Annotated in this window: 53 protein-coding genes (1 of these 53 cut by a window edge); 25 read left to right on the top strand and 28 right to left on the bottom strand. The window is 63.4% G+C overall.

Features of this window, described 5'->3' with window-relative positions:
• The 3 genes from AC1DXU_RS10365 to AC1DXU_RS10375 all read left to right on the top strand — a co-directional run.
• Window positions 1–43, top strand: the 3' end of a protein-coding gene (locus AC1DXU_RS10365; RefSeq protein ID WP_477367776.1) for a hypothetical protein. 152 nt of this gene lie to the left of the window's left edge; the window shows 43 of its 195 coding nt (coding positions 153–195); its start codon lies beyond the left edge, outside the window; it ends in the stop codon at window positions 41–43.
• Window positions 44–187: 144 nt separating this feature from the next.
• A complete protein-coding gene (locus AC1DXU_RS10370) occupies window positions 188–1,690 on the top strand; it encodes an AMP nucleosidase (protein ID WP_477367779.1) in 1,503 nt (500 codons plus the stop codon).
• A 75-nt stretch (window positions 1,691–1,765) separates the two neighbouring features.
• Window positions 1,766–2,782, top strand: coding sequence for an endonuclease/exonuclease/phosphatase family protein (locus tag AC1DXU_RS10375; RefSeq protein WP_477367781.1), 1,017 nt, complete (start codon window positions 1,766–1,768; stop codon window positions 2,780–2,782).
• Window positions 2,783–2,812: 30 nt separating this feature from the next.
• On the opposite strand, the gene AC1DXU_RS10380 is transcribed toward AC1DXU_RS10375, so the two are convergent.
• Both AC1DXU_RS10380 and AC1DXU_RS10385 read right to left on the bottom strand, forming a co-directional pair.
• Complete coding sequence (locus AC1DXU_RS10380; protein ID WP_477367784.1) at window positions 2,813–3,418, bottom strand: DUF922 domain-containing Zn-dependent protease; 606 nt, start codon at window positions 3,416–3,418, stop codon at window positions 2,813–2,815.
• A 66-nt stretch (window positions 3,419–3,484) separates the two neighbouring features.
• Complete coding sequence (locus AC1DXU_RS10385; RefSeq protein WP_477367787.1) at window positions 3,485–5,164, bottom strand: electron transfer flavoprotein-ubiquinone oxidoreductase; 1,680 nt, start codon at window positions 5,162–5,164, stop codon at window positions 3,485–3,487.
• 207 nt (window positions 5,165–5,371) lie between these two features.
• On the opposite strand from AC1DXU_RS10385, the gene AC1DXU_RS10390 reads away from it, so the two are divergent.
• The 3 genes from AC1DXU_RS10390 to AC1DXU_RS10400 all read left to right on the top strand — a co-directional run bounded on the left by AC1DXU_RS10390 (window position 5,372) and on the right by AC1DXU_RS10400 (window position 8,016).
• Window positions 5,372–6,016, top strand: a complete 645-nt coding sequence (locus tag AC1DXU_RS10390; protein ID WP_477367790.1) for a hypothetical protein — start codon at window positions 5,372–5,374, stop codon at window positions 6,014–6,016.
• A gap of 38 nt (window positions 6,017–6,054) precedes the next feature.
• Window positions 6,055–6,936 carry a uracil-DNA glycosylase gene (locus AC1DXU_RS10395; protein WP_477367792.1) on the top strand — a complete coding sequence of 294 codons (882 nt, stop codon included), beginning with the start codon at window positions 6,055–6,057 and terminating at the stop codon, window positions 6,934–6,936.
• Window positions 6,937–7,203: 267 nt separating this feature from the next.
• Window positions 7,204–8,016, top strand: a complete 813-nt coding sequence (locus tag AC1DXU_RS10400) for a helix-turn-helix domain-containing protein (protein WP_477367795.1) — start codon at window positions 7,204–7,206, stop codon at window positions 8,014–8,016.
• On the opposite strand, the gene AC1DXU_RS10405 is transcribed toward AC1DXU_RS10400, so the two are convergent.
• Together AC1DXU_RS10405 and AC1DXU_RS10410 are read right to left on the bottom strand one after the other, a co-directional pair.
• Window positions 8,017–8,919, bottom strand: coding sequence for a DMT family transporter (locus AC1DXU_RS10405; RefSeq protein WP_477368930.1), 903 nt, complete (start codon window positions 8,917–8,919; stop codon window positions 8,017–8,019).
• A gap of 68 nt (window positions 8,920–8,987) precedes the next feature.
• Window positions 8,988–11,294 carry a xanthine dehydrogenase family protein molybdopterin-binding subunit gene (locus AC1DXU_RS10410; RefSeq protein ID WP_477367798.1) on the bottom strand — a complete coding sequence of 769 codons (2,307 nt, stop codon included), beginning with the start codon at window positions 11,292–11,294 and terminating at the stop codon, window positions 8,988–8,990.
• A 154-nt stretch (window positions 11,295–11,448) separates the two neighbouring features.
• Between AC1DXU_RS10410 and pepN the strand changes: the two genes are divergently transcribed.
• Both pepN and AC1DXU_RS10420 read left to right on the top strand, forming a co-directional pair.
• Window positions 11,449–14,094, top strand: coding sequence for an aminopeptidase N (pepN, locus tag AC1DXU_RS10415; protein ID WP_477367801.1), 2,646 nt, complete (start codon window positions 11,449–11,451; stop codon window positions 14,092–14,094).
• A 310-nt stretch (window positions 14,095–14,404) separates the two neighbouring features.
• A complete protein-coding gene (locus tag AC1DXU_RS10420; RefSeq protein ID WP_477367803.1) occupies window positions 14,405–16,726 on the top strand; it encodes a PAS domain-containing sensor histidine kinase in 2,322 nt (773 codons plus the stop codon).
• 48 nt (window positions 16,727–16,774) lie between these two features.
• Here AC1DXU_RS10420 and AC1DXU_RS10425 read toward each other — a convergent pair whose 3' ends face one another.
• The 14 genes from AC1DXU_RS10425 to AC1DXU_RS10490 all read right to left on the bottom strand — a co-directional run bounded on the left by AC1DXU_RS10425 (window position 16,775) and on the right by AC1DXU_RS10490 (window position 32,324).
• A complete protein-coding gene (locus AC1DXU_RS10425) occupies window positions 16,775–17,257 on the bottom strand; it encodes an EF-hand domain-containing protein (RefSeq protein WP_477367806.1) in 483 nt (160 codons plus the stop codon).
• 151 nt (window positions 17,258–17,408) lie between these two features.
• On the bottom strand, window positions 17,409–20,375 hold the full coding sequence (locus AC1DXU_RS10430; RefSeq protein ID WP_477367808.1) for a bifunctional [glutamine synthetase] adenylyltransferase/[glutamine synthetase]-adenylyl-L-tyrosine phosphorylase: 2,967 nt from the start codon (window positions 20,373–20,375) through the stop codon (window positions 17,409–17,411).
• On the bottom strand, window positions 20,375–21,853 hold the full coding sequence (locus AC1DXU_RS10435) for a sensor histidine kinase (RefSeq protein WP_477367811.1): 1,479 nt from the start codon (window positions 21,851–21,853) through the stop codon (window positions 20,375–20,377). Before AC1DXU_RS10435 ends, AC1DXU_RS10430 begins: the two co-directional genes overlap by 1 nt.
• Window positions 21,854–21,859: 6 nt before the next feature.
• The gene (locus AC1DXU_RS10440; RefSeq protein ID WP_477272431.1) at window positions 21,860–22,534 is read right to left on the bottom strand and encodes a response regulator transcription factor; all 675 of its coding nucleotides are present in this window, start codon (window positions 22,532–22,534) and stop codon (window positions 21,860–21,862) included.
• Window positions 22,535–22,794: 260 nt separating this feature from the next.
• Window positions 22,795–24,333, bottom strand: coding sequence for a Do family serine endopeptidase (locus tag AC1DXU_RS10445; protein WP_477367814.1), 1,539 nt, complete (start codon window positions 24,331–24,333; stop codon window positions 22,795–22,797).
• 131 nt (window positions 24,334–24,464) lie between these two features.
• Window positions 24,465–24,932 (bottom strand): cytochrome c-type biogenesis protein, encoded by a 468-nt coding sequence (locus AC1DXU_RS10450; RefSeq protein ID WP_477367816.1) that lies wholly within the window; start codon window positions 24,930–24,932, stop codon window positions 24,465–24,467.
• Window positions 24,929–26,911: a heme lyase CcmF/NrfE family subunit gene (locus AC1DXU_RS10455; protein WP_477367819.1), complete on the bottom strand. Its 1,983-nt coding sequence runs from the start codon at window positions 26,909–26,911 to the stop codon at window positions 24,929–24,931. The genes AC1DXU_RS10450 and AC1DXU_RS10455 overlap by 4 nt, the downstream gene beginning before the upstream one ends.
• A gap of 14 nt (window positions 26,912–26,925) precedes the next feature.
• On the bottom strand, window positions 26,926–27,369 hold the full coding sequence (ccmE, locus tag AC1DXU_RS10460; RefSeq protein WP_477316262.1) for a cytochrome c maturation protein CcmE: 444 nt from the start codon (window positions 27,367–27,369) through the stop codon (window positions 26,926–26,928).
• Between the two features lie 3 nt (window positions 27,370–27,372).
• Entirely contained in the window at window positions 27,373–28,512 is a 1,140-nt protein-coding gene (ccmI, locus tag AC1DXU_RS10465) for a c-type cytochrome biogenesis protein CcmI (RefSeq protein WP_477316260.1), read from the bottom strand.
• 185 nt (window positions 28,513–28,697) lie between these two features.
• Window positions 28,698–29,144, bottom strand: a complete 447-nt coding sequence (locus tag AC1DXU_RS10470; protein ID WP_477316258.1) for a hypothetical protein — start codon at window positions 29,142–29,144, stop codon at window positions 28,698–28,700.
• Between the two features lie 104 nt (window positions 29,145–29,248).
• Window positions 29,249–30,625, bottom strand: a complete 1,377-nt coding sequence (locus AC1DXU_RS10475; protein ID WP_477367821.1) for an ATP-binding protein — start codon at window positions 30,623–30,625, stop codon at window positions 29,249–29,251.
• 46 nt (window positions 30,626–30,671) lie between these two features.
• The gene (locus AC1DXU_RS10480) at window positions 30,672–31,337 is read right to left on the bottom strand and encodes a response regulator transcription factor (RefSeq protein WP_015318627.1); all 666 of its coding nucleotides are present in this window, start codon (window positions 31,335–31,337) and stop codon (window positions 30,672–30,674) included.
• 107 nt (window positions 31,338–31,444) lie between these two features.
• Window positions 31,445–31,744, bottom strand: coding sequence for a hypothetical protein (locus AC1DXU_RS10485; RefSeq protein WP_477367824.1), 300 nt, complete (start codon window positions 31,742–31,744; stop codon window positions 31,445–31,447).
• 172 nt (window positions 31,745–31,916) lie between these two features.
• On the bottom strand, window positions 31,917–32,324 hold the full coding sequence (locus tag AC1DXU_RS10490) for a DUF3168 domain-containing protein (protein WP_477367827.1): 408 nt from the start codon (window positions 32,322–32,324) through the stop codon (window positions 31,917–31,919).
• Window positions 32,325–32,557: 233 nt separating this feature from the next.
• Between AC1DXU_RS10490 and AC1DXU_RS10495 the strand changes: the two genes are divergently transcribed.
• From AC1DXU_RS10495 to AC1DXU_RS10505, 3 genes are all read left to right on the top strand, one after another.
• Complete coding sequence (locus AC1DXU_RS10495) at window positions 32,558–32,770, top strand: hypothetical protein (RefSeq protein ID WP_477367830.1); 213 nt, start codon at window positions 32,558–32,560, stop codon at window positions 32,768–32,770.
• Between the two features lie 43 nt (window positions 32,771–32,813).
• Entirely contained in the window at window positions 32,814–33,005 is a 192-nt protein-coding gene (locus AC1DXU_RS10500; protein ID WP_477316248.1) for a hypothetical protein, read from the top strand.
• A 65-nt stretch (window positions 33,006–33,070) separates the two neighbouring features.
• Window positions 33,071–33,295, top strand: coding sequence for a DUF6500 family protein (locus tag AC1DXU_RS10505; RefSeq protein WP_477316246.1), 225 nt, complete (start codon window positions 33,071–33,073; stop codon window positions 33,293–33,295).
• A gap of 59 nt (window positions 33,296–33,354) precedes the next feature.
• Here AC1DXU_RS10505 and AC1DXU_RS10510 read toward each other — a convergent pair whose 3' ends face one another.
• Both AC1DXU_RS10510 and AC1DXU_RS10515 read right to left on the bottom strand, forming a co-directional pair.
• On the bottom strand, window positions 33,355–33,621 hold the full coding sequence (locus AC1DXU_RS10510) for a DUF1488 family protein (protein ID WP_477243788.1): 267 nt from the start codon (window positions 33,619–33,621) through the stop codon (window positions 33,355–33,357).
• Entirely contained in the window at window positions 33,618–33,881 is a 264-nt protein-coding gene (locus tag AC1DXU_RS10515) for a hypothetical protein (protein ID WP_477367833.1), read from the bottom strand. The genes AC1DXU_RS10510 and AC1DXU_RS10515 overlap by 4 nt, the downstream gene beginning before the upstream one ends.
• Window positions 33,882–34,129: 248 nt before the next feature.
• On the opposite strand from AC1DXU_RS10515, the gene AC1DXU_RS10520 reads away from it, so the two are divergent.
• From AC1DXU_RS10520 to AC1DXU_RS10540, 5 genes are all read left to right on the top strand, one after another.
• Window positions 34,130–34,462, top strand: a complete 333-nt coding sequence (locus tag AC1DXU_RS10520; protein ID WP_477367835.1) for a co-chaperone GroES — start codon at window positions 34,130–34,132, stop codon at window positions 34,460–34,462.
• A 46-nt stretch (window positions 34,463–34,508) separates the two neighbouring features.
• Window positions 34,509–36,134, top strand: a complete 1,626-nt coding sequence (groL, locus tag AC1DXU_RS10525) for a chaperonin GroEL (RefSeq protein WP_477367838.1) — start codon at window positions 34,509–34,511, stop codon at window positions 36,132–36,134.
• Window positions 36,135–36,275: 141 nt separating this feature from the next.
• Entirely contained in the window at window positions 36,276–36,440 is a 165-nt protein-coding gene (locus tag AC1DXU_RS10530) for a hypothetical protein (RefSeq protein WP_477272035.1), read from the top strand.
• Between the two features lie 54 nt (window positions 36,441–36,494).
• Complete coding sequence (locus AC1DXU_RS10535) at window positions 36,495–37,127, top strand: NAD(P)-dependent oxidoreductase (protein WP_477367840.1); 633 nt, start codon at window positions 36,495–36,497, stop codon at window positions 37,125–37,127.
• A 112-nt stretch (window positions 37,128–37,239) separates the two neighbouring features.
• Entirely contained in the window at window positions 37,240–37,599 is a 360-nt protein-coding gene (locus AC1DXU_RS10540; protein WP_477316234.1) for an SPW repeat protein, read from the top strand.
• 81 nt (window positions 37,600–37,680) lie between these two features.
• Here AC1DXU_RS10540 and AC1DXU_RS10545 read toward each other — a convergent pair whose 3' ends face one another.
• Both AC1DXU_RS10545 and AC1DXU_RS10550 read right to left on the bottom strand, forming a co-directional pair.
• Entirely contained in the window at window positions 37,681–39,234 is a 1,554-nt protein-coding gene (locus AC1DXU_RS10545) for a trimethylamine methyltransferase family protein (RefSeq protein WP_477367843.1), read from the bottom strand.
• Window positions 39,235–39,246: 12 nt separating this feature from the next.
• On the bottom strand, window positions 39,247–40,929 hold the full coding sequence (locus AC1DXU_RS10550) for an FAD-dependent oxidoreductase (protein ID WP_477367846.1): 1,683 nt from the start codon (window positions 40,927–40,929) through the stop codon (window positions 39,247–39,249).
• Between the two features lie 111 nt (window positions 40,930–41,040).
• On the opposite strand from AC1DXU_RS10550, the gene AC1DXU_RS10555 reads away from it, so the two are divergent.
• The 4 genes from AC1DXU_RS10555 (at window position 41,041) to AC1DXU_RS10570 (ending at window position 45,225) form a co-directional block, all read left to right on the top strand.
• Window positions 41,041–41,679 (top strand): TetR/AcrR family transcriptional regulator, encoded by a 639-nt coding sequence (locus AC1DXU_RS10555; protein ID WP_477316480.1) that lies wholly within the window; start codon window positions 41,041–41,043, stop codon window positions 41,677–41,679.
• A gap of 175 nt (window positions 41,680–41,854) precedes the next feature.
• On the top strand, window positions 41,855–44,014 hold the full coding sequence (locus tag AC1DXU_RS10560) for a transglycosylase domain-containing protein (RefSeq protein ID WP_477367849.1): 2,160 nt from the start codon (window positions 41,855–41,857) through the stop codon (window positions 44,012–44,014).
• Between the two features lie 85 nt (window positions 44,015–44,099).
• On the top strand, window positions 44,100–44,684 hold the full coding sequence (locus AC1DXU_RS10565; protein ID WP_477367852.1) for a DUF1214 domain-containing protein: 585 nt from the start codon (window positions 44,100–44,102) through the stop codon (window positions 44,682–44,684).
• Window positions 44,677–45,225, top strand: coding sequence for a DUF1254 domain-containing protein (locus AC1DXU_RS10570; protein WP_477367855.1), 549 nt, complete (start codon window positions 44,677–44,679; stop codon window positions 45,223–45,225). Before AC1DXU_RS10565 ends, AC1DXU_RS10570 begins: the two co-directional genes overlap by 8 nt.
• An 18-nt stretch (window positions 45,226–45,243) precedes the next feature.
• On the opposite strand, the gene AC1DXU_RS10575 is transcribed toward AC1DXU_RS10570, so the two are convergent.
• On the bottom strand, window positions 45,244–45,462 hold the full coding sequence (locus tag AC1DXU_RS10575) for a hypothetical protein (RefSeq protein WP_477367858.1): 219 nt from the start codon (window positions 45,460–45,462) through the stop codon (window positions 45,244–45,246).
• A 189-nt stretch (window positions 45,463–45,651) separates the two neighbouring features.
• On the opposite strand from AC1DXU_RS10575, the gene AC1DXU_RS10580 reads away from it, so the two are divergent.
• Complete coding sequence (locus tag AC1DXU_RS10580) at window positions 45,652–46,656, top strand: hypothetical protein (protein ID WP_477367861.1); 1,005 nt, start codon at window positions 45,652–45,654, stop codon at window positions 46,654–46,656.
• Here the strand turns inward: AC1DXU_RS10580 and AC1DXU_RS10585 are convergent.
• The 3 genes from AC1DXU_RS10585 to AC1DXU_RS10595 all read right to left on the bottom strand — a co-directional run bounded on the left by AC1DXU_RS10585 (window position 46,643) and on the right by AC1DXU_RS10595 (window position 49,564).
• Entirely contained in the window at window positions 46,643–46,990 is a 348-nt protein-coding gene (locus AC1DXU_RS10585) for a DUF1491 family protein (RefSeq protein WP_477367864.1), read from the bottom strand. The two genes, AC1DXU_RS10580 and AC1DXU_RS10585, sit on opposite strands and share 14 nt — an antisense overlap.
• Window positions 46,991–47,061: 71 nt before the next feature.
• Window positions 47,062–47,844: a peptidoglycan-binding domain-containing protein gene (locus tag AC1DXU_RS10590; protein ID WP_477367867.1), complete on the bottom strand. Its 783-nt coding sequence runs from the start codon at window positions 47,842–47,844 to the stop codon at window positions 47,062–47,064.
• On the bottom strand, window positions 47,819–49,564 hold the full coding sequence (locus tag AC1DXU_RS10595) for a PAS domain-containing sensor histidine kinase (RefSeq protein ID WP_477367869.1): 1,746 nt from the start codon (window positions 49,562–49,564) through the stop codon (window positions 47,819–47,821). The genes AC1DXU_RS10590 and AC1DXU_RS10595 overlap by 26 nt, the downstream gene beginning before the upstream one ends.
• 537 nt (window positions 49,565–50,101) lie before the next feature.
• Here AC1DXU_RS10595 and AC1DXU_RS10600 point away from each other — a divergent pair.
• Together AC1DXU_RS10600 and AC1DXU_RS10605 are read left to right on the top strand one after the other, a co-directional pair.
• Complete coding sequence (locus AC1DXU_RS10600) at window positions 50,102–50,455, top strand: DUF5330 domain-containing protein (protein WP_477316212.1); 354 nt, start codon at window positions 50,102–50,104, stop codon at window positions 50,453–50,455.
• Window positions 50,456–50,570: 115 nt separating this feature from the next.
• The gene (locus AC1DXU_RS10605) at window positions 50,571–50,999 is read left to right on the top strand and encodes a SufE family protein (protein WP_477316478.1); all 429 of its coding nucleotides are present in this window, start codon (window positions 50,571–50,573) and stop codon (window positions 50,997–50,999) included.
• Window positions 51,000–51,148: 149 nt separating this feature from the next.
• Here AC1DXU_RS10605 and AC1DXU_RS10610 read toward each other — a convergent pair whose 3' ends face one another.
• Complete coding sequence (locus tag AC1DXU_RS10610; protein WP_477316210.1) at window positions 51,149–51,574, bottom strand: Ros/MucR family transcriptional regulator; 426 nt, start codon at window positions 51,572–51,574, stop codon at window positions 51,149–51,151.
• Between the two features lie 428 nt (window positions 51,575–52,002).
• Window positions 52,003–52,374 carry an SH3 domain-containing protein gene (locus AC1DXU_RS10615; protein WP_477367872.1) on the bottom strand — a complete coding sequence of 124 codons (372 nt, stop codon included), beginning with the start codon at window positions 52,372–52,374 and terminating at the stop codon, window positions 52,003–52,005.
• A 116-nt stretch (window positions 52,375–52,490) separates the two neighbouring features.
• On the opposite strand from AC1DXU_RS10615, the gene AC1DXU_RS10620 reads away from it, so the two are divergent.
• Complete coding sequence (locus AC1DXU_RS10620) at window positions 52,491–54,608, top strand: S9 family peptidase (RefSeq protein ID WP_477367875.1); 2,118 nt, start codon at window positions 52,491–52,493, stop codon at window positions 54,606–54,608.
• Window positions 54,609–54,681: 73 nt separating this feature from the next.
• Entirely contained in the window at window positions 54,682–55,308 is a 627-nt protein-coding gene (locus tag AC1DXU_RS10625) for a LysE family translocator (protein WP_477367878.1), read from the top strand.
• The last annotated feature ends 147 nt before the right edge of the window (window positions 55,309–55,455 follow it).

The following is a 55,455-nucleotide window of genomic DNA, read 5'->3' on the forward strand; positions in this document are numbered from 1 at the left end:
CGGCGTCGGCTTCGTGCTGCTGGTCAGCCTGCAGCGCGGATAAACAGTTTTTTCCGTTGCGCATGTCGTTCTTCCAAAGCCGTCGCGACTTTGGCGACGTGCATCAGAAAAAAAGAAAAACGACGCTTTGGCCGGGTTCGGCCACCACACCCCTCCCAACCGCACGTCCAAGTCTCTATATTGAGCCATGGAAAAGCGAATCTATCCCCAAGCCATCGAATCGGTCGTCCTGCCGGAGCCTTTTGGCCGGCAAAGCTTCACTGACGCCAAAAAAGCCGTCGCCGCCTTGCAGGTGCTTTACGACCGCAACACCAAATTCCTGCGTGACTCGTTTGCCGCACTTGCCGCAGGCGGCGATGAGAGCAAGCGCTACCGCGCCTTTTATCCCGAGATCGGCGTCACCACGAACTCGTTCACGCAGATCGACTCGCGGCAGGCCTATGGCCATATGCCGACGCCGGGGCATTTCTCCACCACCATCACCCAGCCGGCCCTGTTCGAAAGCTATCTCACCGAACAGCTTCGCCTGATCATGCGCAACCACGGCGTTCCGGTCACGGTTTCGGAATCGACCACGCCGATCCCGCTGCATTTTGCCTTCCTCGAAGGCACCCATGTCGACGGCGCGGCTGCCGAGCGTATCAAGCGGCCGATCCGCGACCTGTTCGACGTGCCGGATCTCGACGGCACCGACGACCAGATCGCCAACGGCACGTTCGAAGTGGCTTTCGGCGAGCCAAGGCCGCTGGCGCCGTTCACGGCGCAACGCATCGACTATTCGCTGCACCGGCTGTCGCATTATACGGCGACAACGCCGCAGCATTTCCAGAACTTCGTGCTGTTCACCAACTACCAGTTCTATATCGACGAATTCGTCGCCCGCGCCCGCGATCTGATGGCCAAGGGCGGCGACGGCTATGCCGAATTCGTCGAGCCGGGCAACGTCATCACCAAGGCCGGGCAAAGCGCGCCCAGCGAAGGTGTCGCGGCGGCCCGCCTGCCGCAGATGCCGGCCTATCATCTGAAGAAGCCGAACCATGGCGGCATCACCATGGTCAATATCGGCGTCGGCCCTTCCAACGCCAAGACGATCACCGACCATATCGCCGTGCTGCGGCCGCATGCCTGGCTGATGCTCGGCCACTGCGCCGGCCTGCGCAACACCCAGGCGCTTGGCGACTATGTGCTGGCGCATGCCTATGTCCGGGAGGACCATGTTCTCGACGACGACCTTCCGGTCTGGGTGCCGATCCCGCCGCTGGCCGAGATCCAGGTGGCGCTGCAGGAAGCGGTCGCCGAGGTTACCGGCCTGTCCGGCTACGATCTCAAGCGCATCATGCGCACCGGCACTGTCGCCACCATCGACAACCGCAACTGGGAGCTGCGAGACCAGCGCGGGCCGGTGCAGCGGCTGTCGCAGTCGCGGGCGATCGCGCTCGACATGGAATCGGCGACCATCGCCGCCAATGGCTTCCGCTTCCGGGTACCCTACGGCACGCTGCTGTGCGTCTCCGACAAGCCCTTGCATGGCGAACTGAAATTGCCGGGCATGGCGACTGAATTCTACAAGCGGCAGGTGGCGCAGCACCTGACCATCGGCATCAGAGCGATGGAAAAGCTCGCCGGAATGCCGATGGACCGACTACACTCGCGCAAGCTCAGAAGTTTTTCGGAGACGGCGTTCCAGTAGGACGAGGGACATTTCGTCATCTTGATTGAGCCGCATTTCTGCCGATAACGACACAAGATGGCACGGACTTGGAACATGGCGATATCGCTGGCATTCATCGCAATGCTCGGCTGCTCGGTCGCGCTGGTGGCCGGGTTTTTCGGTTTCCTGCATCCGGCCTTCGATTCCTTCGCGCATTTCCGCGTCCATCTGGCCGTGCTGATGGCGCTTTGCGCGCTGCCGCTGCTCGCCACCTCGTTTCGCCTGCAGGCGGCTGTAGCCCTGCTGTTTGCCTTGGCCGCGTTCGTCACCACGTCGAACGCCTTGCCGCGACTGTGGCCGGTCCAGGCGGCCTACGAAGCCACGCCGGGCGACCAGATGGTCTACCGGCTGCTGCAGATGAATTTGCGCTTCGACAATCCGACGCCGAAAAAGGTGCTGTCGCTGATCGGCCGGACCAATCCCGACGTGATCACCCTCGACGAGGTGTCGGGGATGTGGACGACCGAGCTTGGCTATATCACCAGCGCGTATCCGTACCGGATCCTGTGCCCCTACCCCAATGGCGTGTTCGGCGTAGCCCTGCTTTCCAGACGACCGTTTGCCGCCGGCACCGAGCCGTTTTGCGAGCGGCGCGGCGCGATGGCCATCGCGAAGGTCGATTTCGGTGGCATCGGCGTCGATGTCGCGGCCATCCATCTCAGCTGGCCATGGCCGCGCGAGCAGGCCTGGCAGATCGGCGAATTGTCGGAGCCGCTGGCCTCGCTTGGCGAGACGGCGATCATGGCGGGTGACTGCAATGCAGCGCCGTGGAGCGCGGCGGTGCGGCGCGTCGCATCGCTCGGCCAGCTGACCGTCATGCCGTCTGCGGGGCCGACCTGGATCTACATCAAGCTGCCGGATTTCCTGCGGCGCTTCGTCGGGCTGCCGATCGACCAGGTGTTCAGCAAAGGGGCGGTCATCATCCATTCAGCCGCGAGGCTCGAGGAAACCGGCTCCGACCATCTGCCGGTGCTGGTGGAATTCTCGCTACGGTCGGACGCGCAAAAGCCCGTCGACGAGGACGAAACCGCGACCGTCTCGCTGACATTGCCCGGCCAGACGCGCGGTTGAATCAGAGCCTTTTGCGCAAGCGGAACCGCGCTACTCCGGCCAGCCCACCAAAGCATCGATAAGATGCTCGACATGGCCGCCGTCGCGGTGCTCGCGCACGTCGAAAGCAATCTGCTTCGCCTCGTAGGCCGCATAGACGGCCGCAATACGCCGCCGTGCCTCGCTGCGTGTCTTGTTGCAGAACGGATCGCCGGCAAATTTCAGGCCCCGAACCGATTTCTCGCTGGCCCGCATCATCTCCCTGGCGATGCGGCCGTGGCTCTCCTCATGGGCGCGAACTCCGACAAAGAACCGGTCCCAGCGCCTCTTCAGCGCCGGCGTCGCGGTCGAGGCGACGTGAGGGAAGGTGTAAGTGAGGTTGAGCGTTCCATTGGCCTGGTGCAGCTGGCAGACGCCGTTGACCTGGCTGGCGTCGAAATCCCAATCCACTGTGTAGGCGGTCTGCGCTATGGCGCGGGTCATGAAGCCGTGCTTCGGACCCCTGCGGTCCATGGCCACGACCAGCCCGGCACCTGTGGTTCCGGTGATGTCGTAAGTCCGCGTTTTGACCAGCACCTTCGTGCCGGCGGAGGCTGCCGGCGCCAAGCCGCATACGGCGCCGATCGCTAGAAGGCACGTCAGAACTGCCCGTCGCATGGTCGTCTCTCCGTGTCGGCAGAGAAGGAAACACATGCAGGCGGCAGTTTCAACAGTCCTGGTGGCTCACATGCCCTGGTAGACCGGGCCTTCGCCGCCCTGTGGCGGTACCCAGTTGATGTTCTGGTTCGGATCCTTGATGTCGCACGTCTTGCAGTGGACGCAGTTCTGCGCGTTGATGACGAAGCGCACATCCTTGGCTGCCGGGTCGGCGGCAGCGTTGCCGTCCTTGTCGACCCATTCATAGACGCCGGCCGGGCAATAGCGCGTCGAGGGCCCGGCAAAGACATCATGCTCGGAGCGCTGCTGCAGGGCCATATCGCCAACCAGCAGATGCACCGGCTCGTTTTCCTCATGGTTGGTGTTGGACAGAAACACCGAGGACAGCCGGTCGAAAGTCAGCACGCCGTCCGGTTTGGGATACACGATCTTCTCGTGCTTGGCGGCCGGCTCCAGCGTCGCATAGTCGGCTTTGCCGTGCTTCAGCGTACCGAAGGGCGAGAAGCCGAACAGCGTGTTCAGCCACATGTCGAGGCCGCCAATGCCGACGCCGATGATGGTGCCGAAGCGCGACCACAGCGGCTTGACGTTGCGCACCTTTTTCAGGTCCTTGCCGATATCGGTCGCCCGCCATGCCGCTTCGTAGGAGGCCAGCTCGTCATTGGCGCGCCCGGCGCCGATGGCCTGGGCAACATGCTCGGCCGCCAGCATTCCCGACAGCACGGCGTTGTGCGAGCCCTTGATGCGCGGCACGTTGACGAAGCCCGCGGCGCAACCCATCAGCGCGCCGCCGGGGAAGGAGAGTTTCGGCACCGACTGCCAGCCGCCCTCGGTGATGGCGCGCGCCCCATAGCCCAGCCGCTTGGCGCCGGCGAAGGTGCCTGATATCGCCGGGTGGGTCTTGAAGCGCTGGAACTCCTCGAACGGCGAGAGCCAGGGGTTCTTGTAGTTGAGGTGGAGGACGAAGCCGACCGCCACCTGGTTGTCCTCGAGATGATAGAGGAACGAGCCGCCGCCGGTCTTCATGTCGAGCGGCCAGCCGAAGGAATGCTGCACCAGGCCTGGCTTGTGGTTCTCCGGCTTGACCTGCCAGAGTTCCTTGAGGCCGATGCCGTATTTGCCGGGCTCGCGGCCGTCGGAAAGCTTGTATTTGGCGATCAGCTGCTTGGCCAGCGAGCCGCGCGCGCCCTCGCCGATCAGCACATATTTACCCATCAGCGCCATGCCCGGCGCAAAGCCCGGACCGTGCGTGCCGTCCTTCTCGACGCCCATGTCGCCGGTGACGACACCGGTGACAGCGCCGGCTTCATTGTAGAGGAGGCCGGCCGCGGCAAACCCCGGGTAGATCTCGACGCCGAGCGCTTCGGCCTTGGTCGCCAGCCAGCGGCAGACATTGCCAAGCGAGACGATGTAGTTGCCGTGATTGTTCATCAGCGGCGGCATCAGGAAATTGGGCAGACGGAACGAGCCGGCGGGGCCGAGCACCAGGAAATGGTCGTCGGTGACAGGCGTCTTGAAGGGATGTCCCTCATCCTCGCGCCAGCCCGGCAATAGCCGGTCGATGCCGATCGGATCGACGACGGCGCCGGACAGGATGTGGGCGCCGACTTCGCCGCCCTTTTCCAGCACGACGACGGAAAGCTCGGGGTTGACCTGCTTGAGACGGATCGCTGCGGCCAGCCCCGCAGGGCCGGCGCCGACGATGACCACGTCGAATTCCATGCTTTCGCGTTCGATATCGCTCATCAACCCCTCCGCGCTGGCTTACTGCACTGACGCATCTTGCTGGCTCATGCGCTGCATAGCGCATCAATCCGCGACAGGAAACCGGCGCTGACGTGACAATGCCGATTTCGCCAAAAAGTCGCGGATAACATCCGTTTTGTCCCCGCCCGGAAGCAATTCCCACATTTTAATTGTTCGACGGCTTGGATATCGGCCATACTTCGCGCCATGCGCATTCCTGAGCCATCCGGCTTTTCATCGACGCGCTTTTTTTCCACGCCCGGCCGGATGTGCCGCGTGCTGCTTTTGGCCCTTTCGACGCTGGCGCCCGTAGACGCTCATGCCGAGCAGGTAAAAGTGTGGGCGACCGGAGCCTACTCCTTTTCCGACGAACTTGGCGGCTTCCGCATCACCGGGGCCTCAGGCGTCGGCACGAAAGAGGATCCGATCGTCATCACCGAAGAGCTGAATTCGGCGACACCGGTGACGCTGACCATCCGCACCACCAAGCCGATCGAGGCCTTCGGCAAGGCCGGCGAATTCGCCAACGGCATCATGTATATGCGCATCGAGGTGCTCAACAACAGCGGCCAGGCCTGGGTGGAATTCCAGTTCGAGTTACAGGAAATCCTCGACCAGCCGAGCGTGTTCGGCGACGGCCTGTCGTTCGATCAGCGCAACAAGACGCCCGACAACATCATCTCCAGCAACTTCGCCGAATTCGACCGCGATTTCGAACCCTATGATCGGCTGCTGTTCAAAGACGGCAAGATCGACCCGCTGAAGACCGGCAGCTTCGAATTCCTGATCACCGACTATACGCCGCGCTGGACGTTCTATCTGGTGCAGGATCCGCGCATACCAACGGGCTGAACTTGCAAATTGCCGCTCGCCGGACGAATGTGCGCGGCATGACTGCCGCCTCCCCCAACAGCCCGACCGACATTGCCGACCTCCTGGCCTTCTACGCCAGCGCCGGCGTCGATGAGGCGCTTGAGGAGCAGCCGGTGAACCGGTTTGCCGAGGCGGCTCCGAAGCCGTCGGAGCGCGCGCCGGCGGCGGCCATGCCGGCCCGCGAAACCACCCAACAGCAGCCGCTACCGTCGCCGCCACGTCCCGATATGAGCCGGCTGCCGGACGCGCCGCCGGCGCGTGCACCTTCCACGGCGACGGTGCCGGACGAGGCACAGGCCGCGCTGGCGCGGCAACTGGCGGCAAGCGCATCGACGCTCGACGAGCTTCGCCAGCACATGGCGGCCTTTGACGGCTGTAACCTCAAATTCACCGCCAAGACCATGGTGTTCGCCGACGGCAACCCGAATGCGGAACTGATGCTGGTCGGCGAAGCGCCCGGCCGCGACGAGGACATTGAGGGCCTGCCCTTCGTCGGCCGCTCGGGCCGGCTGCTCGACCGCATGCTGGCCGCCATCGGCCTTGACCGGACATCGGCCTATATCGCCAATGTCATCCCCTGGCGGCCACCCGGCAACCGCACGCCGACGCCGCACGAAACCGAGATCTGCCGCCCGTTCATCGAAAGGCAGATCGAACTGGTCAATCCCAAGGTGCTGGTCAATCTCGGCGGCCCTTCGGCAAAAACCTTGCTCAACACCAGCGAAGGCATCTTGCGGCTGCGCGGCAACTGGCGCGTCCACACCACGGCATCCGGCATTGCCATCCCGGCCATGCCGACACTGCACCCGGCGTATCTCTTGAGGACGCCAGCGCACAAGAAGCTGGCGTGGCGGGATTTTCTCGAGGTGAAGGCGAAACTGCGGTCGCTGGGAGAATAGCCAATCTCCCCCTCGTGGGGGAGATGTCCGGCAGGACAGAGGGGGCGCGAAGGAATGCCAGCTTCGCAATCTTCCCCTATTTTTGCCCAGCGAAACATAAGTGGAGGTCATTGGGACAGCGCCCCCCTCTGCCTTGCCAGGCATCTCCCCCACAAGGGGGGAGATCGGATGTCGCCACGGGCTTCTCCAATCTCCAAGGTGATGATGTAGCGCGCCATAACCTCCCAGGTAATTGAAATACGCCCCTCGCCGGCCTAGTCATTTCCCATGACAACACCCCAAACCTCCGCCGGCACCCTCATTCGCGAGTGGCGCACACGCCGTCGCATGTCTCAGCTCGACCTCGCCATGGAGGCCGAGATTTCGCAGCGACATCTGAGCTTCGTCGAGAGCGGGCGCGCCGCACCTTCGCGCGACATGGTGCTGCATCTGGCCGAGCAGCTGTCGATCCCGCTCAGGCAACGCAACCAGCTGCTGCTGGCTGCGGGCTTTGCGCCGAGCTTCGGCGAGCGATCGCTCGGCGATGCCACGCTGGCGCCGGCGATGGCGGCCGTCGACATCGTGCTCAAGGGGCATGAGCCGTTCCCCGCGCTGGCCGTCGACCGCCACTGGAACCTGGTGTCGGCCAACGCCGCCATCGGTCCGTTCCTCGCCGACGTGGCGGAAGCCTCGCTGCTCACGCCACCGGTCAATGTGCTGCGGCTCAGCCTGCACCCTGGCGGCATCGCGCCCCGCATCGTCAACCTCGCCGAATGGCGCGCACATCTGCTCGAGCGGCTGAAACACCAGAACGATGCCTCCGGCGATCGGTTCCTCGTCGGACTGGAGCAGGAGTTGCGGGGCTACCCGTCCGGCTTGAAAGGCCGCCGGCCGGTGCCGGTCGAGCCGAATGCTATCGTACACCCGCTGCGGCTAGCGCATGGCGATGCGGTGCTGTCCTTCATCAGCACGATCACAGTCTTCGGCACGCCGCTCGACGTGACGCTGTCGGAACTGGCGATCGAGTCTTTCTTTCCCGCCGACGAACAGACGCGGGCCGTGCTGGTGCGCTTGGCGAAGGAGCGGGCCGAACGCTCCTGATCACTCCGGAGGCGGTGCCGCCTTTCGCGTGCGGGTGCGCTCCAGGCCAAGCTGGCGCTCGCGCCAGATGATGAAGATGCCGGCGGCGACGACAATCACGCCGCCGACAAGCGTGTTGATGGTGGCGACATCGCCAAAGGCGAAATAGCCGACGACGACGCCGAGGATCATCGAGGTGTATTCGAACGGCGCCACGACCGACGCTTCGGCATGGCGATAGGCTGCCGTCATCAGGATCTGCGCCAGCCCGCCGCAAAAGCCCGCAGTGACGAGCAGACCCGCCTGCAGCGGCGTCAGTGCCTGCCAGCCGAAGGGCAGCGACAGCAGCGCCATCACACTTGCCGTCGCCGAAAACCACAGCACGATGGTCGCCGTTCGTTCGGTCTGGACGAGGTTGCGGACCAGCAGGATGGCATTGGCGGAAATCGCCGCGGAGACAAGCGCGGCGATGACACCGATCACTTCCTGGTCGCCGAGTGCCGCTCCCGAGCTCAGCAGTGTCAGTTCCGGCCAGGAGATGATCAGCACGCCGACGAGGCCAACCGCGACCGCGCTCCAACGATAGACGCGGATGGCTTCACCGAGGAAGAGCGAGCTGAACACCACCACCAGCAGCGGTTGCGCATAGTTCAGTGTGATTGCCTCCGGCAGCGGCAGCCTGGTCAGCGCAAAGAAGCCGAGCCCCATGGCGCTGACGCCGACGACACCGCGCGCAATGTGGTTGAGCGGACGTTTGGTGACAAACGCCGTGCCGAGTTTTCGCTTGAAGGCCAGAAAAACAATGATCGGGAAGATGGCGAAGAAGGAGCGGAAAAAGACGATCTGGCCGGCAGGCAATGTGCCGGCCACCTTGATGCAGGTTTGCATGCCCACAAAGACCGCGACCGACATGACCTTGAGCATGATCCCGGTCAGCACCCGACCGGGATGATCGGACAGTATCTCGGCCGCTTCGCCCCTCGGCCTCGCTGTCACTGTCTTGTTGCCTCCTGGATCGTCGCCCAGATGCGCGCCGGCGTTGCCGGCATGTCGATGTGCCTGATGCCATAGGCGCGATGCAGCGCGTCGGTCACGGCGTTGAGCGCTGCCGGTGTCGCGCCGATCGTGCCGGCTTCGCCAGCGCCCTTGATGCCAAGCGCATTGGTGGTCGAGGGCACGTTGCGGGTTTCGAAATGGAAGAACGGAAAATCGTCTGCGCGCGGCATGGCATAGTCCATGAAGCTCGCCGTCAAAAGCTGCCCGTCCTCGCCATAGATGGTCTCCTCGGTCAGCGCCTGACCGATGCCCTGGACTACGCCGCCATGCACCTGGCCGGCCAGCAGGATCGGGTTCACCGTGACGCCGAAATCGTCGACGATCGTGTAGCGGACGATGTCGGTGGTGCCGGTGTCGGGATCGATCTCGACCTCGCAGATATGGGTGCCGTTCGGATAGGTGCACTCGTCCTGGACGAATTCACCAAACCCCTTCAAATCGTCAGGGGTTTTTGCCGCCTTGGCGATGCTGGCAAAATCGATCGTGCGGTCGGTGCCAACAATGCGGGCAACGCCATCGGACAATTCGATGTCGCCGGCCGAGGCTTCCAGTTCGTCGGCGGCGATGCGCTTGATCTTGTTGGCCAAGTCCTCGCCGGCGCGGGACGCCGATACACCGCCCAGCGGTATGGAGCGCGAGCCACCGGTGCCGCCGCCGGCCTTCAACTCGTCGGTGTCGCCCTGACGGACATGGATCTTGTCGATGTCGAGATTGAGCTTTTCCGAGAGGAACTGCGCATAGGCGGTGGCATGGCCCTGCCCGTTGGTCTGGGTGCCGATCTTCAGCGTCACCGTGCCGTCGCCGTTGAGTTCGACGAACGCCGGCTCCGACCCCGGGAAAGCGCAGGCCTCGATGTAGGTGGCCATGCCGAGGCCGCGGATCTTTCCAGTCGCCTTCGACTGCGCCAGCCGTTCGGGAAACGCTTTCCATTCAGCCTCCTCGATGGCGCGGTTCATGTGGCCTTCGAATTCGCCGGTGTCGTAAAGGCGGCCGGTCTGGGTGCGGTAGGGAAACTGCTCGGGCCGGATGAAGTTGCGCCGGCGGATCTCCTCGACCGGAAGACCGAGATCGTGGGCGCAGGCGTCGACCAGCTTTTCCAGCAGGAACGCCGCTTCCGGGCGGCCGGCGCCGCGATAGGCATCGACCGGGCAAGTGTTGGTGTAGAGGCCGGTCACCGAAACGTCGAGCGCCCTAATGTCGTAGACGCCGGTCGACATGGTGACGCCGATATAGGGGATGAACGGGCCGTATTGCGAGACATAGGCGCCGATATTGGCGAGCAGATCGACCTTCATGCCGAGAAAGCGGCCGTCCTTGTCCAGAGCCATTTCGGCGGCCACGACATTGTCGCGGCCGTGCGCATCGGTGAGGAAATGCTCGGTGCGGTCGCTGGCCCATTTGACCGGGCGGCCCAGACGCTTTGCGGCCTCGAGTACCAGCGGATATTCACGATAGACAAAGGCTTTCGGCCCGAAGCCGCCCCCAACGTCCGGCGTGATGACGCGCAGCTGGTCCTTCTTGATCTTGAACAGGTCGGCCAGGATGTACTGCATGGAATGCACGCCCTGCGATCCCGTGGTCAGCACGAAGCGGTTCTCGTCGGCCTTCCACTCACCGATCGCCGAGCGCGGCTCCATATAGTTGCAGACCAGCCGGTTGTTGATGAATTCGACGCGGCTGACGGTGGCGGCCTTGGCGAAAGCCGCCTCTGTCTTCGCCTTGTCACCCATGTGGTAGGTGAAGGCGCGGTTGGAGCCGAGCTCCGGCCAGACCAACGGCGTGCCTTCGGCGAGAGCGGTGGCGGTGCCGGACGCGGCATCTTCGCCATCATAGTCGACTTCGATCAGTTCGGCCGCGTCCTGCGCCAGCGCGCGGCTGTCGGCGACGACGAAGGCAACGGCGTCGCCGACATAATTGACCCGGTCGCGGCACAGGATCGGGATGTCGCGGGTCGGCGCCCTGGTGCCGTCGGGCTGCCTCTGCATGACGCCGGATTTCAGATTGCCGAGATGGGCGAGGTCAGCACCGGTCAGCACCAGATGGACGCCGGGCGCAGCCTTGGCTGCATCCAGCGAACCGATGGTGAAGCTTGCCTTGGCCACCGGCGAGCGCAGGACATAGCCGTGCAGCAGGCCTGCCGGCCGGATATCGTCGGTATAGCGGCCCTCACCCCTAATGAACGCTGCATCTTCACGACGCAGCACAGAAGCGCCCATGCCGAATTTCGGTGTGACGACGGTCATGCATGCCTCACGAGGATGATGGGAAAGCGAACGCCTGAAATAGGCTTTGCCGCAGTTTTGTCGAGTGACCGTTTCGTGTAAAGAGCGCGAACTTCAAACTTTTTGGACCAGCGGACATATTTGCCGCCCCGGAAACGACAGGAAAACCCAGGGAATGCGTACCGATACCGGCCAGGTCTTCAAGCTCGAGGACTACCGCCCCAACGATTATCTCATTCCGGAAACCAACCTGACTTTCCGCCTTTCGCCAGATGCTACGCGCGTCACCGCCGTGCTGACAATCGAACGCCGCGACGGCGTCGCGGCTTCAGTGCCGCTGGTGCTGGACGGCGACGGGTTGACGCTCCTGCGCATTGCCATCGACGGCCATGACCTCGCGCCGGCGGACTATCTGGCCACGCCGGATCAACTGACCATCGTCAGGCCGCCGGCAGCACCCCGGTTCCAGCTGCTGATCGAAACCCTGCTGCAGCCGGCAGGCAACGAGGCGCTGATGGGCCTCTATCGTTCGAGCAACGTCTATTGCACGCAATGCGAGGCCGAAGGCTTTCGCCGCATCACCTATTTCCTCGATCGCCCCGATATCCTGTCCGTCTACACGGTGCGCATCGAGGCAAAGCGCGATGAAGCGCCGCTGCTTTTGTCCAACGGCAACCCGGCGGACAGCGGTGCGCTTGCCGACGGATGGCACTATGCCAGATGGCACGACCCCTTCCCCAAGCCGTCCTATCTGTTCGCGCTGGTGGCCGGTGCTCTTGGCAAACTCGCCGACAGCTTCGTCACCCTGTCCGGCCGCACGGTGGAGCTCGGCATCTATGTCGAGCCGGGCAAGGAACGGCTCGCCGGCTACGCCATGGATGCGCTCAAGCGGTCGATGCAATGGGACGAGGAGGCGTTCGGCCGCGAATACGACCTCGACGTCTTCAACATCGTCGCCGTGTCCGACTTCAACATGGGCGCGATGGAGAACAAGGGCCTCAACATTTTCAACGACAAATATGTGCTGGCCGACCAGGAGACCGCGACGGATGCGGATTTCGCCAATATCGAGGCGATCATCGCGCATGAGTATTTCCACAATTGGACAGGCAACAGAATCACTTGCCGCGACTGGTTCCAGCTGTGCCTGAAGGAAGGGTTGACGGTCTTTCGCGACCACGAATTCTCCGCCGACCAGCGCTCGCGCGCGGTCAAGCGCATTGCCGAAGTGCGGACGTTGCGCGCCCACCAGTTTCCCGAGGACCAGGGGCCGTTGGCGCATCCAGTGCGGCCGCGCCGCTACCGCGAGATCAACAATTTCTACACGGCGACGGTCTACGAAAAGGGATCGGAAGTGGTGCGCATGATCCGCACCATCCTCGGCGCCGAAACGTTTCGCGCCGGCATGGACCTCTATTTCGAGCGCCATGACGGCGAAGCCGCGACGATCGAGGATTTTGTCAAGGTGTTCGAGGATGTCTCCGGCCGCGACCTGTCGCAGTTTTCGCTGTGGTACCATCAGGCGGGCACGCCCAATCTGACCGTCAGTTCGACGCACAATGCAGCGGCGCAGGAATTCACCCTCGAAATCGAACAGTCGGTGCCGCCGACACCGTCGGAAAGCCGCAAGCGGCTGATGCACATCCCGCTCGCCTTCGGTCTGGTCGGCGCCGGCGGCGAGCCAGTAGCCTATAGTGGTGTCGAAGGCGCCGCTGTCGAGGACGGCGTCATCCATATCCGCAAGCGCCGGCACATGGTGCGCTTTTCCGGCGTGGCCGAGCGTCCGGCAGTGTCGCTCAACCGCGGCTTCTCGGCGCCGATAACGCTTTCAGTCGAGCAGAAGGCCGACGACCAGTTTTTCCTGGCCGCCCATGACAGCGATGCCTTCTCGCGCTGGCAGGCGTTCAACACGCTGCTGACCGATGCGCTGATCGCCGCTTTCCGCCAGATCCTTGGCGGCAAGCGACCCGAATTCACCGCCCAGCTGACCGGGCTTGCCGGCAAGATCGCCGGCGACGAGACACTGGAGCCGGCCTATCGGGCGCTGGCGCTGGCGCTTCCCGGCGAGTCCGACATTGCCCGCGACATCGGCAAGAGCATCGACCCCGACGCCATTTTCTCAAGCCGCGAGGCGCTGGCGCTGGCGATCGCCAAGGCGAACCGAGAAAGCTTCGCCAGCCTCTACGATCGCCTTGCCGACGACGGCCCGTTCAGCCCGGACGCAGCAAGCGCCGGGCGACGGGCGCTGCGCAACATTTTGCTGGACTATCTCGCGCTGCTTCCTGGTGGTGCAGCACTTGCCGCCGAGCATTTCCGGGCCGCGACCAACATGACGGACCGCGCCGCCGCGCTCACCGTGCTGGCGCAACGCCATCACGGTTCGCCCGAGGCGGTCAAGGCGCTGGCGGATTTCGAGGCGAAATACGGGTCCGATGCACTGGTCATGGACAAATGGTTCCAGATCCAGGCCGCAGTGCCGGGTCCGCAAACCGTCGACGCGGTGCGGGCGCTGACCACTCACCCGGCCTTCTCGATGGCCAATCCGAACCGGGTGCGCTCGCTCATCGGCACGTTTTCCAGCGCCAACCAGACCGGCTTCCACCGCGCCGACGGCGAAGGCTACCGGTTCTTTGCGCAAACCGTGCTCGAGGTCGAAAAGCGCAACCCGCAAGTGGCAGCTCGGCTGGCGACGGCTCTCAGATCATGGCGCGCGCTCGAGCCCGGCCGCCAAGCCAAGGCCAGGGAAGCGCTGCTGTCGATCGCCAAGGGTGAAAACCTGTCGGCCGATCTGCGGGATATCGTCGAGCGGACGCTGGCTTAAGGTATGTCGATATTCAGGTGATGCCGGCCTGCAAATGGCGGCTTCCTGCGCTTCCGGTGCTCACGTACTTTGAGTACGCTCCGCTCCGGTTCTCGGTATCAGCCATTTTCGACTCGGCCTGACCTGAATCTCGACACACCTTAGGTTGGCGCCGAGCACGGCAGCTGGAAACGCCGTTATTTCAATCAATTTTTAATCTTTTTTCGCCGCGCCTATGGACAAGGCGAATCACCTTTGATTCTTTACAGACGATTCGGACGTGCGGTGTTGCCGGGTCGTCAAGCGTACGGAAATTCGGGGAGTGCCATTTATGGCCAAGGCGGACGCGTGGGGCGCGCCCGAAGGGACGGCTTTTGAACGGCGCGAGGCGCGAGGCGACGGTCTCGCCGGCAACACGCGGCTCATCGCCGAACCTGCCTACCGGCGGCTGCTGGCAGCCGAGCCGCTGCTGCGCCGATCGATACCGGCTCTCATCATCACCTTTCTGATCGTCATAGCGGCGCTGCGGGTCCTGTCGCTGATGAACGAGCGCGACGACGTCGAGCGCGACGCCAAGGCGATCCTGTCGCTGGCCGCCGGTCAAATGGCCAGCGCGATCGCCGCCGATCCGAATGCCGCATCCGGCGCCCTCCAGGACCTGATGGAAAACACCAGCCGCCAGGGCGCGATGGGCCGCAGCCATGTACTTGCAATCACCGACGGCGCCTTCAAGATCATAGCGGTGTCGCCGCTGACGACAGGCTGGCAGGGACGGTCGCTCGACGGCCTCGTCCAGGGCGGCCAGCCGCTGTTCATGTTCGGCGACCGCGCCGGGGTCATGAATGTCAGCATCGGCGGGCAGGACTGGTTTGCCGCCGTCAGCCTGACCAAGGACCGGAAGAATGCCGGGGCAGTGCTGGTGCCGCAGGAAGCGGTCTTCGATACCTGGCGCAAGACGGTCTCGCTCAACGTCACCCTGTTCGTGCTGACGGCCGGCGTGCTGATCATCATCCTCTACGCCTATTTCGGCCAGGCATCGCGCGCCCAGACGGCCGACCGCATCTATCTCGAAGCGCACCAGCGCATCGACATGGCGCTGGTTCGCGGCCGCTGCGGCCTGTGGGACTGGGACATGGTGCGCGGCAAGATGTACTGGTCGCGCTCGATGTACGACATGCTGGGCTATGAGCCCTGCGACACCATGCTGTCGTTCGGCGAGGTCGATGAGATCATCCATCCCGAGGATGGCGACCTGTTCCAGCTCGCCAACCGGATCGTCGAACGCGAGATCGATCACATCGACCAGGTGTTCCGCATGCGTCATGCCGACGGACAATGGGTGTGGATGCGCGCCAGGGCGCAAGTGATCGATCCGGAAGCGCCTGAGATCCAGCTGATCGGCATCGCCGTCGACGTCACCGAGCAACGGCACCTGGCGCTGCGCTCCGAGGCGGCGGACCTGCGGCTGCGCACCGCCATCGAGAACATCAACGAATCCTTCGTGCTGTGGGATGCCACCCAGCGGCTGATCATGTGCAATTCGAAATACCAGCAGGACAACGGCCTGTCGGACCGCGACGTGATGCCAGGCGCCTCGCGCGCCGTACTGGAAGAACGCATGCTGGCTTTTGCCTCGGAGCGGCGGCTTGCCAACAGCAATGGCCCGCAAGGCGGCGCCACCTTCGAGCGGCAGCTGGCCGATGGCCGCTGGCTGCAGGTCAATGAACTGCGCACCCGCGATGGCGGCACCGTCTCGGTCGGCTCCGACATCACCCAGATCAAGCTGCACCAGGAAAAGCTGGTCGACAGCGAGCGCCGGCTGATGGCGACCATCCACGATCTCAGCCTTGCCCGGCGCGCAGAGGAAGAACGCTCGCGCGAACTGGTCGAGCTCAACCGCAAATACATGAAGGAAACAGAGCGCGCAGAAGCTGCGAACCGGGCCAAATCCGAGTTCCTGGCCAACATGTCGCACGAATTGCGCACGCCGCTGAATGCCATCATCGGCTTTTCGGAACTGATGGAACAGGGTCTGTTCGGGCCGCTCGGCTCATCGCGCTACGAGGAATATGCCACCGACATCAACGGCAGCGGCAAGTATCTGCTGGGCGTCATCAACGACATCCTCGACATGTCGAAGATCGAGGCCGGCCAGTTCTCGATGGATCGCGAGGAAATCGATCTCTGTCCGCTGATCCGGGAGACGGTGCGCGTCGTCTCGCTGCAAGCGGCGGAAAAATCGATCACGGTGGAAACCCGCATCGCCGATGCGATGACGCTGTTCGCCGATCGCCGGGCGATCAAGCAGATCGTCATCAACCTCCTGTCGAATGCGGTGAAGTTCACCGGCCAGGGCGGCCACATATCAGTGCGTGCCCGCAACACATCCGGCGCGCTGGTGCTGACCATCGAGGACAATGGCTGCGGCATCCCGAAGGAGGCGCTCGGCAAGCTCGGCCGGCCGTTCGAACAGGTGCAGAACCAGTTTTCCAAGAGCCATGCCGGTTCTGGCCTTGGCCTTGCCATCTCGCGCTCGCTGGCCGAGTTGCAGGGCGGCGCGCTCAAAATCCGCTCGACCGAAGGCGTCGGCACGATCGTGTCGGTGCGCATACCGGTCAAGAAGTCGACGCAGCTGGTGAAGGCCGCCGCCTGATCCCGACATGTCTCCGGCGGCTCGCGCCGCCGGAACTCTTGTCAAGATTTACTGCATGCTGTCGTCGCCGTCGTCGCCACCGTCCCATTGGCGGTGGCCGCGGCGGCCGCCTTTCGGCAGCTCGCTCTTTTCGATCTTGCCGTCATTGTTCTTGTCGAGCATGGCAAAGACCTTCTTCTCGCGGCTGGTGATGTCGTCGGTCGTCAGCGTGCCGTCGCCCTTCGAGTCGTAGCGGGCGATGATGCGCTTGGCCATCTGCTCGAAGCGCGCTTTCTCCAGCGCGTCGGCAAGCTGCGCCACGGTCAGTTTGCCGCCATTGTCGGCAACGATCTTCTTCAGCCGATCGTTCATGGCGTCGGAGAACTGATCGAAGGTGATGGTGCCGTTGGAATCCCTCATCGCCTTGTCGAGACGCATCATCATGCCGTGACGCGGCCCGCCGCCGCCATAGTGTTCGTCGGCATAGGCCACAGAGCCGGCGGCACCGGCCAGGGCAACGAAAGCAAGCGCAAGTCTGGTTGTCGTTCTCATGGTCTTCTCCTGTTGCATCGTCACCCCCGATGCTAGAGCGGCGGATTTTCATCCCGCCCCTCTATCTCTTTGTTCGAGCATCTGAATTTCCCAAAATCGGTTTCCACCTTTGGGTCCGATGCTCTCGAAACATCCGTTCAGGCCTTAGCCGTCACGGCCGTTTCGCCCGAAGCAAAAGGTCAAATTCCTTTCTGACCTTTTGCGACGTCTCCTTGAGGTGTGCTTCCAGCACACCAAAGTCCGGCAGGTCGGTGACCGCCAGGAGCAGATCCGAAAGCCCCGGCGGAACGTCGTCGCGTTCGAATGCGCCGGTAAGGCAAAGCCGCGTCATCTGGGTCAGCGCCAGATAGAGTTGATAGGCTTCGCAAAGCTCTTGCCTGACATCGGCCTCAGCAAAATCCGGGACCAGGTGCGACAGGATTTCGCCGGTGGCGGTCAGCCTTCCGCCGGCTTCGACCTGGCCGGTGATGACCGCCACCTGCGCGATGAATTCGAGGTCGATGAGGCCGCCTGGGGTCAGCTTGATGTCCCAGAGATCGCGTGGCGATTTTTCCTTCTCGATCAGCGCGCGCATCTCGGATGCCTCGGCCTTCACCTTGGCGGCGTCGCGCGGCAGGGCCAAAAGTGCCGTCACCTCGGCCTCGACCTCGGCGCAAAGGGCGGCCTCGCCGCCGATGGCGCGGGCGCGGGCCAGCGCCATATGCTCCCAGGTCCAGGCTTCCTGGCGCTGGTACTTCTTGAAGGCGTCAACATGGGTGGCGACCGGCCCCTTGTTGCCGGATGGCCGCAAGCGCAGGTCGAGCTCGTAGAGAACGCCCTCGGCGGTCGGCGCCGAGACAGCCGCGATCAGACGCTGTGTCATCCTTGTGTAGTAGTGCGACGGCGCCAGCGGCTTGTGGCCGTCGGATTCCTCGGCATCCGCGTCGTGGTCGTAGAGCAGGATGAGGTCGACGTCCGAGCCGGCGGTAAGCTCACGGCTGCCGAGCTTGCCCATGCCGAGCAGCGAAACCGTGCCGCCGGCGATGCGGCCGTGGCGCAACGCGAATTCGGCTGTCACCGCCTGCAGTGCGGCGTCGATGGTGAGGTCGGCGAGGTCGGAAAAGGCACGGCCGGCACGGCTCGGGCTGATCGAGCCGGCGAGCAGGCGCACGCCGATCAGGAACTTCTGCTCGGAGGCAAAGATGCGCAGACGGTCGAGCACATCCTCATAGGCCCGGTCACCTTCGATGAAAGCCGCCAGCCGCGCGGACAGATAGGCGCGATTGGGCAGTTCGTTCAGCAACGCCGGATCGAGCAGGCCGTCGAAGACATGCGGACGCTTTGTGATGATCGCCGCCAGCCGGGGCGCGGCGCCCATGATGGTCGCCATCAGTTTCAGGAGAGCGGGGTTGGACTGCAGCAGCGAAAACAGCTGGATGCCGGCCGGCAGACCGGCGAGGAATTCGTCGAAGCGCACCAACGCCTCGTCGGCCCGGCGCGTCTGTCCGAAGGCTTTGAGCAGCGCCGGTGTCAGTTCGGTCAGCCGCTCGCGCGCCTCGGCCGACTGGGTGACGCGGTAGCGGCCGAAATGCCAGCCGCGGATGACGCGGCAGATGTCGCTCGGCCGCTTGAAGCCGAGGCCGTGCAAGGTCCGCAGCGTGTCGGGATCGTCGACATCGCCGGTAAAGACCAGATTTCCGACGCCTGCCGACAGTTCCGGCGCGGTTTCAAACAGCGCCGCGTAATGGCGCTCGACTTCATGCAAAGCCGCGCGAAAAGTTTCGGAAAATTTGGCGGCATCGGCAAAGCCCAGCATATGGGCGATGCGCTCGAGCCCCTCATCGTCGTCCGGCAGGATATGCGTCTGCTCGTCGGCGACCATCTGAATGGCATGTTCGACGCGGCGCAGAAACCAGTATTGGCGGGTGAGCGTATCGCGTGCATCGGCGGTGATCCAGTTGCGCGCCGCCAGAGCACCCAGCATCGGCACGGTCTCGCGACCGCGAAGCTCGGGAAAACGGCCGCCGGCAATCAGCTGCTGGGTCTGGACGAAGAATTCGATCTCGCGAATGCCGCCGCGACCGAGCTTGACGTTGTGGCCCTTCACCGCGATCTCGCCATGGCCCTTGTGGGCATGGATCTGGCGCTTGATCGAATGGACGTCGGCAATCGCCGCGTAGTCCATGTATTTGCGCCAGATATAGGGCTGCAATTCCCTCAGGAAGGCCTCACCCGCAGCCCGATCGCCGGCCACCGGCCGCGCCTTGATCATGGCGGCGCGCTCCCAGTTCTGGCCGCGCGCCTCATAGTAGCGCAGGGCCGCCTCGACCGGAATCGCCAACGGCGTCGAACCGGGATCGGGACGCAGCCTGAGATCGGTGCGGAAGACATAGCCGTGTTCGGTGCGGTCCTGCAGGATGCGGACCAGCCGCCGGGTCAAGCGCGCAAACAGCTCGGTCGCATCGAGCGGGTCGACGATTGCCGGCGCGTCTGGATCGAAGAAAACGACGAGGTCGATATCGGAGGAATAATTCAGCTCATGGGCGCCAAGCTTGCCCATGCCGAGCAGGATCCAGCCCGACTGCCCCGCAGGCCGTTCGGGGTCGGGCAGGTTCAGCTTGCCTTGCCCATGCGCGTCACGCAGCAGGAAATCAACGGCGGCGCGGGTACAGGCATCGGCGAGATCGCTCAGCCGCCGCACCGTCAGCGCCGTCTCGGCCGCGCCGGCAAGATCGGCCAGCGCAATGAGGACATGCGCTTCCGCCTTCCATTGGCGCAGTTCCATCATCAGGCTCGATTCCGAGAGGGTCTCAGTGCGCGACGCCTCGCCAATCGCGGCCAGGATCGTAATCAGCCGGGCCTCGACCGTCTCGTCGAACAGCGCATCGAGGATTTTTGGGCGGCGGCGCACCGTGTCGCGCAGGAACGGCGACAGATCGAAGACGGCGGCAAGGAAAGCCTGGGCGGTGCCCTTGCCGGCCAGGAATTTCGCCAGGCGCGGCAAGTCCTCTTCCTGGGCGGCGGACGCGATCTCCGACTGTTTGCGCCGGGCACGGCTCTCGTCCAGCGGCGCGAGCCTTGCCACCGGCTTCAACAGCCAGTCCGTTTGGATCCGTTGCACGACCGCCCTCACCGCCATCAATGGTTCTCCCGTTCGGGAAAACTCATGATCACGGACAATCCGGGATTTACAGGCAGAAGATCAAGCCTTCCGTTGTGGAATGTCATGATCGCTTTGGCGAGGCTCAAGCCAAGGCCGGAGCCTGGCTGCGAACGGCTTTTCTCCAGCCGCACGAAACGCTCGGTCGCCCTGGCGCGGTCGGCATCGTCGGGAATGCCCTGGCCATTGTCGGTGACGGCAAGCCTGATCTCTCCGCCGACCCGCTCCAGCGTCACGCGTACGGTAGGCTTGCCGGTCGCGTCGGTCGAATATTTGATGGCGTTGTCGACGATGTTCGACAGCGCCTGGCCGATCAGCTCGCGGTTGCCGTTGACGGCGAAGTCACCCTCCACTGAGCTCTCGATCACTACACAAGCTTCCTCCGCCACCGGCTCGTAGAGCTCGACGACATCGCGCACGGCGGCCGCCAGATCGACGCGGTTGGTGCTTTCAGAGGAATAGCCTGCCTCCAGCCGCGAGATCATCAGGATGGCGTTGAAAGTCTTTATCAGCTGATCGGACTCTGTAATCGTGCCTTCCAGCGCCTGCCTGTAGTCTGATGTCTTGTGCTTGCCGGAAAGCGTCGCCTCGGCGCGGTTGCGCAGTCTGGTCAGCGGCGTCTTCAGATCATGGGCAATGTTGTCGGAAACCTGCTTCAGCCCCTCGTTCAGCGTGGCGATCCTGGCCAGCATGGAATTGAGGTTTTCGGAGAGACGGTCGAACTCGTCGCCGGCGCCGGTGACCGGCAGCCGGCCTGTGAGGTCACCACCCATGATGCGACGGCTTGCCTCCGACACGCTGTCGATGCGCTTCAGCGCCGCGCGGCCGACAAAGAACCAGATCAGCAGCCCGCCGAGCCCCATCATGCCGAGCGCCAGTGTCAGGGCGCGGCGGATGACGGCGCGGAACCGCTCCGGCTCGCCGAGATCGCGGCCGACCAGCATGATCATCTGGTTGGGCAGCCGCAGCACCAGTGCGATGGCGTTGTGGCCCTTCTCGCCTTCCACCTGCACGTCGTTCGGGTCGGATGGCATTGCGTTCTGGTCAGCCGCCGCCGGGTTACGTTGCCGCTCGAGTTCGCCTTCGCCGAAGCGGCGGTAAGAAAAGGGCTCGGTTGTCCAGCCGTCGGTCTCGAGGACCCCCGGCTCCAGGCTCTGGACGTTGCCGGTCAGGATCTGGCCGTTGGCATCGGCGATCAGATAGAGGTTGGCGCCGGGCTGGCGGGAGCGCTGCTCGACCACGCGCACCAGCACCGGCAGGCCGCCGCGCTGATAGGCATGGGCGAGACCGAGCACTTCGTCGTTGATGGTCTCCTGCGTCTGCGCGGTCAGCATGCGCGCCGAGAGCGAGGTCATGTAGAAGACGAGCAGTACCGCGCAAAGGGCGAACAGCAGCAGGTAGAGCGCCGAAAGCCGCGCTGCCGTTGTCTTCATGATGGCGGGCATGGACAACGCCATGGGGCTTTAGCCGCCCTTCAGCATATAGCCGGCGCCGCGAATCGTGTGCAGGATCGGCTTGTCGAAGCCCTTTTCGATCTTGCCGCGCAGCCGCGAGATGTGAACGTCGATGACATTGGTCTGCGGATCGAAATGATAATCCCAGACATTTTCTAGCAGCATGGTGCGCGTCACCACCTGGCCGGCGTGACGCATCAGATATTCGAGCAGCCGGAACTCGCGCGGCTGCAAGGTGATCTCGGATGCCGCGCGGCGAACCGAATGCGACAGGCGGTCGAGTTCGAGATCGCCGACCCGGTACATGGTTTCGGCTTCCTTGGCGCTGGCGCGACGGTTCAGCACCTCGACGCGGGCGAGCAACTCGGAGAAGGCATAGGGTTTGGTCAGATAATCGTCGCCGCCGGCGCGTAGGCCGGTGACCCGGTCGTCGACTTCACCGAGCGCCGACAGGATCAACACCGGCGTCGTGTTGCCCCTGGAGCGCAGGCCGGCGATGACCGACAGGCCGTCGCGGCGCGGCATCATGCGGTCGATGACCATCACGTCGTAGTCGCCGGCATCGGCAAGCGCGAAGCCGGTCTCGCCGTCGCCGGCGACATGAGCGGTGTGCCCGGCCTCGCCAAAGGCTTTCTGCAGGTAGTCGGCCGCCTCGCGATCGTCTTCAATGACGAGAATCTTCATCGGGCCGTTATACGCGATTTCGCTGGAAGATTGAGTGGCCGGCATGTGGATTGTGGCCTTCACTGGATGGCATGTCGCTATCCCAAAACCGCTTCACACTTCTGGGCGACAGGCTGAGGGAATGCGGCAGCGGGCGATGGGAGGCCCGCTGCCGCCGGAGCGGAACACGATGACTGACTAACGTATTCGGGCTCCATGCTTCCCCATGCGGCGGCTCGGGGGTGTTTGAAACCGCCGCACGGGAAAAGTCGAAACGGGTGTCAGCCCTTGGCGACGGGCAGCGCGACGAAGCGGTTCGAGTCGTCGTGGGTGATCTGCATCAACACCGCCTTGCGGCCGGATTTCACCGCATCGGCCATCGCCTTGGTGACGTCCTCGGTGCCGTTCACCTCCGTCGAATTGACCGAAGTGATGATATCGCCGGGCTGGATGCCACGATCGGCGGCATCGCTGTTGGGGTCGACATCGGTCACCACCAGCCCCTTGCCGTTTTCCGACTTGGTGACGGTGAGGCCGAGATCGGCCAGCGTATCGGCCTTGGCCGGAGCGGCCGGCTGATCGGCCGAAGCCTGCTTGTCGGTCGATGGCAGCTTGCCGAGATCGATCTTGATCGACTGGCTCTTGCCGTCACGCCACACCGTGACGTCGACCGGCTTGCCGGGCGAATAGGCGCCGATCAGGCGAGCGAGTTCCTTCGGCGAATCGACGTCCTTGCCGTCGACCTGGGTGATGACGTCACCGGCGGTGATGCCGGCCTTCTTGCCGGGGCCGCCGTCCTGGGCGCTGGAAACCAGTGCACCCTTCTGCGACTTCAGGCCGAGCGATTCGGCGATGTCGGAGGTAACCGGCTGAATCTCGACGCCAAGCCAGCCGCGTTCGACGCTGCCGCTCTTCATCAGGTCCTGCACGACCGTCTTGGCGGTCGAGGCCGGAATGTCGAAGGCAATGCCGACGCTGCCGCCCGAGGGCGAGAAGATCGCGGTGTTGATGCCGACGACCTGGCCGTTGAGGTTGAAGGTCGGGCCACCGGAATTGCCACGGTTGACCGAGGCATCGATCTGCAGGAAGTCGTCATAGGGGCCGGCGCCGATATCGCGGCCACGGGCCGAGACGATGCCGGCGGTGACGGTGCCGCCAAGGCCGAACGGATTGCCGACGGCCACGACCCAGTCGCCGACGCGAACCTTGGAATCATCGGCGAAGTCGACATAGGTGAACTTGCCGACGCCATCGACCTTGAGCACGGCGAGATCGGTGCGCGGATCGGTGCCGATCAGCTTGGCATCAAGTTCCTTGCCGTCATTCATCACCACGGTGAAGGCCGAGCCTTCCTCGACGACGTGGTTGTTGGTGACGAGATAGCCGTCATCGGAGATGAAGAAGCCCGAACCCTGCGCAACCGGACGGGGCTGGTCGTTGTTGCGGTCGCGGTGGCTGAAGCGGCGGTTCTGGCCGTTCTGGTCGCCGAAGCCGCGGAATTGCTTGAAGAACTGACGCAGTTGCGGATTGTCGGGCAGGTTGTTGAAGCCGTCAGGGCCATCAGACTGGTCGGAGCCGTCATCGGCCGCCGGCTCGATCTTGGCCTTGACCTTGACGCTGACGACAGCCGGCGAAACGCGCTCGACGACATCGGCAAAGCCCTGCACCTGCGGCGCCTCGACCCGCACGGCATCGGCCAGAACGGGAGCCGTGCTGGTGGCGACGGCGCCAAAGCCAATGGCACCGGCAATGGCCAGCGACGCGGCAGCAGCCAGGAGGCGGTTGCGGGTGCGGGAATATGAATTGGGGGCAATATTCATGGGTCTCGTATCCTCTTTCAAGGGATGCGCTGCGGTGGGCATCCTCAGGTGAAGAGAAATAGAGAGGCGCACATTACGGCGCCATTTCCGGTGCATGAAACTTTTGTAATGTTGGCAGACGCCGGCCGCCGTCAGTCGCGGCGCAGAATACTATCCAGCGCCGCCTGTTCCTCGACGCTCAACGCCTTGGTTGCCAGCGAGCGGCGCGAGCGCGCGGTCAACACGATGAAGATCCCGCCGACCAAAAGCAGCACGACAGGCGTGCCCCACAGCAAGGCATTGCGCAGGTTGAAGCGCGGCTTCAGCAGCACGAACTCGCCATAGCGGGACACGATATAGTCCATCACCTGCTGGTCGGTGTCGCCGGCGACCAGGCGCTGGCGCACCAGGATGCGCAGGTCGCGCGCAAGGTCGGCATCGGATTCGTCGATCGACTGGTTCTGGCAGACCATGCAGCGCAGGCCTTCGGACAGCAGCCGCGCCCTCGCCTCGAGCGCCGGATCGGCCAGCACTTCGTCGGGCTTCACCGCTTGCGCGGCGCCGGCAAACAACAGCGCCAAAAACAGGACGAGCGAGGCCAGCGAAAACCGTGCGGTCATGGCAGGCTTGCCGATGCCACGAGCTTGCGGCGGCGCGAGGGGGCGCCGACGCGCAGCCGGCGGTCGAGCAGCGACATCGCAGCACCGGCCATCATCACCAGGCCGCCGCCCCAGATCAACGTCACCAGCGGCTTCCACCACAGGCGCACGACGACGGAGCCATCGGTGCCCTCGTCGCCAAGGGACAGATAAAGCTGGCTGAACCAGATCGTCTTGATGCCGGACTCGGTCGTCGTCATCTGGCGCACGGGGTAGAAGCGCTTGGCCGAGGTGATTTCGGCCGCGCTGCTGCCGTCGGCGCCGAGCAGGACGAAGCGGCCACGATCCTCGCTGTAGTTAGGCCCTTGCGCTGGATAGAGGCCTTCGAAGCGCAGCGTGTGGCCGGACAGTTCCACGGTCTCGCCAGCATGCATCGACAGGATCTTCTCGGTGCCGAAGCAAAGCGTGCCGACGATGCCGAGCGTCGTCAGCCCGAGCCCGAGATGGGCGAGCGTGGTGCCGAAGACCGAGCGCGGCAGGCCGGCAAAGCGCCTGAGCATGATGCCAGGCGCGACGCTGCCAAAGCCGGATTTGACGGCAAGATCGGTGAGCGCGCCGCAGATCAGCCAGAAGGCAAGGCCCGCGCCAAGGGCGGCGAACACCGACGCGCCGTCGATGAACAATCCGGTCACCAGAACGGCCAGGAAGGCCGCTGCGAAAGCCGCCATCAGACGCTGGGCAACCGCGAGGATATCGCCGCGCTTCCAGGCGAGCAGCGGCCCGAAGGGAACCATGACCAGAAGCGGCACCATCAGCGGGCCGAAGGTCAGGTTGAAGAACGGCGCGCCGACCGAGATCTTGTCGGCGGAAAGGGCTTCGACGGCCAGCGGATAGAGCGTGCCGATGAGCACGGTCGCCGCCGCTGTGGTCAGGAACAGATTGTTGAGGACCAGCGCGCCTTCGCGCGAGATCGGATGGAAGAGGCCGCCGGCCGTCAGCCGCGAGGCGCGAAAGGCAAACAGCGCCAGCGAGCCGCCGATGAACAGCGTCAGGATGCAAAGGATGAAGACGCCACGCGTCGGATCGGTGGCGAAGGCGTGGACTGAGGTCAGCACGCCGGAGCGCACCAGGAAAGTGCCGAGCAGCGACAGCGAGAAGGTCAGGATTGCCAGCAGCAGCGTCCATATCTTCAGCGCCGAGCGCTTTTCCATGACGATCGCCGAATGCAGCAGCGCCGTGCCCGCCAGCCACGGCATGAAGGAGGCGTTCTCGACCGGATCCCAGAACCAGAAGCCGCCCCAGCCAAGTTCGTAATAGGCCCAGTAAGAGCCCATGGCGATGCCGCCGGTGAGGAACATCCAGGCGACCAGCGTCCATGGTCGCACCCAGCGCGCCCAGGACGCATCGATGCGGCCTTCGATAAGGGCGGCGACCGAGAAGGAAAAGCAGATCGAGAATCCGACATAGCCGAGATAGAGCAGCGGCGGATGGATGGCGAGGCCGAGGTCCTGCAGGATCGGATTGAGGTCGCGGCCTTCGATGGGCGCCGGATTGAGCCTGATGAACGGATTGGACGTGGTCAGGATGAACAGGAAGAAGGTGGCGCCGATGGCGCCCTGCACGGCCAGCACATTGGCCCGCAGCGTCGCCGGAAGATTGGCGCCGAAGACGGCGACCAGCGCGCCGAAGAAGGTCAGGATCAGCACCCAGAGCAGCATCGAGCCTTCGTGATTGCCCCAGGTGCCGGTGATCTTGTAGATCAGCGGCTGTAGCGAGTGCGAGTTTTCCCATACACTCGCCACCGAAAAATCGGAGCTTGCATAGGCTGTCGCCAGCGCGACGAAAGACAGCGCGGTCAGGGCAAAGCCTGATACAGCGGCCGGGCCGCCGACAGCCATCATCTTCTGGTTACCGGTGCGGGCGCCAAACAGCGGCACCAGCGTCTGCACCAACGAAAGCGCGAACGCCAGGACTAGGGCGAAGTGTCCGGTTTCAACCATTGCGGCGAGACCCGTTATTCACTCTTGCTCTCCTGCCACACGCCCTTGGCCTTGAGGCCGTCGGCCACTTCCTTGGGCATGTAGTTTTCGTCATGCTTGGCCAGCACGCTGTCGGCGACGAAGGTGCCGTCCGGACCGAAGGCGCCTTCGGTGATGACGCCCTGCTCTTCACGGAACAGGTCGGGCAGGATGCCGGTGTAGGTGACCTTGACCGATTTCTGCTTGTCGGTGACGGAAAAGGCGACGGTGGCGCCCTGGCCACGCTCGATCGTGCCCTTTTCGACGAGGCCGCCGAGCCTGATCCGCTGTCCCGGCTGCAGGCTGGCGGTGGTCAGATCGGCGGGCATGTAGAAATAGGAGGCCTTCTGCCCGAGCGCATAGAAGGTGAGACCGGTGGCGGCAGCGAGAAACGCCAGCCCACCGGCGATTACCGACAGTCGTTTCTGCTTGCGCGTCATGGTCTACTCCGTCGCCGTCACGCCGAGCGAAGCGGCAAAGGCGGTGAACTTCTTCGCTTCGTCACTGTCGGCGCCAAACACGGCGATACCGCGATTGAGCGCATCGCGCGCCTGGTCGGCCTTGCCCAGCACGACATAGGAACGAACGAGCTTCATCCATCCTTCCGCGTCGCGTGGATTTTGTTTCAGCTTCTCGTCGAGGCCGGCGACCATGGTGTTGATCATCGCCTCCCGGTCCTGCGGCGACATCGAGGAAGCGGCATCGACATCCGCAGCGTCAGGGCCCTTCGCCGGCTGTCCGGATGCCACGGCACGATTGCCGGATTCCGCCAAGGCCTGCTGCACCGCGCCGCGCCATGGGGAGTCCGGCGGCAGCATGGCGAGCATGGTTTGCCAGGCCGCTATGGCCTTGTCGGTCTGGCCTTCCTGCGCCAGCGCCATTGCCAGATAAAAAGCCGCCTTCGGATTTGCCGGATCGAGCTTCAGCGCCGCCTCGAAAGCACCTTGCGCATCGGCCGAGACGATGCCGCCGGCGGCGTTGGCGATCGCCTCGCCGAGACCGGCCTGGCGGGCGGCGCTGTCGCCGTCAAGGCGAATGGCATTGCGATAGGCCGTCACCGCGTCGGCGAACCGCTGCATGCGCAGATAGACCGGCGCCAGCACATCCCAGCCGCGGCCATCGCTGGGGTTGGCGGCAAGGTGCGCCTCGGCACGCGCCACCAGCTCGTCCACCGAGCTGTCGGCGGGGTTCTTGGCCAGCCGTTCGCTGAGCGGTTGCGACGGCAGATCGGGCGAGCCTATCTGGCTGTAGAGACCCCAGCTGACCAGGGGAACCACCAGCACGGCAGCGGTTGCGACCAGCCGTGTCATCATTGACGGCTGCCGCGTCGCCGCCTTGTCGGCCGGGCCTATACTGTCCAGGCGAAGGATGCGGCGGGCGATTTCAGCGCGCGCCTCTTCGGCTTCCGCCGGCTGGATCAGGCCGCGCGCCGCATCGCGGTCAAGTTCGGCCAATTGGTCGCGATAGACTTCCAGATCGTGATCGCTGCTGGTCGATGCACCCTTGGCGCCGCCGGCCAGCGGCAGCAGCACCGCCAGGCTTGCGCCCAGCGTGAGGATTGCGGCTATGACCCAGAACAGCATGCTTCATCCAATAGCGGCAGCGCCCTGCCCTGCCAACACAGGCGTACTGCGACGCTTTGACGGCAGGCGCGCCGCATGTCCTTGATCGGTATCAACCCGACCCGATCTCAAGTGGACCCCGCCTGATCTTTGTTTTCATGCATGTCGCCCAAAACCGCTGCGCGCTTTTGGGCGACATGCATCGATCAAGTCAGCGGCGTCCAGCTGCCATCGGCGTTGCGGCAGGCGGTTCCGCGCGCGGTGGCGCCGGCGGTGCCGGTAAAGACGGTGTGCGTGTACTGTCGGCAGTCCTGCGAACCGACGCGATAAGGCTGGGCGGCGACGACTTCGCCGTAATGGGCGGTCCGGTCGCTCTTCCACGTCACCTTTTGGCCGCTCGCCGTATATTCAAGCGCCTTGTATTCCGCCTCCAACGCGCTGCGCTTTTCGGCGTCGCTCAAGCCTGAGCCGATCGATCCGCCGACCAGGCCGCCGGCCATGGCCGAGATGATCGTCGCCGTGACCTTGGCGCCGGACGGAGGGTTCGTAGCCGGCGGCTCGGTGACCGTGATGTCCGGGCCACCGCCCTTGCTCAACGTCCCGCAGCCGGAAACGGCAAGCAGGGCGGAAACGAGCGCGACGCGAATCTTCATGCCAACAACCAGTTTTTCTTGAGGATGAGCTGGGGGCCGCGTCATCGAGAAAGTCGACGTGGCCATAGTATTGATATTTGTCGGAAATTTGGCCGTGGCCTGTATCACTGAAGGCTCCGCAATCGAACCACCGCCTTCAATCCGCCCATGGCGGAGCGTTCCAGCGCCAGAACGCCTCCATACTCGTTGACGAGGTCGGCGACAATGGCAAGTCCCAACCCCGTCCCCGGCTTTGTCTCGTCGAGGCGCCGGCCGCGCTTCACCGCCTCGCGCGCTTTGTCTTCGGGAATGCCCGGACCGTCATCGTCGATATCGATCTCGAACAGGTTGGCCGCGCCGTCCTTGCCGGCGACCGGCCTGACGGTGATGGCGACGGCGCTTTTTGCCCATTTCATCGCGTTTTCGAGTAGGTTGCCGAGCAATTCCTCCAGATCCTCGCGCTCGCCGGCAAAGACGATGTCGGCGGCCGGCAGCGACAGCGACAGGCTGGTCTGCGGGTTGAGCTTCTGCAGCACGCGCACCATGCGCTGGACCAGCGGAGCCACCGGCGTGCGGTAGACGACGCTGTCGCGCTGCGCTGCCACGCGGGCTCGCTGCAGATAGTGGTCGACCTGCTTCTGCATCGAGGCCGCCTGCTCGGCGATGAGCTGGCCCTTGGCGCCGCCCAGCGCCCGGCCCTCGTTGATGAGCACCGCAAGCGGTGTCTTGAGCGAATGGGCAAGGTTGCCGACCTGCGTGCGCGAGCGCTCGACGATGCGCTTGTTGTTCTCGATCAGCGCATTGGTTTCGTTGGCGAGCGGTTCGATCTCGGCCGGGAAGCGGCCGTCCAGCCTTTGCGCGGTTCCTTCGCGCACCATGGCCAGCGCGTTGCGAACCCGGCGCAATGGCTGCAGGCCAAGCAGGATGGCGATAGCGTTGATGGCGATCATGCCGACGCCGAACAGGGAAAGATAGGTCAACAGGCGGCGCTGGAAGCTGGCGATCTCTTGTTCGAGCTCGCTCTGATTGCCCATGACGCGGAAGCGCGCCGCGCGGTTTTTCGAATCGAGGACGAATTCGCTCTCGAACACTTCCACCGCCTCGCCCTTGATGCCTTCGCTGGCATAGCTGCGCTGGAAGCTGGCATTGAAGGGAACTTCGGCGACGCTTGGCGACGGGATGGTCTTGGTCATCGAGGACGAATGCAGGTCGCCATGGACGCCTTCCGAGGCGGGTTCCACCGACCAGTACCAGCCTGAATTGGGCTCAGAGAAGCGGAGATCGCCAAGGTCGGGGGCGCCGGTCAGCTGACCGCCCTCGGAGACACCGACGGAGCCGATCAGGTTGAACAGATGCGCCGAAAGCAGGCTGTCAAAACCACGCTCGCTGGCCTGGCGATAAAGCGTGGTGATGAGCGTGAAGATGACGACAAGCGTCAGGATCGCCCAGATCGTAGAAAAGCCGATGACGCGAAACGCCAGCGAACGCGGCCAGAACCGCACTGAAAGCGCTTTTGAGGCGGCCAGCTTTGTAGGAAGAGGTTCCGCCTTACGCCTCCGGCTCGCGCATGCGATAGCCCATGCCACGCACGGTTTCGATCATGTCGATGCCCATCTTCTTGCGAAGCCGGCCGACAAAAACCTCGATGGTGTTGGAATCGCGGTCGAAATCCTGGTCGTAGAGATGCTCGACCAGCTCGGTGCGCGAGACCACCTCGCCCATATGGTGCATCAGATAGGCGAGCAGGCGGAACTCGTGCGAAGTCAGCTTCAGCGGCACACCGTTGACGTCGGCCTTGGAAGCCTTGGTGTCGAGGCGCAGCGGCCCGCAGGTCAATTCGGATGAGGCATGGCCGGCGGCACGCCGGATCAACGCCCTGACCCTGGCCAGAACCTCTTCGATATGGAACGGCTTGGTGACGTAGTCGTCGGCGCCGGCGTCGATGCCGGAGACCTTGTCGCTCCAGCGGTCGCGCGCCGTCAGGATCAGCACCGGCATCTTGCGGCCGCCGCGGCGCCAGCGCTCGACCACGCTGATGCCATCCATCTGCGGAAGGCCGATGTCGAGCACGACGGCGTCATAGGGCTCGGTGTCGCCGAGGAAATGGCCTTCCTCGCCGTCAAAGGCGCGATCGACGACATAGCCGGCGTCGACCAGCGCATCCGATATCTGCCGGTTGAGATCCTTGTCATCTTCGACGACGAGTACGCGCATGCGGGGATCGATACCTGTTGAAGAGTTGGCCTGTTGAAGCGTTTGGGCTCAGATATAGGCCGATTCCGGCGGCCTGGGAAACGGAGGCCTGTAAGATGAAGATCGGGTCAGTTCAGCGGAACGACGATTTCGGAACGGCGCGGGCGCTGTCCGTCCTTGCCCGGGACAAGCACAACGATGACGCAGACCGGCTGGCCACCGCGCGTCGACTGCGACGCCTTGGCCAGCGTGCCACCGTTCTGCTCAGCAACCTGCTGGCCGATCGCGTAGCAGTCGGACGCGGCCAATACGATCGGCTGGGCCTGCTCGGCAGCGGCGACCGACATCGCGGTCGCCTGCGACGCAAACAGTCCGGCCGCGCAGAGCGCCAGTGTCGCGGTTCGGAAATGGGAGCGAAGCGTTGTCATGGTCAGCGTTGTAACGCATCGGTGCTGAACGTGAAATGAACGGTGAAGGCCACTGAAAACATGCCCGCCACACCCCTGCAACGCGAGACATTCAACCTGAGATTTCACCGCCCAACCCGGTGAAACCGGCGAAAGTCCAGTCTAGACCCCGTTTCACCGATATTGAAAGCGCTCAGGCGTTTTCCCGGGTGATGGCGCGAAAGCGCAGCAGCCCATGATGGACCGCCAGATCCTCGTCATAACGGGCCTCGGCGAATTCCAGCGACAGCCGCGTCTGGCCACGCGGGCCGATGACCAGCGCCGCGTCGGCGAGGCGTGCCTTGATGCGGTCCATGATGGCAAGCGTCTCAGCTTCGCCATGGGCCTTTGACCAGACATGCAATGTCACCAGCTGATCGGCGTTGTTATCGGCGCCAGTGTCCCAATCAAAAGCGCTGGTCAGGCCGCAGGTCACGTAGGGAAAGGCGACGTTGTCGGTTGCCTGCTCAAGCAGGCCGGCGCCGGCCAGCAGCGCCGACAGCGGCGCATCGCTTTTCAATCTCTGGAACAAGGCCTGCTGCAAATCGCCGGGCGCCGTCATTTTTCGTTCCCCTCGCCCTTCGCCGTTGAACCGGCTGTGCACCCGTCAACGCGTTCTGCTTCCAGCCTAACCGCGCTGAGGTTCCGGCGCCAGATCACCCGGAGCCCATGTGTCGTCCTTGGCGGCAGCGGTGCCCTGTACGGCCAAGCTGGTTTTTATTTGGTATGCAAGCCGTTTGAAAAACGGTGCTATGACGACGCTCGGTCTTCTCCAAAACAGTCGAGGTCATTTTCGTGCGCGAGCCATCGGTGCTGCCTGTCTTCGGAAGGCTTGGGGTCAAAGCGCCGGTGGTGATTGCGGCGCCGACCGCGTCGAAGCGACTGGAGAAGACGATGACCAGCCTGCGGGCGGTCCTGTCTGCACATGGCGGCCTGGTTTTGAAGCTGTCCGTGGTGGTCTGGACGGTCGTTGTGCTGGCGGCCGTGTTCTTCATTACCAAGGCCTGACGCCAGCGACATCGGTCGTATATGGCAATCAAAGGACGCCAGAATGGCAAACCGCTACGCAATGCGCATGGAGCAGCCTGGCAGCTGGACCATTTTCGATATTTTCACCGGCCAGCCCGTCGAACTCAAGCACCAGGTGATGGTCGGCATGGACATGCGCGATGCCGAGGCGATGGTCGATCGACTGAACAGCCGAGACGTCAAGCGGCGGGCGAAGGCGGATCGCGGGACCTGATCACAACCGGGCGGATTGCCATCCGGGGCGCGCGTCGGCCGAATGTTTAGAGATAGGGGATTGCCGTGAGACCGAGCCTGAAACAGAAGGTCCTGGAAGTCTGCGACCGCAAGATCTCGGAGAAAGGCGCCGGCGTCGGCCTGTCATTCTATGCGTTCTTTGCAAACAGGAACGACGATCCCGAACTTCTCATGGAAGCTGCGGAATGGTGGATCAGAACCCACCGGCTCGACCATTTTGAAAGGGCCGTGAAGATACGGGCCATGGTCGAGGAGATGGACGCCGGCTGATCCTAGATTTTATGCACGTCGTTATCCCAAAACCGCTGCGCACTTTTGGGCGACGGGCATCAGCCGAAATCAGCAGCGGTCAGCACATACATGCTCCTGCGGGTGCGGGCATAGGCGTTCCGGGCAATGTCATGGATGGAGCTCGACGCCGTGTCGAAGGCCGCCAGATAGGTGGCCTCGGAGGTTGCCGTCCCCGATGGCGCCTTTGAGATGGCGTCGGCGGTGACAGAGAAAGAAATCTGGAACATGCCGTCATGGCCGACAAAGCGGATACGCTTGCCCGCCTCGTCATAGCTACGGCTTCGATTGGGAAATGTAAGGCTCATGACTTTGCTCCCTTTGGCGCGGCGACGGCTTTCTTGACTGCCGCCCGCTTCTTCTTAGGCGTCGGGTTCAAGGCTTCCGCCACCCGGTCCGCCTCTTCCTTGGCCAGCCGCAATTCGCGCAGCCTGGCAGTCTTGATGACGCGAAGCTTGGCTTCGGTCATATACTCGGCAGTCGCCTTGTTGCGCTCGGCGGTCTTCTTCTGCTTGTCGACGAAGCGTGCCTCAGCTTTTTCCATGATGCTTTGAGCGACTTCAGCCATATGTGAAATCTCCTTTTTGGAGCGAGAATGTGAAAATGCGTTTCCCCGCTAAAATAGGCACTCGCAAGCGAAATTTCAATTTTCGGATTATTTTACGATCTTCGAATTCCCGGAATTGAACTCGTCGAAGAATACTATCCAATATTTCGATCATCCCGTGATTAATTTTTGGCACTCCTATCTATCGAGTGCCAACGGGCCTATATGGAGGTAGCGGCCGCCTATGCCGGCCCCAGAAAGAAGTTCCCATGAAATTTCGGCCACTCCACGACCGCGTTGTCATCAGGCGCGCGGAAAGCGACACCAAATCCAAGGGCGGTATCATCATCCCCGACAACGCCAAGGAAAAGCCGCAGGAAGGCGAAGTGATCGCCGTTGGGCCGGGCGCGCGCGACGAAAGCGGCGCGCTGATTGCGCTCGACGTCAAGGCCGGCGACTTCATCCTGTTCGGCAAATGGTCCGGCACCGAGGTCAAGCTCGATGGCGAGGACCTTCTGATCATGAAGGAAGCCGACATTATGGGCATCATCGATAAGAGCGAGACCATCGACAAGACCGTGGCGACCAAGAAAGCCGCCTGACGCTGTCCATGCCTTGCTGCTCTCCAAACGAACTGGATGAAAAATCATGTCTGCCAAGGAAATCAAATTCTCCACCGATGCCCGTGATCGCATGCTGCGCGGCGTCGAGATCCTCAACAACGCCGTCAAGGTGACGCTCGGTCCCAAGGGCCGCAACGTCATCATCGACAAGGCCTATGGGGCGCCGCGCATCACCAAGGACGGCGTCACCGTCGCCAAGGAAATCGAGCTTGCCGACAAGTTCGAGAACATGGGCGCCCAGATGGTGCGCGAAGTGGCTTCGAAGACCAACGACCTCGCCGGTGACGGCACCACCACCGCCACGGTGCTGGCCGCTTCGATCCTGCGCGAAGGCGCCAAGTTCGTCGCCGCCGGCATGAACCCGATGGACCTCAAGCGCGGCATCGACCTTGCCGTGACCGCCGTGGTCAAGGAAATCCAGGCGCGGGCCAAGAAGGTCAAATCCTCCGCCGAAATCGCGCAGGTCGGCACCATCGCCGCCAATGGCGACGCCACCGTCGGCGCCATGATCGCCAAGGCGATGGACAAGGTCGGCAATGACGGCGTCATCACCGTCGAGGAAGCCAAGACGGCCGACACCGAACTCGATGTCGTCGAGGGCATGCAGTTCGACCGTGGCTATCTCTCGCCCTATTTCGTCACCAATGCCGAGAAGATGCGCGTCGAGCTGGAGGATCCCTACGTCCTCATCCACGAAAAGAAGCTCGGCAATCTGCAGGCGCTGCTGCCGATCCTCGAAGCGGTCGTGCAAAGCGGCAAGCCGTTGCTGATCATCTCCGAGGACGTCGAAGGCGAAGCGCTGGCGACTTTGGTCGTCAACAAGCTGCGCGGCGGCCTCAAGGTCGCGGCCGTCAAGGCGCCAGGCTTCGGCGATCGCCGCAAGGCGATGCTGGAAGACATCGCCGTGCTCACCGCCGGCCAGATGATTTCCGAGGATCTCGGCATCAAGCTTGAAAACATCACCATCGACATGCTCGGCCGCGCCAAGCGCGTGCTGATCGAGAAGGACACGACGACGATCATCGACGGCGCCGGCCCGAAGGCGACGATCCAGGCGCGCGTCTCGCAGATCAAGGGGCAGATCGAGGAGACAACCTCCGACTATGACAAGGAAAAGCTGCAGGAGCGTCTGGCCAAGCTGTCGGGCGGCGTTGCGGTCATCCGCGTCGGCGGCGCCACCGAATCGGAAGTCAAGGAAAAGAAGGACCGTATCGACGATGCGCTGAACGCCACACGTGCGGCGGTTGAAGAAGGCATCGTCCCCGGCGGCGGTGTCGCCCTGCTGCGCGCCAGGTCGGCGCTCAACGGGCTGACCGGCGCCAATGCCGATGTCAATGCCGGCATCTCGATCGTGCTGCGGGCACTCGAAGCGCCGATCCGTCAGATCGCCGAGAATTCCGGTGTCGAAGGCTCGATCGTCGTCGGCAAGCTCTCCGACAGCAAGGATCACAATCAGGGCTTTGATGCCCAGAACGAGATCTATGTCGACATGATCAAGGCCGGCATCGTCGATCCGGCAAAGGTTGTGCGCACCGCGCTGCAGGACGCCGGCTCGATCGCGGCGCTGTTGATCACAGCGGAAGCCATGATCACCGACATCCCGGCCAAGGATGCCGCGGCTTCGGCCGGCGGCGGCATGGGCGGTTACTGACCGTCGCCTGAAGTGCCCGCCCGGCAAAGCCGGACGGGCCAAACCAGAACAACGGCCGTCGGGGGCACTTCCCCGGCGCGCCAAGGATTTCCGCCAGTCAGGAAGACTTCCATCAGTCAGCAACGACAGGGAGATCGACACATGATTACCTTCGTACCAAAGCCAAATGGCGTTCCGGCGACCAAGCCAGCCGAGGAAAGCCGCTTCGACCGCATCCGCAGGATTGCCGCCGACAAGCACAGACAAACCGATACCGGCACGATACGCCGCGACCCGCAAAAGGCCGGCGACAAGCGCCCGATGTGAGGCGCGCCACGTCCCTCAGAGGGGGCGTAGCGGGCTGTCCCAGGGGAGAGGATGATGAAACTACTCATCTTTGGCGCCTCGGGTGCGACGGGGCGCCTCGTCGTCTCGGCTGCTCTGGCAAAAGGCCATGCGGTGACCGCCTTCGTTCGCACCCCGAGCAAGCTTGCCGTAAGCCATGAAAACCTGAGGGTGATTGTCGGAGATGTCGCCGATCAACAGGCAGTGGAGCGCTCCGTTGCCGGGCATGAAGCGGTTTTCAGCTGTCTCGGGGTCGGAGTGCCGCTGAAACACGACCCGGCCGTGGTTGCCGGCATCGGCTTCATCGTCGATGCCATGCAGCGGACCGGCCCTGCCCGGCTCATCTATCTTTCGTTCCTCGGCGTGCGCGACAGCCGGCGGCAATTGGGACCGCTGCTCGGCGGTGTCATCGTACCGCTTGTGCTGCGTCGTGAAGTGGCCGACCACGAGGCAAAGGAAAAGCTTATCGTCCAATCCAGTCTCGACTGGACCATCGTGCGGCCGCCCAAGCTCACAAACGGTGCGGCAACCGGTGAATTCCGCCACGGCAATGGTATTCAGGCGACGTCCCTGCTGCCTACATTGGCGCGTGCCGATGTGGCGGCCTTCATGCTCGGCCAGCTCGACGACACCACCTATTCGCGCAAGGCGGTTGCCATCCTGCACTGACCCTCCCATCGCAGGTCCTTGAAGGCCATTTGAAGCGTAATTATATCAATGACTAAGCGTGCGGTGCACGCGAAACGTAGTGGTTTGGTCAAGCTTCTCTAAGGAGGTTGTCATGGCCAATAAACTCATGGAAGGAAAACGTGGCCAGGATCTGATCAATCTGATCCTTGCCGTTTGCCTGTTCATCTCACCCTGGATAATCGGCTTCGCTGCTGAAACCGCTCCCGCATACAACGCCTGGGTTGTCGGCGTTGTGCTCGGTGCGCTGGCAGTCGCGACTCTCTCCGTATTCGCCGAGTGGGAAGAGTGGGTGAATCTTGTTCTCGGACTTTGGCTGATCGTTTCACCCTGGCTGCTGGGGTTCATGGCCAACGCTGACGCGATGGCGACGCATGTGATCCTCGGCGTGCTGGTGGTTGTCGCATCGGCCTGGGCCGTCTGGGACGTTCGTCACCCGCACGCGCATGCGTGATCGGTGACGACAAAGGAGGGGCCCGGCGCGTGAGCGGCGGGCTCCGCTGATCGCTGAGAGCGATGCGCCGGCCGCACGACCTCACGAGACCGGTGCTGCGCCGCCCTGTTCAGTGCGCCGGGCGATGAATTCGTCGAGAATGCCAGCGGTGGCAGTGGCCGAAGCTGGCGGCTGGAAGTCGGCCAGTATCCGTTTCCAGATGCCGGTGGCGCGCTCGGTCGCGGTCTTTGACCCGGCTTGTGTCCAGTTGCCGAAATTCGACCAGTCGGCCACCAGCGGCTCATAGAAGGCGGTGCGGTAGCGCGCCATCGTGTGCCCGGCCGAGAAGAAATGCCCGCCCGGCTGTACCTCGGCGATGGCTTCGAAGCCGATTGCGTCCTCGTCGCCGGGTGTGGCGGCGCACAGTTCGGCGACGGTCTGCACCGCCTCGATATCGGTGATCAGCTTTTCAAACGAGACGCTGAGGCCGCCTTCCAGCCAGCCGGCGGCGTGGATGCACACCGTCGCACCGGCCAGCACCGAACCCCACAGCGCGAACTGCGTTTCATGCGCGGCCTGCACATCCGAAATGTTGGCGGCACTGCCGCCGCCGGAGCGCCAGGGCAAGCCGGTGAAGCGCGCCAGTTGGCCGGCGCCCAGCGTCGCCTTGACATGCTCCGGCGTGCCAAAGGCCGGCGCGCCCGACTTCATGTCGACATTGGACGAGAATGAGCCGTAGACCACTGGCGCGCCTGGTCGCACGATCTGCGCCAGCGCCAGCCCGGCCAGCGCTTCGGCATGCTGGAGCGTCAGCGCGCCGGCGACGGTGATCGGCGCCATGGCGCCGGCGAGGCAAAACGGCGTGATGATCAGCACTTGCCCGGCTTTGGCAAAGTCGATGATGCCTTGCGCCATCGGAATGTCGAGCTGACGCGGTGAGTTGGTGTTGATGATGGTGTAGCAATGGGCGCCAGAACGAAACGCGTCCTCCGACAGGCCGCGCGCCAGCCGCAGCATCTCGAAGCCGTCCTCGACCTGCGGGGTGCCGCGGGCGAAGACGAACGGGAACTTGTCGGACAGCGTCAGCTGCGCACGATTGACGGCATAGTGGCGGACGCGATTGTCGATGTCCTGTGGCTCGATGCAGGGCCCCAGCATATGCAGCACGTCGAAATGCTGCACCAGCCGCATGAGATCCTCGAAAGCGGCCAGCGTTCCCGGCCGCCGGCCGCGCTCGAGATCGGTGACGTTGGGCGCGCCGGCGCCGGCCAGGAACGTCATCGAGCCCAGTTCGAGCATGAGGTCGCGGGAACGGTCGCCGGCCAGCGCCCGGATCGACTTGGGTGCGGAGGCGAGTGCGGCCGTCACGATATCGCGCCCGATGCGCACCATCTGGCTGTCTTCGTCGACGAGCGCGCCGGCACCGGCGAGGATGCGCCGCGCTTCGGGCAGCAGCACCTTGATGCCAAGCTCCTCCAGCACGCGCAGCGCCGTGTCATGGATGGCAGCGACCTGGTCGTTCGAAAACACCGGCTGCGGCAGGAACGGGTTTTTCAGCGAACGATAGTCCGGCCGACGGCTGGACTCGCTGCCGGCCTCGCCGGTTCGTCCGCGCCGGCGCTCGCGCCTGACGTCACGTGCGGCATCATCGACCATGGCCAAACCTCCTCATTGCCGCATCGCCTCCCCCTGGGGATCATAGGGAGAGGCCGGGATGACGCGCGCCGGCCGCTCGATGCCGACAATATGCACCGACAGCGCCGTGCCCTCGCCGGCGAAATCGCGATCGACAAGCGCCAGCGCCAGGCTCTTGCCGACCGCATAGCCATAACCACCGGAGGTGACGAAGCCAACGCGCCGGCCGTTGTGCCAGACCGGTTCGAAACCACTGGCGTCGGCGTCGACGGCGTCGATTTCCAGCGTCACCAGGCATTGTTGGGAGGGAACATTTCGTTGCTTCAACGCGGCCTCGCGGCCGATGAAATCGCCCTTGGAGAAGGCGATGAAGCGGTCGAGCCCGGTCTGACCAGGCGTATAGGCCTGGGTAAATTCGCGCGACCAGATGCCAAAGCTCTTTTCCAGCCTGAGCGCGTTCAGCGCATAGAAGCCGATCTCGGCCAGGCCGAGATCCTCGCCGGCGGCAAGCAGCGTCTCGCGCAAAGTGGCATGCATGGTGGCGGGACAGTTGATCTCGAAGCCGACTTCGCCGGCGATGGAGAGGCGGGCAACCCGCGCGCGCACCATGCCGATGTCGAACGCGCCGCAGGCCATGAACGGCAAAGCCGCACCGGAGACATCCTGATGCGTCGTGCGCGCCACGATGGCCCGCGCATTCGGCCCGGTAACGAGAAACCCGGTCATGATGTCGGAGGGGTCGGTGACGGTCACGCCCTCCGCGGCATTCGCCTCGAACCAGCGCATATGGAATTCTCGGAGATAGTAGGAGCCCATGATCCAGTATTGCCCGTCGCCCCAGTTGAAGACGGTGAGATCGCCCTTCAGCCGGCCATCATGGCCGAGCATCGGCGCGAGTTTGGGGTTCTGCTCGTAGACGCCGAGCAGCACGCCCTTTCGCTCCTGCCGGAGGTAGGAGAAGCCGTCGAGATCGACGGCAAGGCCAAGCTCCTTGTCGAGCGCGGCGACCTCGGGAATGTCCTCGGTGATGAAATAATGGTGCTCCATCGGCGTCACCGGCAGCTCGACGCCGGCCATGCGGCCCACCTGCTTGGCCCAGAGACCACCGGCATTGACGACATGCTCGGCAATGATCGTGCCTTGCTCGGTCAGCACATCCCAGCCGCCGTCGGCGCGCGGCTTGAGGTCGAGAACACGGTTGCGCAGGATGACATCGGCGCCGCGCTTTTTGGCGGCTCCGGCATAGGCATGCGTGGTGCCATAGGGGTCGAGATGGCCTTCGTTGGAATCGTAGAGGCCGCCGAGCACGTCGCTGACATCGGCGATCGGGCAGATTTCCTTGATTTCTTCGGGGGTCACCAGCTTGGCGGTCTCAATGCCCACCGACTGGAACACTGCCCAGGCCGATTTCAGCCACTCCCAGCGGGCGGGATCGCTGGCCATATTGACGCCGCCGGTCATGTGCAGGCCGGCATTCTGGCCGGATTCGGCCTCGATCTCGCGGTAGAGCTTGATCGTGTAGTCCTGCAGCGCCGCGACATTGGGATCGGCGTTGAGCGCATGGAAACCGGCCGCCGCATGCCAGGTCGAACCGGCGGTCAGTTCGGCGCGCTCGATGAGCGCGACATCGCTCCAGCCGAACCGCGCCAGATGGTAGAGCACCGAGGCCCCGACGACCCCGCCCCCGATGACGACTGCGCGATAATGCGACTTCACGAGCCTCTCCCTCTCGTTTGACGTCCTCACGATACATGGACTGTACACATGTGTCTAGACACTTATGTCCAGAGCTTGCGCGACGCTTCGCGCCATGCCACTTGTGGTTCCATGGTGATGAATGCTCCTCAGGACGAACTGGCGCCCGGCAACATCAAGGCGACCCGCTCCGACTGGATCAATCTGGCGCTGCAGACGCTGATCTCGGACGGCATAGAGAGTGTGCGGGTGCTGACGCTCGGCCAGAAACTCGGCGTCTCGCGTTCGAGCTTCTACTGGTATTTCCAGAGCCGTCAGGACCTGCTCGACCAGCTGCTCGCCCACTGGCACGACACCAACACCAAGGCGATCGTCGAACGCGCGCAGCGGCCGGCGGAATCGATCATCATGGGCGTCATGAATGTGTTCGAATGCTGGGCCGACGAGCGGCTGTTCGACCCCAGGCTCGACTTCGCCATCCGCGAATGGGCGCGCCGCTCCGACGATGTGCGCCGGGCCATCGACAAGGCCGACAATGACCGGCTGGGCGCCATCCGCGAGATGTATCGCCGCCACGGCTATGACGAGGAGGACGCCTTCATCCGGGCGCGCGTGCTCTACTACATGCAGATCGGCTATTACGTGCTTGACCTCAAGGAGCCGGTCGAGGCGCGGGTCAGTCATCTCGCGGCCTATTTGCGCAGCTTTACCGGCCTGGAGCCCAGCGAGGCCGATGTCGCGCATTTCATGCGCTTCATCGCGGCACGGTGAGATCTGCCTGAAGATACCAGAATCGAAGCCATCTCTGCCCGGTCAACAAACCGTGCTGTGTGGCTTCGCCGCCCTTGTGAGCGGTGCTAAAATGGACGAATAGTCTTGCCTGGTGCGCCGCCCTGAAATAGCCCGCATGCGGCTCTCAGGTAGCGGCGTGGGGCGGAATTCTGGAATGACCAGTCCTTTGGAACCGCGCAAGAGAAGAGGCCCAATCGCCGCAGCACTGCTGGCGGTGGATGCGTGGCTCGATTCCTCGCTCTACGAGATCGGCTTCAAGGCCAGTCAGTTCTGGGAAACAGCCACCATCTTTTTCCGGCGCTTCCGCGTGACCGGCTGGCGCCGCGCCATCATCGAAGTGTTGAGCGAAGGTTTTACAATGGGCGCCGGTGGCATCGTCGTCCTTTTGGCGCTGGCCATGCCGGCCTTCCAGATCACCACCGGCGACTGGCGCACGCAGGGCGACTTCGCCGTCACCTTCCTCGACCGCTACGGCAACGAGATCGGCCAGCGCGGCATCATCCAGCGCGATTCGGTGCCTGTCGACGAGATGCCCGACCATGTCATCAAGGCGGTGCTGGCGACCGAGGACCGGCGCTTCTTCGAGCATTACGGCATCGACGTGCTCGGCCTGTCGCGCGCTATCTTCGAGAATGTGCGAGCCAACTCCGTCGTCCAGGGCGGCTCCAGCATTACCCAGCAGTTGGCCAAGAACCTGTTCCTGTCGAATGAGCGGACCTTGCAGCGCAAGATCAAGGAAGCCTTCCTGTCGCTGTGGCTTGAAGCCAATCTGTCGAAGAAGGAAATCCTGCAGCTCTATCTCGACCGCGCCTATATGGGCGGCGGCACTTTCGGCATCGAGGCGGCGGCCGATTTTTATTTCGGCAAGAGCGTCAAGGACCTCAACCTCGCCGAGGCGGCGATGCTGGCCGGGCTGTTCAAGGCGCCGACCAAATACGCGCCGCACATCAACCTGCCGGCGGCTCGCGCCCGCGCCAATGTGGTGCTGTCGAACCTCGTCGATTCCGGCTTCATGACCGAAGGCCAGGTGCTGCAGGCGCGGCTGCATCCGGCCGAAATCGTCGACCGCGGCGAGCAGAAGAGCCCGGACTATTACCTCGACTGGGCCTTCGACGAGGTCAAGAAGATCGCCGCCAAGACCGGCCAGCACTCGCTGGTCGCTCACACCACCTTCGACGCCAACATTCAGAAGGCGGCCGAGGAATCGATGGAATTCCACCTGCGCCAGTTCGGCAAGGAGTACAACGTCACCGAGGGCGCGGTGGTCGTCATCGAGACCAATGGCGCGGTGAGGGCCATCGTCGGCGGCCGCGACTACGGCGCCAGCCAGTTCAACCGCGCCACCAAGGCGCTGCGCCAGACCGGCTCCTCGTTCAAACCGTATGTCTATGCCACGGCGATGGAACACGGCTTCACCCCGGACTCCGTTGTCTCCGGCGGGCCGATCACGTGGGGCGGCTGGTCTCCCAAAAACTACAGTGGCGGATCGGCCGGCAACGTGACGCTGCTCACGGCGATCGCCAAATCGATCAACACCGTGCCGGTGCGGCTGGCCAAGGACCATCTCGGCATCGGTCCGATCAAGGCGATGGCCGAATCGTTCGGCGTCGAATCACCGCTGGAATCGCACAAGACCATGGTGCTCGGCACGTCGGGCATGACGGTGATGGACCAGGCGACCGGCTACAGCGTGTTCGCGCAGGACGGCTTTGTCGGCTCGCGCCATGGCATCACCCAGCTGGTCACCCGAACCGGCGAGGTGGTCTACGATTTCGCCAAGGATGCGCCGCCGCCGCACCGCGTGCTGTCGGAACAGGCGCTCATCTACATGAACACCATGCTGGCGGCGGTGCCGGTGATCGGCACGGCCCGGCGCGCCCAGCTTCCCAACATCGTCGTCGCCGGCAAGACCGGCACCACGCAGTCCTACCGCGATGCCTGGTTTGTCGGCTTCACCGGCAACTACACGGCCGCCGTCTGGCTCGGCAATGACGACTTCACGCCGACCAACAAGATGACCGGCGGCTCGCTGCCGGCAATGGTCTGGCAGCGGCTGATGGTCTACGCCCACCAGAACATCGACATCAAGCCGATCCCCGGCCTCGAACACCCCTTCGTCGACGCCGAGATTGCGGCCAAGGCCGAGGAAGCGGAGAAGAAAAATGTCGATCAGGCAGCAGCCGACGCCGCCGCTGAGCGGCCGGCAGTGCTGTCCAGCCGCACCACGCAGACGCTGCGCGACATGACCAGACTGTTCCAGTCGGCGCCGGTGCTCCAGCCCCCCGCGGCACCGGAGACCCTGTCGGCGCTGTGACCAGGCAATTCCGCTCCGCCCGCTTGCCACATGCCCCCGCGCCGCGATATCCCCGAACGGCAATCCTGCTTGTCCCCGGCCTTTCATGCTCAAGAACGCCTTCCTGACGCTCGTCGCGCTTGCCATAGCCATCGGTGGTGGCGGCGGCAGCGTCTGGTATGCGCTGAAGGTGCAGGACGGTGTCGGCGCCATCAGGATCGGCCAGTGGACCGCCTTCCCCGACATCGGCACGCAAGGCGCGGACCCCTATTCCAAGGCGCGCGTGGCGCGCGAGGGCGTGCTGGCGCTCGGACAGGCCGAAGGGCTGTCCTTCATCGCCGAGCGCGATGCCGGCGGCGACCAGTTGAAGCGGGAATGCGCCTACAGGATCGAAGGCGGATTTCCCACCGCCCGCTTCTGGACCCTCTATGCCGCCGACCAGTCGCTTGGCGTGGTCGAGACCGGTAAGCCGAGGCTGGCGGCGCTGCAATCCTACCAGGTGCTGCGCCAGCCCGACAATTCGGTGATCATTTCCGTCGGCAACCGCCCCACCCCGGGCAACTGGCTGCTGACCGATGGTTTTGGCCGGATGTATTTCGTGCTCACCTTCTACGACACGCCGATCGCCTCAAGCACCGGGCTTTCCGATGTGACGCTGCCGAAGATCGTGAAGGTCGACTGCAATGCGTAGGCTGCTGCATGCCATCCTGCTCGGCCTGGTCGGCGCCGGCATTGTCCATATTGTGGTGCTGCTGTTGGTGCCGGAGTTTTCCGAACGCGACGCCTGGTCGCGACTGGCCATGGCCTCGGACCTCTACAAGATGACCAGGCTCGATGCCGAGGCCGGCGGCGCGCCAGTGGTCAAGTCCGTCGATCCGCTATTCTACGCGGTGGCCTGCCGCTTCGATCTCGCCGAGGGGATGGTGCGGGTCAAGGCGCCGGGCAACGTGCCGTTCTGGTCGGTGTCCGTCTATGACCGCAATGGTCACAATTTCTATTCCTTCAACGACCATACCGCGACTGGCGGCGTGCTCGATACCGTCGTGCTGACGCCGGCGCAGATGATCGAGGTGCGCAAGGAACTGCCCGAGGATCTGCAGGGCGCGATCTTCGTCGAAGCCCCGATCGACGAAGGCATATTCGTTATCCGCTCGTTCGTGCCCGACGACAGCTGGAAGCCTGTCGTATCGCGGTTTCTCGAGCAGAGCTCCTGCGAGCTGCAGGATTTCTAGGCCTACCCCGAAGCCGGCTCAGTGATGCGGTACCGGCATCGTCCCCGGCGAACCCGGCATCGCCCCCGGCGAGCCCGGCTTGTCCGGACCGACGCCGCCAGGCCTTGCCTCGCCTGTCAGCGGCGGCTGTTCGTAGCGAACGCCGGGGAAAATGATGACTGCCGCCGGCGTGCCGGTGGATTGACTTGCTCTGTTGGTTGCCGCCGTTCGCGGCACGAAAGACAGGACCATGCCCATGGTTCGCGTATTCCTCTCGGTTGCCCCGGAGCACAACGCAACGCCTCCAAATGTGATTAAGGCAGGCAGAGGGTTAACGGAGCGCTAACGGATCAGCGCTAACTTGATCTTTGTTCTAGGCAAACGCGAAACCGACACAGTCCCGGTCGAGCGTGGTCCAGATTGTGTCGAGTGTCAGGCGTATCCTTCGTGTCAGCTTCGGATTTCAGGCAAATCGCTATACGGGCTGAATCGGGAAAGGCCGAAAGGCTGTTCCGCGCGGTGGTCTCGGCGTTCTGCTGCCTGACCCGTCCGTCGCGCCGCGAAATCGCCCAACTCGAGGATCTGACGCTGCCGCTGTTCGACAATGTGTCGGTCGAATCGCGCCGCTACGTCGCCGCCGCCCTTTCCGAATGCGAATATGCGCCGGCCGCATTGGTGCGGCGGCTTTGCGAGGAACCGGTCGACATTGCCGCCCCTTTGCTGATCCGCTCGCGCGCGCTCGGCGACATCGACCTCATCGCGCTGATCGGACGTCACGGCCTGCCGCATGCGCGCGCCATTGCGCGTCGCAAGGATCTCAACCCGACCATCGTCCAGCTGATCAAGGTGCTTGAAAAGCCGACACTGGTGCGGGTGCGGCCGCCGGAAGCGGTCGTGAAGCCGGAGGCCGAAAGCGCCGAAGCTGCGCCTGTCGAGCCCTTCCGGCAGGAGACTTCAGGCGCTGCCGCCGAAAACGCCCGGCAGCGGCTGCGCTCGATGATGCGCACTGATGCCGTGAGTGAAGGGGCTGCCGCCAATGCGTTCGTCGGCCCCAGCACCTATGCCAGGCTGCGCGAGACGGCGCTGACCGGCAATGCGGCCTTCTTCCAGACCGCGCTTGCCGACGCGCTCGAAATCGACTTTTCGACGGCGCGATCGCTGACGGAAAGCTCTACCTATGCCTCACTGCTTGCCGCCTTGCGGGCGCTCGACCTCAGCGAAGACAGGGCATTCCTGATCACGGTTGCCGTCTATCCCAATGCGTTTCCGCACCCGCAGGCCATTCGCACCTTCCTCGACCGCTACCATCTGCTGCATCACGAGGCGGCACTGGACAAGGTCCGCAACTGGAAGGCCGAGACGCTGTCGAGGGCGGTTCACACAGCCGCGAACGCCGACGCACGCAAGGCGTCCAACAGCGGCGACGTTGCCGGCAGCCTCAAGGCGTCTTGACGGAGAGAAGCTCCTCCACCGGAACCGCGCCAGCCTCGATCTCGACCACCCAGATGTCGGGATCGAATTTCTTTTCCCGTTCCAGCCTGGCATCGAATAGAGCGGCGTCATCACCCGTGCCGAGCAGGCTGAAAAACCGGTCGTCGGGCTTGCCCGAATCGTAGCTCGTCTGCGGCGCCGGGCCGAACAGGGTAATTTCACCAAGCCTGCCACGCGCCAGCACAAAGACGGCGCCAGCCTCGGTGGCGCCGCGCTTAACGACAGCGGCAAAACCGCCGGCGCCGAAAACCCGGCGCAGCAAAGCCGACACCCATAGATCGGTGGTCACGCGCATGGCAGGGCTCCGGACGACATGCGACGGGTCTTAGCGGGATTTTCGCCGGTCCGCGAGCCTCGTTTCGACCGTCAGTTGGTCAGGCCGATCTCGCGCATCTTGACGTAGACGACTTCGTCGGGCTCGCCGGTCTGCGGCAGGCCGAACAGCGACTGGAATTCCTTGATCGCTGCCTTGGTGCGGGCGCCGACGACGCCATCGAGCTGCATGTCGTCATTGCCGAAAGCCTTCAGCCCGGCCTGAATCTTGACGATGCGGGCGTCAGGCGCCTCAGCAGATGCGGACGCCGAGACCGGGATGGCAACCGGTGCAGTCGCTGGCACGGCGGCAGGAGCAGCGGCGATATCCACTGGGCGCGGGATCGGATGCGGGATGCCCGCTGTCGTCTGCTTGGCGCCGAGCTGGTCGAGCAGAACGGCGTCGATCTCACCGGACGCCGGCAGCCCCACCTTCTGCTGATAGGCCTGGATGGCCTTGCGCGTGTTGGGGCCGGAAATGCCGTCGACAGTGCCGGAATAGAAATCGAGGTCCTTCAATATGCCCTGGACCTGTTCGACGACCGGGTCGCTTTTGACTGCGCCTGGCCGCACGATGTTGATGGTGGTTTCGGGTTCGTCGCTGCCCGCCCGCGAAAAGCTCTCGATGCTCCTGGTGGCGAAGAACGCGCCGGCATGCGGAAAAGGCTGGTACCAAAGCGCATTGGCTGAGACATAGAACAGCGTCACCAGGAATGCGGTGGAGCCGCCAACCAGGACCGGGTTCTGCGAGATCAGGCTGCCGACAGCCATCGCCCCGTCCTCGAAGGCGTTGCTGCGGCGCTTGACTGCCTTAAGCTGTTTTGCGGAGCGAGCCATTCCTGTCCCCTTTCGCTTCCCCCTTCGTCCTGGCTTTGGGCATCGGCAACACGCCGGTCTTGTCGGCCGAGCGATCTTTCGGTCCGTTCACCGGAAAGCTGATCGCTACCGTGGTGCCCTCGCCCGGCATGCTCTCGATCGACATCGTGCCCTCGTGCAGCGCCACCAGCCCCTTGACCAGCGACAGGCCGAGCCCGGTCCCCTCGAAGCGGCGCGTATAGTCGTTCTGGATCTGCATGAACGGCTTGCCGAGATTGGCAAAGTCTTCTTCGGCGATGCCGATGCCGGTGTCCCTGACCCAGAAATGCAGCCGCGAGCCGATGCGCTTGGCGCCGACGACGACATCGCCGCCATCGGGGGTGAACTTGATCGCATTGGAGACGAGGTTGATGAGGATCTGCTGCACGGCGCGGCGGTCGGCGTTGATCTCGCCGGCGTCCGGCGCAATCTGCGCCTGCAGATCGATGTGCTTTGCCTCGGCCTGCAGCTGCATCATCGACTGGCACATTTCGACGGCATCAATGAAGCGGAACGGCTCCGGCTCAGTCGCGTAGGCGCCGGCTTCGATCCTGGACACGTCGAGGATCGAAGTGACGACGGCAAGCAGATGCTGGCCGGAATCCCGGACCAGGCCGACATATTCCTTCTGGCGCGGATCCTTGAAGCCGCCGAACATCTCATGCAGCAGCATGTCGGAAAAACCGATGATAGCGTTGAGCGGCGTGCGCAGCTCATGGCTGACGATTGCCAGGAACCGTCCCTTCGCCACCTCGGCCGACGCGGCCGCCTCATTGGCAACGGCGAGATCCTCGCGCAGCCGGGCAATTTCGCCATCCTCGCGCAGCACCAGCGTGAAGATGTCCTGCTGCAGTTCGCCCCGCACCAGTTCGAGAAAAAATGGCCGGTAATTGTCGGCCGTCGGCCCGTCGCCGTTCTGCGGTAGCCGGACGCGAAGATCGAGCCGGCGCGAAGGCGCGCCATCGCGCATATCGGCGAGCGCGCTGAGATAGGCGACGCGGTCGGACAGATGGATACGATCGAACAGGCCGGTGCCGAACAGCAGCTCCGGCGGCAGCTTCAGGATCGTGCGTGCCTTTGCCGACACGTCGACAACCTCGCCTTGCCTGGTGATGCGCAGAACGACGGCGTCGATCGTGTCCTCGAGCCGGTCGCTTGCAGCCAGCGCGGGCTGCGCCTGTACGGCATCGCCGAAGGCGGCAAGCCGGGAGACCAGCGTCAGCGCCCAGGCCAGCGGCAGCAACCAGTGCCACGCACTGATTTCCGCGGGACCGAACGGCAGGACAGAGCCGGCAAAGGGTTGCAGCAGCGCAGCGAGCAGCGCGCAGACGCCTCCCCAAAGCACGGCGCGCCGCGAGGCGCCGATCCACCAAGCTTCGAATGGCAGCGCCACGGCAAGCAGGGCGACCGGCGAGGCCAAGCCGCCCGCGGCTGCAATGACGGCGGCAAGCGCAAGACCGCCCAGGCCAAGCGCAACCTGGCTGGCGAGCGCCATCTTGCCCGAGGCCGCCACCAGCAAGGCGGCGAACCAGCAAAAACCGAAAGCGGCAAAGATCGTTGCGACCGTGACGGCCGCGCCCATGCCCGAAGTGACCAATGTGACTGCGGCACCGGCGGTGAAGAACGGCGCGGCCAGCATGACGCCGATGAAGCGCTGTTGGCGCAGGCGGTCATCCTGCCCGATGATGGTTGGATGAACCATACGTTCACAGCTGGCAGCCAGCGCGCCAGGCAATCCAACGTATTTGGCCGCAATCGAACTCAATGCAACGCACTCGCACCCGGTCGTGAACTGCCCTGCTTCGCAGGTGGCTTTTGTTGATTTGAAACTCGCATCCAGCGTTTAAGGAATGGATAAGGCTGAACCGACCAACGCCCGCCCTGCGGCAAATATTGTGGCGCGGTGCGATGAAATCCCAGGCAAATGCCGCCATAGTAAACGGAGCGTTATCCGCGCGGAGCGCCCTGATGCTGGCAACGGCCAGCGCTCGCGCTTCGCCATTTTCAGAAATACATATAGAAAACAGATAGATAGATGGTTACTGATTGTTGAAAGAAAACCGGCGGTCTTTGAGGCAAATCGAATGCAAAACGTAACGTTTCGAATTTGCCTAAAATTTGCGGAAAATTCTCGCTGTCTCCGCAAGCCGTCCTTTGCGCGTCTGTGTCAGTATCGTGTCCATAAAAGAGGTCGTGCCGCATGGATGCATGATCCGGTTACCGACGAGAGGGCAGACATATGGGCTTTCTGATAAGAATGGCTTTCTGGTTTTCGCTGGTGCTTCTGGCGCTGCCGCTGACCGTCGGTCCCGACGAGGCAGGCCGCGAGAGTGTCGGCCCGCTCCAGGCTCTGTTTGCGGCTCGTGAAGCTGTCGGCGACATCGCCGGCATCTGCGAACGCAAGCCCGATGTCTGCGAGACCGGCAAGTCGGCGATGCACACAATCACCGCCCGGGCCAAGGAGACCGCCAAGATCGCGGCCGCCATGCTGGACGAGAAGACAGCCGCCGAACCCGACACATCTGTTTCCACCGGCAGCGTGACCGAGCAGATCGTCCTGCCCGCAACAGTCAACATTCCGGCGAAAAACTGAGACAGCTTTCAGCCGTGTCTATGGCTACACCGCAGGCCCGACAGACCTCTCGGCGCCTGCGGTGCTTTCTTCTTTTTCCGTGACGCGGCGACGCTGGATGACTATATCCGGCGTGATGACGACGACGATCCAGACGATCCGCGACGATTTTTCCCTGCTCGACGAGTGGGAAGACCGCTATCGCTATGTGATCGAACTGGGCGAGGCCCTGCCGCCATTTCCCGACGCGGAACGCAATCCGGCCAACAAGGTGCCCGGCTGCGTCAGCCAGGTCTGGCTGACCACCGAACAGGGAGCAGGTGCCGACCCGGTCATCACCTTCACCGGCGATTCGGACGCCCATATCGTTCGCGGGCTGGTCGCCATCATGCTGGCGCTGTTTTCGGAACAACCGGCCAGCGAGATCCTGAAAACCGACGCGGAAGCCACGCTGAAGGGACTCGGCCTTGACGAACACCTTTCACCGCAGCGCGCCAATGGCCTGCGCTCGATGGTCAAGCGCATCAAGCGCGACGCCGAAGCGGCGCTGAAACAGACCGCCTGATCAGACCCTGACGCAAAGGATGATCGGCGCGCGATTGCCCGTCGGCATGGAGAACCGGGCATCAGCTGGATGATGGTCCGCCAAAGAAAGCAAAAACGGCGCCCACAGGCGCCGTCGATGGTCGAAACCTCGAGGAAACGAAGCCGGTATCAGCGCCCCTTGCGCTTGCGGCCAAGACCCATCTTCTTGGCAAGCTGCGAGCGTGCAGCTGCATAGTTGGGCGCAACCATGGGATAGCTTGCGTCCAGGTTCCATTTTTCACGGTATTCGTCGGGCGTCAGACCATAGTGGGTCATCAAGTGACGCTTGAGCGACTTGAACTTCTTGCCGTCTTCAAGACAGACGATGTAGTCGTCATGAACAGAGCGCTTCGGGTTTACCGCAGGCTTCTGCTTGTCGGCAGGAGGCGCTTCGGCGGCCCCACCCACGCGCCCGAGAGCGGCATGGACATCGGCGATAAGGTTCGGCAGTTCGCCGACGGGCACGGGATTGTTGCTGACATAGGCGGCCACCACATCGGCGGTCAGTTCGATCAGCGCATCGCTATTTCGGGCAGGCGTTTCGGCGATATCCATAGTGTTTCAAGACCCCAACGAGGTTGTTTCTGTCTGCGCCCCTTTTCTAGAAGCGGGCATCGCGCGAATTTCAGGCAGGAAGAACCTCCACGATTCGCGTCGGGGCATCTTAATGAGCCAGTCAACCAAGTAAGTCAATTCGCTTGTTGCGCTATATTCAACGATATTAGTCAAACATTCCGCGTTCAGCTTCAACCTTCGGTGCACTGTGTAACTTTGCGATATTTTTCTGGTCAGACCAGCAGCGGCTGACGCTGCGTCACATCCACCTTTACATCGGTGACGCGAGGTAAAATGGGTTGAATGCTTCGGCTATGCTTGGCCGCGCCACGGGCTACCCGGCTATCAGGCTCTAATGAAATCACAGGTTGAAAAACATTACTGAATGTTCATGAGCGGATATGCCGGGGCCACCAAGGCGAGCCTCATCAGTAAGGGGTGATGTACTTTCCATACACCCAGCCGGTCGTGAAATTGCCGTTCTGCGCCGGATCGTGCCAGACTTCGCACCAGCGATAGCGGATTGTCTGCTCCTGCTTCCAATGCGGCTGACTGGCGATATCGAGCAGGTTTGTTCCGCCGGTGCACTTGCCGGTCATCTGCAGAACCGTCCCGTTGGGATAGGCGGCCTGCTTCTGGGATGTGCCCGACGGGTATTTGCGCACGTTGAGCGTATCGCCAAACGGCACGCCGGTCACTTGCCAAGCTGCGAACGCAGTTGCATGAGACTGGCCAGTGAAGGCCAAAACTGTCGAAGCGACGGCCAAAGCCGCAGCGGTGCCAACATAGAACTTCATCATTTCCTCCTCCCGCCCCTCTGCCTGGAGCCCGACAATGCCAGTAGAGCCCGGCTCTTGAACCCGCGCTGATCGGCGTGTTCATTCGCCATTCAAGATTTCTGCCACAGCGAGACACAATGACCAAATCTCCAGCATTCCCGACCGCCAGCCCGCCACAGCCGGAGAAGCGGCCGGTCTTCGACACGCATCACGGCGTCACCCGCAGCGACGACTACGCCTGGCTGAGGGCCGACAACTGGCAAGAGATGTTCAGGGATCCTTCCCTGCTCGATGGCCAGATCCGTGGCCAGCTCGAAGCCGAGAACGCCTACCAGGCGACTCTGATGGCCGACACCGTTCCGCTGCAGAAGCAGCTTTTCACCGAGATGAAGGGGCGCATCAAGGAGGATGACTCCACGGTGCCGATGAAGGATGGACCATACGCCTACGGCTCCTCCTTCAAACTTGGCGGCGAGCAGCCGCGCTATTTCCGCATGCCGCGCGACGGCGGCGACGAGCAGATCCTGCTTGACGGCGACGCCGAGGCCGAAGGCAAACCCTATTTCCGCCTCGGCGAGGTCGACCATTCGACCGATCACGGCAGGCTGTTGTGGGCATTCGACGACAAGGGCTCCGAATTCTTCACGCTCAGGGTGCGCGACCTCGCCAGCGGCGAAGAGTTGGCCGACATCATCACGGACACCGGTGGCGGTGGCGTCTGGAGTGACGGCAATGACGGGTTTTTCTACACACGCCTTGATCCCAATCATCGTCCGTCCAAGGTGCTGTTCCATGGCCTTGGCGACCAGCCTGAAAACGATCGGCTGATCTACGAGGAAACCGATCCGGGCTTCTTCATGAGTGTCGGCGGCACGCGTTCGAACGAATGGATCATGATCGGCATCAACGATCACGAAACATCGGAGTATCGGCTGATGCGCGCCAGCGAGCCGTTCGCCGAACCCAAGCTGGTCGCAGCGCGCGAGACCGGCCTGCAATACGACCTTGAGGAAGGCGGCGACATCTTCTTCATCCTCACCAATGCCGACGGCGCCAAGGACTTCAAGATCATGACGGCGCCGGCCAGCGACCCGGTGCGCGCCAACTGGCAGGAACTGGTGCCGCACGAGCCGGGCCGGCTGATCCTCTCGGTGATCGGTTTCAGGGATCACATGGTCAGGCTCGAGCGCAAGGAAGGCCTGCCGCGCATCGTCGTGCACGACCGCAAGAGCGGCGAAGAGCACCTCATCTCGCTCGACGAGGAAGCCTTTTCGCTCGGCCTGTCGGGGTCCTACGAATACGACACCGAGATCATGCGCTTTTCCTATTCGTCGATGACGACGCCGGCGCAGGTCTTCGACTACAACATGCGCAGCCGCGAACGCGTGCTGCTGAAAACCCAGGAAGTCCCTAGCGGTCACGATGCGACCCACTATGTGACGCGCCGGCTGATGGCGCCCGCCACTGACGGCGAACTGGTGCCGATCTCGCTTATCCATCACCGGCAGACGCCGCTCGACGGATCGGCGCCTTGCCTGCTCTATGGCTATGGTTCCTACGGCATCACCGTGCCGGCCGCGTTCAACACCAACTGCCTGTCGCTGGTCGACCGCGGCTTTGTCTATGCGATTGCCCATGTGCGTGGCGGCAAGGACAAGGGCTATGGCTGGTACGACGACGGCAAACGGGCGCAGAAGATGAACACGTTCACCGATTTCATCGCGGTCGCTCGTCATCTCGTCGCCGAGCGCTACACCACCCATGACCGCATCGTGGCGCAAGGCGGCTCGGCCGGCGGCATGCTGATGGGCGCGGTCGCCAACATGGCGCCGGAGTGTTTTGGCGGCATCGTTGCCGAGGTTCCCTTCGTCGACGTGTTGACCACCATGCTGGACGCCACCTTGCCGCTGACGCCGCCGGAATGGCCCGAATGGGGCAATCCGATCGCCTCGGAAGAGGACTACCGGACGATCGCCGCGTACTCGCCCTATGACAATGTCGCAGCACTCGATTACCCGCCGATCCTGGCGCAGGCCGGCCTCACCGATCCGCGCGTTACCTACTGGGAGCCCGCGAAATGGGTGGCGCGGCTGCGCGAGCGCAAGAGTGGCGACAATCCGGTGCTGTTCAAGATCAACATGGACTCAGGGCATGCCGGCGCATCGGGCCGGTTTTCGAGACTCGAAGAGATCGCCTTCACCTATGCCTTCGCGCTCAAGGTGACGGGGAAGGCCGATACTGTCCCGCCGGCATAGAGCGGCTGAAGCAGCCATTGCGTTGCGAACAGTGGCATGGTTTTGATTGGCGACAGCCACGGAGGCTCCTGGGATGATCGATCTGACCACGTTGATGACCTATGTCGCGGTCGTGCTCGGCTTTGTGTTCATTCCAGGCCCCGCCACACTGCTGACAGTGGCAAGGGCAACGAGTTCCGGAACAAGGGTCGGCATCGCGACGGGCGCCGGGATAGCTGCCGGCGACGTGTTTCACACATTCATGGCGATGGTCGGCATCTCGGCGATCGTCGCCACATCGGCGATGCTGTTCAGCATCATCAAGTATATCGGCGCGGCCTATCTCGTTTATCTCGGCATCCGCGCGATTATCGAGAAGACACCGACCGACCCGGCAGCCGGCGCGCTCGCGATCCCAGCCGGCAAGGCGTTCCGCCAAGCCGTGCTGACGGAGATGCTCAACCCCAAGACCGCGCTTTTCTTTCTCGCGTTCCTTCCGCAGTTCGTGCGGCCCGAAAACGGATCGGTGATGTTCCAGCTCGCGACACTGGGCGTAATTTTCGTACTGCTCGGCCTTTTCAGCACGGTGGTTTTTGCGATGGGCGCGAGTGGGCTCGGCACTTTCCTGCGCCGCAATGCTGCCGTGCAGAAATGGCAGGGCAAGGTCGTCGGCGGCATCTATTGCGCCTTGGGTGTCCGCCTCGCGCTGCAGCAGCGCTGACCTTTTCATCCGTGCACAAAGTAACCCCGTCGCCGGCCCGCGGGACGGGTCGCGAACCGAAGGCTCCGCTGTTTCTCGACGGATTTCCAAGGTCATAAATTTTTGATTTGCGTATGATCTTTTCCGAGGCTTCATTTCGCGGTCAGC

The organism is Mesorhizobium sp. P3_A10, from assembly GCF_056403175.1.

Excerpts from the sequence above, each read along its gene's own strand:
- AC1DXU_RS10370 (WP_477367779.1), top strand. The coding sequence starts at position 188 with ATGGAAAAGCGAATCTATCCCCAAGCCATCGAATCGGTCGTCCTGCCG.
- AC1DXU_RS10375 (WP_477367781.1), top strand. The coding sequence starts at position 1,766 with ATGGCGATATCGCTGGCATTCATCGCAATGCTCGGCTGCTCGGTCGCG.
- AC1DXU_RS10380 (WP_477367784.1), bottom strand. The coding sequence starts at position 3,418 with ATGCGACGGGCAGTTCTGACGTGCCTTCTAGCGATCGGCGCCGTATGC.
- AC1DXU_RS10385 (WP_477367787.1), bottom strand. The coding sequence starts at position 5,164 with ATGAGCGATATCGAACGCGAAAGCATGGAATTCGACGTGGTCATCGTC.
- AC1DXU_RS10390 (WP_477367790.1), top strand. The coding sequence starts at position 5,372 with ATGCGCATTCCTGAGCCATCCGGCTTTTCATCGACGCGCTTTTTTTCC.
- AC1DXU_RS10395 (WP_477367792.1), top strand. The coding sequence starts at position 6,055 with ATGACTGCCGCCTCCCCCAACAGCCCGACCGACATTGCCGACCTCCTG.
- AC1DXU_RS10400 (WP_477367795.1), top strand. The coding sequence starts at position 7,204 with ATGACAACACCCCAAACCTCCGCCGGCACCCTCATTCGCGAGTGGCGC.
- AC1DXU_RS10405 (WP_477368930.1), bottom strand. The coding sequence starts at position 8,919 with ATGCTCAAGGTCATGTCGGTCGCGGTCTTTGTGGGCATGCAAACCTGC.
- AC1DXU_RS10410 (WP_477367798.1), bottom strand. The coding sequence starts at position 11,294 with ATGACCGTCGTCACACCGAAATTCGGCATGGGCGCTTCTGTGCTGCGT.
- pepN (WP_477367801.1), top strand. The coding sequence starts at position 11,449 with ATGCGTACCGATACCGGCCAGGTCTTCAAGCTCGAGGACTACCGCCCC.
- AC1DXU_RS10420 (WP_477367803.1), top strand. The coding sequence starts at position 14,405 with ATGGCCAAGGCGGACGCGTGGGGCGCGCCCGAAGGGACGGCTTTTGAA.
- AC1DXU_RS10425 (WP_477367806.1), bottom strand. The coding sequence starts at position 17,257 with ATGAGAACGACAACCAGACTTGCGCTTGCTTTCGTTGCCCTGGCCGGT.
- AC1DXU_RS10430 (WP_477367808.1), bottom strand. The coding sequence starts at position 20,375 with ATGGCGGTGAGGGCGGTCGTGCAACGGATCCAAACGGACTGGCTGTTG.
- AC1DXU_RS10435 (WP_477367811.1), bottom strand. The coding sequence starts at position 21,853 with ATGGCGTTGTCCATGCCCGCCATCATGAAGACAACGGCAGCGCGGCTT.
- AC1DXU_RS10440 (WP_477272431.1), bottom strand. The coding sequence starts at position 22,534 with ATGAAGATTCTCGTCATTGAAGACGATCGCGAGGCGGCCGACTACCTG.
- AC1DXU_RS10445 (WP_477367814.1), bottom strand. The coding sequence starts at position 24,333 with ATGAATATTGCCCCCAATTCATATTCCCGCACCCGCAACCGCCTCCTG.
- AC1DXU_RS10450 (WP_477367816.1), bottom strand. The coding sequence starts at position 24,932 with ATGACCGCACGGTTTTCGCTGGCCTCGCTCGTCCTGTTTTTGGCGCTG.
- AC1DXU_RS10455 (WP_477367819.1), bottom strand. The coding sequence starts at position 26,911 with ATGGTTGAAACCGGACACTTCGCCCTAGTCCTGGCGTTCGCGCTTTCG.
- ccmE (WP_477316262.1), bottom strand. The coding sequence starts at position 27,369 with ATGACGCGCAAGCAGAAACGACTGTCGGTAATCGCCGGTGGGCTGGCG.
- ccmI (WP_477316260.1), bottom strand. The coding sequence starts at position 28,512 with ATGCTGTTCTGGGTCATAGCCGCAATCCTCACGCTGGGCGCAAGCCTG.
- AC1DXU_RS10470 (WP_477316258.1), bottom strand. The coding sequence starts at position 29,144 with ATGAAGATTCGCGTCGCGCTCGTTTCCGCCCTGCTTGCCGTTTCCGGC.
- AC1DXU_RS10480 (WP_015318627.1), bottom strand. The coding sequence starts at position 31,337 with ATGCGCGTACTCGTCGTCGAAGATGACAAGGATCTCAACCGGCAGATA.
- AC1DXU_RS10485 (WP_477367824.1), bottom strand. The coding sequence starts at position 31,744 with ATGACAACGCTTCGCTCCCATTTCCGAACCGCGACACTGGCGCTCTGC.
- AC1DXU_RS10490 (WP_477367827.1), bottom strand. The coding sequence starts at position 32,324 with ATGACGGCGCCCGGCGATTTGCAGCAGGCCTTGTTCCAGAGATTGAAA.
- AC1DXU_RS10500 (WP_477316248.1), top strand. The coding sequence starts at position 32,814 with ATGGCAAACCGCTACGCAATGCGCATGGAGCAGCCTGGCAGCTGGACC.
- AC1DXU_RS10510 (WP_477243788.1), bottom strand. The coding sequence starts at position 33,621 with ATGAGCCTTACATTTCCCAATCGAAGCCGTAGCTATGACGAGGCGGGC.
- AC1DXU_RS10515 (WP_477367833.1), bottom strand. The coding sequence starts at position 33,881 with ATGGCTGAAGTCGCTCAAAGCATCATGGAAAAAGCTGAGGCACGCTTC.
- AC1DXU_RS10520 (WP_477367835.1), top strand. The coding sequence starts at position 34,130 with ATGAAATTTCGGCCACTCCACGACCGCGTTGTCATCAGGCGCGCGGAA.
- groL (WP_477367838.1), top strand. The coding sequence starts at position 34,509 with ATGTCTGCCAAGGAAATCAAATTCTCCACCGATGCCCGTGATCGCATG.
- AC1DXU_RS10530 (WP_477272035.1), top strand. The coding sequence starts at position 36,276 with ATGATTACCTTCGTACCAAAGCCAAATGGCGTTCCGGCGACCAAGCCA.
- AC1DXU_RS10535 (WP_477367840.1), top strand. The coding sequence starts at position 36,495 with ATGAAACTACTCATCTTTGGCGCCTCGGGTGCGACGGGGCGCCTCGTC.
- AC1DXU_RS10540 (WP_477316234.1), top strand. The coding sequence starts at position 37,240 with ATGGCCAATAAACTCATGGAAGGAAAACGTGGCCAGGATCTGATCAAT.
- AC1DXU_RS10545 (WP_477367843.1), bottom strand. The coding sequence starts at position 39,234 with ATGGTCGATGATGCCGCACGTGACGTCAGGCGCGAGCGCCGGCGCGGA.
- AC1DXU_RS10555 (WP_477316480.1), top strand. The coding sequence starts at position 41,041 with ATGGTGATGAATGCTCCTCAGGACGAACTGGCGCCCGGCAACATCAAG.
- AC1DXU_RS10560 (WP_477367849.1), top strand. The coding sequence starts at position 41,855 with ATGACCAGTCCTTTGGAACCGCGCAAGAGAAGAGGCCCAATCGCCGCA.
- AC1DXU_RS10565 (WP_477367852.1), top strand. The coding sequence starts at position 44,100 with ATGCTCAAGAACGCCTTCCTGACGCTCGTCGCGCTTGCCATAGCCATC.
- AC1DXU_RS10570 (WP_477367855.1), top strand. The coding sequence starts at position 44,677 with ATGCGTAGGCTGCTGCATGCCATCCTGCTCGGCCTGGTCGGCGCCGGC.
- AC1DXU_RS10575 (WP_477367858.1), bottom strand. The coding sequence starts at position 45,462 with ATGGGCATGGTCCTGTCTTTCGTGCCGCGAACGGCGGCAACCAACAGA.
- AC1DXU_RS10585 (WP_477367864.1), bottom strand. The coding sequence starts at position 46,990 with ATGCGCGTGACCACCGATCTATGGGTGTCGGCTTTGCTGCGCCGGGTT.
- AC1DXU_RS10590 (WP_477367867.1), bottom strand. The coding sequence starts at position 47,844 with ATGGCTCGCTCCGCAAAACAGCTTAAGGCAGTCAAGCGCCGCAGCAAC.
- AC1DXU_RS10595 (WP_477367869.1), bottom strand. The coding sequence starts at position 49,564 with ATGGTTCATCCAACCATCATCGGGCAGGATGACCGCCTGCGCCAACAG.
- AC1DXU_RS10600 (WP_477316212.1), top strand. The coding sequence starts at position 50,102 with ATGGGCTTTCTGATAAGAATGGCTTTCTGGTTTTCGCTGGTGCTTCTG.
- AC1DXU_RS10605 (WP_477316478.1), top strand. The coding sequence starts at position 50,571 with ATGACGACGACGATCCAGACGATCCGCGACGATTTTTCCCTGCTCGAC.
- AC1DXU_RS10610 (WP_477316210.1), bottom strand. The coding sequence starts at position 51,574 with ATGGATATCGCCGAAACGCCTGCCCGAAATAGCGATGCGCTGATCGAA.
- AC1DXU_RS10615 (WP_477367872.1), bottom strand. The coding sequence starts at position 52,374 with ATGATGAAGTTCTATGTTGGCACCGCTGCGGCTTTGGCCGTCGCTTCG.
- AC1DXU_RS10620 (WP_477367875.1), top strand. The coding sequence starts at position 52,491 with ATGACCAAATCTCCAGCATTCCCGACCGCCAGCCCGCCACAGCCGGAG.
- AC1DXU_RS10625 (WP_477367878.1), top strand. The coding sequence starts at position 54,682 with ATGATCGATCTGACCACGTTGATGACCTATGTCGCGGTCGTGCTCGGC.